Genomic DNA, 49,846 nt, shown 5'->3' on the forward strand with positions numbered 1-49,846 from the left:
GGGCAGCGGCGGTATCGGAGGATTCGGCTTGTTTTTTGCCGCCCATGAGCCGCGAGATCTCCTCCTTGGTCAGCGGGCCTTTGAGATAGCTCATGACCCAGCGGGTGACGAAGAGCCGGATCCCCTCCAGGTGGGCGCTTTTGAGGAAGAAAGTCCGTTTGGGGAGATTAGCCAGGGTCCGGGCGATCTCTTCTCGGCTGATCTGCTCGTCAGCCTTGCCCCCCAGCCCGTCGATGACCCGTTCGATATCCTGCCTGGTCTGAAGCCGTCCGATGAACCAGGTGCCGATATTGGAGAGCCCTTTGTAGTCCAGATCGACGGGATTCTGGGTACTGAGAACGATCCCGGTCCCGTAGGCCCGTGCCTGTTTGAGCAGGGTGATCATCGGCTCTTTGGAGGGCGGGTTTTTGACCGGGGGGAAAAAGCCGTAGATCTCATCCATATAGAGAAGGTTACGCAGCCGGGTGGAACCGCTCTGCATCCGCATCCAGGCGATATATTTATTCAGCAGCAAGGTGACGAAAAACATCCGCTCTTCGTCACTGAGGTGGGCGATGGTAAAGATGGAGATCTTCGCCCTCCCCTCCTCGTCGTAGAGCAGCTTCTGGATATCGAGGCTTTCGCCGCTGAGCCAGTTGAGGAAGCCGGGAGAGGCGATGACACTGTTGAAGCGGGTGGCGAAGCGGAAGCGTTCCTTTTCGGGATAGAAGCTCTCCAGCGGCAGCACCCCGATCTTTTTAAAGAGCGGGGTGACGATCTGGCCGATGAGCTTTTCGAGATTGAGATCCTCTCCGCTGCTCCAGGCGTGGCTGATGATCTGGGCCAGGAGGATGTACTCCTTGGACTCCAGAGGATCGGCCTCGATATCCAGCAGGGCCAGGAGCCCGCTGACGGTACTTTTGAGATAGGCGGCGAGATTGTCCCCGTCGGAGAGGATCGCTTCGGGGGGAACCTGCAGCGAGCTCATCAGGTTGATCGGAACCCCGGCCCGGCTCCCCGGGGTGTAGATCGTCTTGGGGACCTGTTGGAAACGGGCGACGCGCTCACTCTCCTGTCCCCAGCTCTCGATCCCCTCTTTCCAGGTTTTGGCGGTCTTGGCGGCATACTCCATCGGGTCGATGCCCTTGGCTTTGGCCTCCTCCTCGACCCAGGGGAGGAAACTCTCGGGACGGAACTGCGGATCGGTCAGGCAGAGATCCCCCATGTCCCCCTTGGGGTCAATGACGATAGAGGGGATGTTGTCGATGGCCGCCTCTTCCAGCAGATCGATCCCCAGCCCGGTCTTGCCGCTGCCGGTCATTCCGATGATAGCGGCGTGGGTAGTGAAGTTTTTGTTTTTGAGCAGTGTCAGCAGCTCGGTGGGCTCCATGCTCGCAGGGTCGACATCTTTTCCGAGGTAGAAGAGCCCTGCTTTTTCGTAGATAGCTTTTTCTCCCATTTCTTCCCCTTTACTTAGCGATCAACATTTTATTTTATCCGGAAAATCAATGTGATTCCTTGACAAAATTTCCGAATTTGTCTTTTCTTTTGTATTCTAACATTTACTTTTCAAAGATTCGGTTCCAGTCTGCTATAATAAGCAAAACCATAAATTCTCTGTTAATAATTAGAGTGAAGGAAAAAAATGTTCAAAGGATTTGTGATCCTGGCAATTGTCGGAGGGCTTTTCGCCTATTTCGTCTTTCATTTTGTGGGGAGTATCGAGAAAAATGACACCGCCTCCTCCTACAGTCAGGAGCAGGACAAGACTGAGGATAATGCTAAATATTATACAAAAGATGCAGCGGGATATACCGTATTGGCTGTTGGAAAGATTCCCTTAGCCAAAGCCAGAGAAGTCTGGAAAGAGAGTACGGTGATGCAGGATGTCTTGGAACTTTTTCCACGGTTCGAGTTGATGAAAGAGAGTATCAAGAGCCATGTGGAGGAGGGACCGTTTCGCCGATATCTCCTCAAAAAACTTGATGATATCGAAACGCAATACCTTGGTGGAAAAATTGATTCCTTCAAAGCCAAAGAGATGTTTCAGAATCTCTAGATATTTAACCCTCTTCTCTGCTTTTGATCTTTTCCAGCCACTCGGCAAGTCTCTTTTCATATCCGATCGATCCGCCGGTGTAGAAGCTGCGAGGCTCCGGTAGATACTCCTGGGCAATCCATCCGCCGTAGCGGTGGGGATAGCGGTAGCTTTTACTGTGGGTCTTGATAGACTCCGGCACCGGCAGCAGATCCCCCTCCCGTATCGCTTTCTGGACCCGATTGATCGCTTCGTAGGCGTGATTGGATTTGGGGGAGGAGGCGAGATAGATCACCAGCTGTGCCAGAGGAATGCGGGCTTCTGGGTAGCCGATATGCTCCACGATGGTGAGGGCAGAGGCCGCCAGATTCAGGGCATGGGGATTGGCATTGCCGATATCCTCGGCGGCCAGGATCGCCAGTCGCCGGGCGAGAAACTCGGGCGGTTCGCCCCCTTCGATGAGCCGCGCCAGCCAGTAGAGCCCCGCATCCACATCGCTGCCCCGGATACTCTTGATCATGGCTGAAGTGAGATCGTAGTGGCTGTCGGCCTCGGCGGAGCCGGCTCGGATCGCCTGAGGGCGCAGAGAGCGCACGGTCTCCAGACTCACTGGACGCTCCACAGCGGCAGCACTCTCCAGGAGCCCCAGCATCGCTCGTAGATCTCCGCTGCTCGAGTGGATGAGGTAGTCAGCCGCTTCCGGTTTGATTTCGATCGCTTCTGTTTCGAGGACCCACTCCAGCCTCTGCCGCATCGCTGTTTCGTCGATCGCCTTGAGCTCGAAGAGATGACTACGGGAACGGATGGCGGCGGTGAGGGCGTAGTAGGGATTCTGGGTGGAGGCCCCGACGATCAGGGCCCGCTGCTCCTCCATATAGGGCAGCAGCACCTCCTGCTGGGTCTTGCTGAGGCGGTGGACCTCATCGATGAAGACCAGCGGCTTCTGCAGAGCGTTGGCGTAGTCCCGGAAGAGCTTGCGCAATTCGTCGATCTTGAGAGTGGTAGCGTTGAACTCGTGAAAGGGGCGTCCCAGTTTGGTCGCCAGGATCCTGGCCAGAGTGGTTTTGCCGCAGCCGGGAGGACCGAAGAGCAGGGAGTGGGGCAGGGCCTCGGCCTCCACCAGCTTTCGAAAGGGCGCGTCAGGGGCGAGCAGATGCTCCTGTCCCACCATTTCGTCGAGTGTTTTGGGGCGATATTTCAGAGCCAGCGATATCATAAACGGTACTCTTTCAGCCCGTCATGCAAATGGCGGAAATTGAGAATTGGATTTGCTGAAAAACCTATGTCGTTCTGGACCTGATCCGGAATTGAGAGGTACCAATATCTATGAAACCGTGGATCCTGAATCAAGTTCAGGATGACGGAAGCGTGTCGCTTCATTTTTTCAGAGAACTCGATTGAGAATGGAACATAGAGGATTTTGGATGAGAGTGCCGAGAAAGATTTTAGCGGTGAGGTAAAGGATAACAGGTTGTGCCTCCAACGCTTAGCACTTAACACATAACACATAGCACCTTTTCCCCAATGACCAATGACTAATGACCAGTGACTAAGTTCACTGAATCACCTGTACGATATATTCCCGATTCTCCCGCGGTCCGTCGAACTCGCAGAAGAAGATCGCCTGCCACTCCCCCAGGTAGAGTTGTCCATCTTTGACGGGGACAACAATGCGGGGGCCGCAGAGGGTCGATTTGATATGGGCAGGGGTATTGTCCCCCTCACTCTCGTAGCTGACATCGGCGGGAGCGATCCGGCTGAGGGAGGAGAGGAAGTCCCGGCGGAGTTTGGGATCGGTCTTTTCGAACAGGACGATGGAAGCGGTGGTGTGGGGAGTGAAGACGGTGCAGAGGCCGTCTCGAATCCCCAGTTTCATTACTTCGTGGGCGACGGCCTCGGTGATGTCAATCATCTCGGTTTTGTAGTTACTGTCGAGTTCAATGCGAGTCATTTTTGCGCTCCTCTTTCAGGTATTGATGCAGGGTATCGTACTCCTGGCGGCTGAAGTAGCGGGTCTTGTTCTCGGGAAGATTGTTGAGTTCGACCCAGCCGAAGGCGACCCGCTTCAGATCCAAAACCTTGGCGCCGAAGTGGCCGAAAAAGCGCCGGAGTTCCCGGTTCTTCCCTTCAGTGATGGTGACCCGCAGTTTGGTATATTTGCCGCTTTGGCCCCGTACGGTCACCTCCTGAAACGGAGCGAACTCCATCCGGGTGATCTCACTGGCTTCATGTCCGCCCTCTCTGGCATCTTCCAGAACCAGTCCCTCCCGCATGGCCCGGAGCATCTCTTCGCTGAGGGGCTTGTCGATCTTGATGTTATAGGCGCGTGGCAGTCGGCTGCGCATCAGCACATCGGCCACCTCCGGGTTGTCGGTCAGCAGCAGCAGCCCTTCGCTGGCATAGTCCAGCCGGCCTACGGGAATGAAGTGACGGAATTTTCCGGGCAGTTTGTGGTAAATGGTGGTCCGTCCCCGGTCGTCCTTTTTGGTTACCAGGATGCCACGGGGTTTGTTGTAGACGACCATCGTCACCTCGCCCCCTTTTCGGGGCTCTACCAGCCGCCCTTTGACGGCCACTTTATCCTCGGGTTGCACCCGGTAGGAGAAATCCTTCATCGGCTGTCGGTTGACCGTGACCCGACCCTCTTCGATGAGCCGGTCGGCTTCCCGTCGGGAGTAGGGGGTGTTGTGGGAGATATATTTGTTCAGGCGCATCAGGCTCTTTTCATTTTGTTATATTTCGCTTCAGCTTCGGTCGGACTTGATCCCGGCACTGACGAGATCGTGGAGATGAATGACCCCCTGAATCCGGTCCGCTTCTCCCAGAACGGGGAGCAGTTGAACCTTGGCCTCTTCGATCATGGCCAGAGCGTCACTGGCCAGCAGGGAGGCATCCCGGATGACTTTCGGATGGGGGGTCGCATAGTCGATGACTGGACGTTCCATCTCAAAGCCCTCTTTCATCAGGGCCCGGCGGAGGTCTCCGTCACTCATAATCGCCTCCAGGCGTCCCTCCCGGGTGACGAGAACGTTGCCGAGCTTCCCCTCACTCATGACGACAATCGCCTCTTTGAGGGGTGTCTGGGCCTCCACAATCGGCAGATTCTCCCGCCGCATCAGATCCTCTACCTTGACGAAGAGGCGGCGTCCGAGGGAACCGCCGGGGTGAAAGGAGGCAAAATCCTCTTTACGGAAATCCCGTTTCTTCATCAGGGCGACAGCCAGAGCATCTCCCATGGCCATCGTTAGGGTGGTACTGGAAGTAGGGGCGGCCCCCAGAGGGCAGGCTTCTCTCGCGACAGAGATATCCAGGACCGTATCGGCATAACGGGACAGAGTGGAGTCAAGGCCGGCGGTCATAGCCAGCAGCGGGATCCCGAAGCGGCGGATATGGGGCAGGATATTGGAGAGCTCCTCACTCTCCCCGCTGTAGCTGATAGCCAGGACGCCGTCCTCGGGGCTGATCATCCCCAGGTCGCCATGCAGGGCTTCGCTGGGGTGCAGGAAGAAGCTGGCGGTACCGGTGCTGGCCAGCGTGGCGGCGATTTTGGCTCCAACCAGTCCCGATTTCCCGATCCCGGTGATGATCAGCTTGCCTCGGAGTCCGTAGATACTCTCGACTGCTTCCGCGAAGCGGTCGTCGATTCTTTTTTCTGCCGCCATGAGAGCCTCGGCTTCGATCCGCAGGGTTTCACGGGCGCTTTCGACAAGGGATTGGGAGCTGGGATTCTTGGGATTCATGGAGATGATTATATCACAGGGGAGGTGTGACACTCCCCGGTCTGACCGGTTCAGACCAGGAAGACCGTGGGGATGATGATGGGATATTTTTTGTAGCGTTTGAGGATATGTTTGCGGACGGCACCGCGGATGTCATCCTCGATCACCTTGGGATTGGCCGATTTTTCGATGGGGGAGCTGATCAGATAGCTCTCCAGCAGCTGCTCGATCTCTTTGGCGAACTGCTTGTCCTCACGGTCGGGAACCAGTCCGTGGGAGGTGACGACGGGTTTATCGACCAGTTTTCCGCTCTGGGTGGAGATCTGGGCGACGATATTGACGATCCCCTCGGTGGAGAGTTTCTGCCGGTCATCCACCACGTCGGCGTAGATCTCTTTGTTGTTTTGGTTGTCGATGTAGCGTTTGCCTGCTTTGACCGTTTTGACTTTTTTGAGATATTTGGGGGTGATCTCCACCTGGTCGCCGTCGCTCATCAGCAGGATATTGCGCTCGTCGACGCCGCAGCTGACAGCGGTGCGGGCGTGGGCGGCGATGTGGTTGTATTCCCCGTGGACCGGGAGGAAGAACTTGGGCTGAACCAGGCGCAGGATCAGCTTCTGCTCCTCCTGGGAGGCGTGTCCGGAGACATGGATGTCGCTGCACTCTTTGTAGCGGACGGTGACGCCGGCCTTGAGGAGCAGGTTCAGCAGCTTGGAGACACTGGCTTCGTTGCCGGGGATGGCGCTGGCGGAGATGATGACGGTGTCGGTGGGTTTGAGTTTGATATGGCGGTGCTCGTCGGTGGCCATCCGGGAGAGGGCGGCCATGGTCTCTCCCTGGCTGCCGGTGGTGACGACGAGAATCTCGCTGTCTTTGTATTTGTTTACTTCGTGGGCTTCGATGAAGTGCTTGTCATCCACGTCGATGTAGCCCAGGCGACGGACCGTCTCGATGTTGCGCTCCATGGAACGGCCGATGACACAGATCTTGCGACCGTGTCTCACGCCCCGCTCGATCGCCTGGAAGATCCGGTGGGCATTGGAGGAGAAGGTGGACATGATCACCCGTCCTTTGGCCATTTCGAAGAGATTGTCGAAGGTTTTGCCCACGACCGCCTCGCTCTTGGTGAAGCCGGGGTTGTGGCTGTTGGTGGAATCGGAGAAGAGGCAGAGTACCCCCTGGGCTCCGTAATGGGCGAAGCGGTGCAGATCGGCGGTATAGCCGTCGATGGGGGTATGGTCGATCTTGAAGTCCGCCGTATGGATCAGCGTCCCGATGGGAGTCTGGATCGCCAGGGAGCAGGCGTCGATGATGGAGTGGGTCATATGCATGAACTCCACCTTGAATTCGCCGATTTCGTAGATCTTTCGCTTGACGATGTAGTTGAAATACTTCTTGTCCGCTTGCAGGCCGTGCTCGTCGAATTTGTTGCCGATCATTGCCAGGGCCAACGGGGTGCCGTAGATGGGAAATTTGAGCTCTTTGAAGAGATAGGGGACGGCTCCGATGTGGTCTTCGTGGGCGTGGGTGATGACGATGGCGCGGATTTTGTCCTTGATGGCGTGCAGATAGCTGAAATCGGGGACCAGAATGTCCACACCGTGCATGGTCTCGTCGGGGAAGCTCATCCCCACATCGATGATGATGGCGTCCTTTTCGGTCTCCAGGACGGCGATGTTGCCGCCAATCTCTCCCAGGCCTCCGAGGGGGGTGAAACGGAGCTTGCCTTTGGCACCGATATCCAGTTGCTTCCAGGGGTTCATCCGCTCCTGCTGGACCCGCTCGTTCTCCAGGATTGCCGCTTTCATATCGGCGGGAACGGTGGTGTCGATTTTGGGACGGCGTCCGCCGCGACCGCGTCCGCCGCCGCTGCGGTTCTGTCCCTGGGAGCGGTTGCTCTGGTTGCGGTTCTTGTTGTTGCTGCTGTTGCCGCCGCGGCGGTTTTCGTTACGGTTTCCACCGTTGTTCTGTTGGCGATTCCCGCTCTGGGAATTACCCTCTTTGCGCTCGCTGCCGCCAGTTTCGGTTGCACCTTCCGCTTTTTTGTTATTGCGGAAGGGGTTGGGGCGGCGACGGTTCCGGTTGTTGTTATTCCGGTTTTGGTTCTCCGTGGATTGATTCTGATTCTTTTCCATGGTCGGGTTCCTTTGTCAATGCTTGATAGATTCGATGATAAAGCGTCGTCCCGACCTGGTGGGGCCGCAGGGTCCGCTGAAGCCCCCACTTTTCAAAAAGGGGCTCGAGGACAGCTTTGGGGTAGAGGGCGGAGAGGTTCTTCATCAGGGTCTTCCTCGGCTGCCGGAATGCGGCTTTGAGAAAGGCTTCGAAGGCCTCGTCGTCCAGGGTGTGCTCCTTGCGGATCTCCAGCACGGCCGAATCGACCTTGGGGGGCGGATTGAAGGCTGCCGGCGGGACCGGGAGGCGGATGGCCGCCTCTCCGGCACTTTGGGCCAGGACCGAGAGGGCCGAGAAGTTCCGATCCCCCTCACGGGCGGCGAACTTCTCGGCGACCTCCTTCTGTACCATTGTGAGTGTGGATCGACAATGGGGGTCCCGCAGCGCTTTCAGGATGATCGTGGTCGCGATGTAGTAGGGCAGGTTGGCCACCAGCCGATAGGGCCGGTCACACAGGCTGCCGCCGCTCCATCGTTCCAGAACATCTCCGCACTCCAGACGGAGTCTGCCGTCGGCGATCTCCCGGGAAAAGGTTTTTCCCAGATAGTCGCACAACCGTTTGTCTACCTCGTACGCCGTCACCCGGCGAACTTGGACGAGCTTTTTGGTTAAATCACCTAAGCCAGGCCCGATCTCCACCACCGGGAGATTATCATCGGGCATCGCTTGGATGATTTGTTCCACAACGCTTTCATCTTCCAGAAAGTTCTGTCCGAATCTTTTGTCGGCGATATCAGAAGCATTGGGCCTATAATTTTTCATTATACTCTTTCGGTACTTAAAATTCAAATACTGGGACTTCGCTACTCCGCAAAAAGGATCGCATACCGACTACTCTCTATATTTTAACATGATCCTTGTGTTCGGCAAAAAACCGCTTTTCCTGTTTGTCATCACTTTTTTGTTTCTTTCTTTTTCTTCCGCTTCGGCGGTGGGGCTTCCACCCCTTGAATGACAAAAGAGTAGGGGGGCTTGTTCTGTGCCTGGAGGACGATGAGAAGATCTCCTTTGTTCCGATAGACATCAAAGAGCTGCATCTCTTTCATGACCTCATCGATTGCGACACGCTCATCCGGTCGGGGAGGCAGTGAAAAAGCGTTTCCCTCTATCCGGAAGAGCGTGTGATGTTCTTTTGCAACGACCCAGCAGACTCTCGGCCAATCCAGGTCATGCAGGGTATTGGCGGTTCTGTTGATACAGAGGCGGTCAAATTCCCCCTTGTGAATACTCAAATTCCCGTCACTGGCGATCAGATCACGGTAAAGCACCAAGACATTGCGGTTTTGATGTTCCGCATTTTTTAAATAGCCGTGAAGGATCTTATTGCTCTGTTGTTGGATATTCAGACTTTGGTAGAGCCCGATCAGAACAAGGGAGATGAGAACGGTAGAGATCAGCATCTCTAGCAGTGTAAAAGCCCTACGGCAGTGCATCACCCGTCCATTAGCCCGACGCGTACCGCCTCTTCGTAGCTGGTCAATCCTTCATAGAGTAACTCGCTGAGTCGGTCGGCGATTGTCTGCATACCGTTTTTTTTCATCTGTTCCCGAATTTTATAGTCTTTGAGCCCCTGGGCAATCATCTTCTTGACGGTATCGTCCACGATAAAAAGCTCTCCGACGGCCTGGCGGCCCTTGTAGCCGGTGAAGTCGCACTCGGGACAACCTACGGCGCGGTAATAGGTGACAGAAGGGTCAAGATGTGCCGTGGCGAGAGTTTTGGCATCCAGCTTTTCCGGTTGTTTGCAATGCGGGCATAATTTCCGGACCAACCTTTGGGCCAAGACCCCCAAGAGTGTCGAAGAGAGGAGATATCCTTCGATTCCCATATCCATCAGGCGTGTCAAGGCGGAGGTGGCATCGTTGGTGTGAAGTGTCGAGAGCATCAAGTGCCCGGTCAAAGAGGCCTGAACGGCGATGCGAGCCGTCTCCTGGTCACGAATCTCTCCCACCATTACCACATCCGGATCCTGACGAAGAATGGAACGCAATCCCTGGGCGAAGGTCAGCCCCACCTTTTCGTTGACCTGAATCTGGTTGATATTGTCGGCGTTGTATTCAACGGGGTCTTCGATGGTGATGATGTTTTTGTCCGGTGAAGCGATATGTTGCAAAAAGGAGTGCAAAGTCGTTGATTTTCCTGAACCTGTGGGGCCGCTGACAAGAATCATTCCATGGGAATGGGCCAGGAGGTGATAGAACGCGGAAGTGATTTTGTCGGTGAATCCCAGCGATGGAAGCGAGGGGATATGTTCGCTCTGCATCAGGATTCGCATTACCACCCGTTCACCGTGATAGGTTGGGAGGATGGAGACCCTGACATCCAGGGTCCTTCCGGAGATACTGATTTGGGTTCGTCCATCCTGCGGCAACCGTTTTTCGGAGATATCCAGATTGGAAATGACTTTGATCCGGTTGATAACGAGGGTGACAATCCTCCGGTCAAGCTCCAGATGCTTTTTGAGGACACCGTCGACACGTAGTCTCACTTCGCCCTTACGTTCATGGGATTCGATATGGATGTCGCTTGCCCCTTTTTTGATCGCCTGAAAAAAGAGAGAGTTGACCAGTTTGATAACGGGGGCCGACGCCTCATCTGAGAGGAGATCCTGCGCATTTTGAATAAATTCCAGCAGATCGGACTCGGCCTCAATCAACTCTTCGGAGGCATTTCCCATCTCTTCATAGGCGTTGCTGGTCTGAAGCTCGAGAAATTTGTTTCGCAGCCGGGTAAAACTCTCCTCGTCCAGGAGATAGACCGGATAGGAAATTCCAAGCCGGGAGAGGTAGTTCAAGCCTTCGGCACGGTAGGCAGGATGGATCACCGCGATGATCTGATCGTGATATATGGCAAAAAGAAGATGATGCTTTATGGCGGTGCGGTGATCGATCTCCTCACTCCAATAGGGTTCCAGATCGACTTGTTCAAGTCGGGGAAGTTCCAGCGTTTCCGGCTTCAAGGTCGCGTCCTCAAAATATCCAGGGCATTGTTGGGTCGCTGGTGAGAGAGGGTATTGTCTTCCGAATGATCGGATACCTTGTCTGGCCGTACAGGCTCCTTGCCCCCTCCGTTTTTATCTTCGATCCGTTCTTTGATAAAACGGGAGTAACGTTCTTGAATCTCTTCCAGATTGGAGAGGAAGGTCCTCAGTTTGGTCAGATCTCGGCTATGTCGGACGATAAAAGGGGTGAGATAGATCACGAGATCAACCTTCCTTTCTGCCTTTCCTTCATCTTGGAAGAGACGACCTATGACCGGAATATCTCCCAAAATAGGAATTTTGTTATTGGCGGCACTGGCGATATTTTTGATCAGCCCGCCGATAATGACGGTTTGCCCGTTTTGGACAATGGCGTTGGTCGTCACCTTTCTTTTGTAAGTGGTGGGTGTAGGGCTGTTGTAGCCGCTGCTGTCATCCACATCTTCGATAATGGCATCGACGGTCAAGGCGACTTTGTTATTGCTTGAAAGTCTCGGTTTCACCTTCAGGGTCAGTCCGATATCTTTTCGTTCATAGTTGTTGCGGGTCAGGTCGTTCTGATTGTCTCCGCTTGCCGAACTGGTCAGAATCGATCGGGTCTCTCCGACAAAGAGCTCGGATTCCTGATTGTTGGTACAAAGAATCGAGGGTTCGCTCAGGACATGGGCGGCTCCATCCTGTTTGTAAAGATTGAGTTGAACCCCCAGGGAAAAGAGGGCTTTGACATTGCTGAAGTTAAAGGGGCTGCTGGAGTTGCCGTCCGAACTTTGCCCGCCGAAGGCGTTGAGAAGATTTTGGGAAACCTGTACCGAAGAGCCCCCGCCGAAATTACCCCCAAGCGAAAAAAGCCCGTGCGGGGTGATAACCCCGCCCTCAAAACCGTACCGGGCACCGATCTCCTGGGCCAATTTATTGTTGATCTCCACCACTCTGGCCCGAATATAAACCTGGGGTTTTTCTACATCGATTCGATGGACCACCTGCATGATGTTTCGATATTGTTCGCCGGTGGCCAGAACGATCAGAGCGTTTCTTTCTACATCGGAGACCACCATGGCTTTTTGGGAAGCGTTCGCTGATCCTTTTCGCCCTTTTTTTATGGAGATATTATTCATCTGGGCAACCAGTTTCCCCAGAATCTTTTCCATATCTTCCACATTGGAGTTTTTCAGAGGTATGACATACATCCGCTGATTGACACTCTCACCTTTTCTGTCAAGCTGTTTGATGTATCGGACCATCTTCATCACATTTTTTTTCTTCCCGACGACGATGATCGAATTGCTGGGTTCATCTTTGTAGATGCCGACCTTTTCTCCGGGGATCGTTTGGGGAAAGAGCTGTTTCGCCATATTGACGGCATTGCCATAGACATCATTGACTCCGGCATGCTTGAGTTTGATCACGACACTCCCCTGGTTGCCCGTATTTTCAATCGCGTTGATCAGTGTTTTGATGGAGCGGAGTGTTTTGGGGTAGGCGGTTACTGCAAGGATATTGTTCTCTTTGAATGAGACGACCTTGGCGTTTCTGTCCAGGAGAGGGCGTATCTTTGCCCGAATCACGGAAGCGTTGCTCCGTTTGAGCGGGAACAGCACGGTTCGCATCGTCTCCCCTTGGACATTTTCACTCACCGGGATTCCTCTGCCGGCGGCTTCGGCGGCGCGGACAACCTCCATGAAGTCTCCATGATCTATCAACGCATATCCTTTGCTGGAAAGGATGGAGTTCGCCAGAGAGAAGAGGGACGACTTTTTGATCGGTCGGTTGGAGATAAAGTTGATTTTGCCCTTTAGATCACTGTTGATGAGGATATTTTTATCTGTGATCTTCCCGATCATCTCTACAAACTTTTTGATCTCCATGTTTTGGATGTTGAGTCTTATTTCATCGTTTTTCGGTACTTCCGACCATAGGGAGATAACGATCAGGGATATTGCTAGAAGTATGACTTTCAGTTTCATTGTTCCGTTTTGCCTCACTCTCTTATTGTCTGCCGTTATGCAGTATCTTTCCGTTTCTGTGTTCGGGATATTCCTTCACGTTATACATGAAAGGCTTCCCAAAGGGGGGGCATTTCACTTGACAAAGAGGCTCCCGACCGGTCGTTGATATTTTCCATCGATGGGAAGCAGGGGACAGGGAATCTATTTCCCGAATCGAGGTGCACTCTCCGAGTGAAGAGGCGTGCATAATGTATCGTGTTGGGGAAGGAAAGGGTCTCCTTCTTCCCCTGTTTCATTTTCAAAATATAATTATGCCCATCTTTTTCGAAAATGACCTTTCCGGATTCTACCTTTTTGAGGAGAAAACCTCCTTGAATCCGGTCGCCCTCCCTCAGGACAAAAGCGTGTCCTCTGAGGCTGACAACGGCCAGATGCACTTTGCTGTCAAGGTAGGTCGCCTCCAGTGTATACCCCTTCAAAGAGGTGATTTTATGGGCTGTCAACTCTTGTTTTCGTTGATGGAGTGACGCATTGGAAGCGATAGACAAATGATAGCGGAGAGCTTTGGCCTGCGTGGAACTCTTCTTCTCAGGTGCGTATGAAGGGAGATAAAATATTTCCAGGCTTACCCAGATCAGTTTGATCAGTATGACGGTTCCGAGTATGAGCAATAAAGAGGGTAACCACTTCGTACGTTCAGTATCTGTCTTCAAAGAACCACCCCTCTTTGTCTTTTTTGAGATGGGGACCCGGAGTACTGAGATATCTCTTCTCTCCTTTTAGGTGAAAAGAGAGCACGCGCTCTTTGAGATTCAGTACGCCCTCGATTTGGGCAGCGGCACCGGTGCCTTTGAAGAGTATCTCAAAAGGATCCCACAATGCATAATACCCCTTGACCTCTCCAAGAATCAGAGGAAGTCGGGAAGCTCCGTATGAGAGTTTGAGCTCTTTGATTCGGAAGTGTGTATAGAAAAGTAATGTCCAAAGTGTCACGTTTTCAAATGAAAATTGATTTTTGTCAGGGAAAATGATGGTTGCTTTTCCTATTTCGATTCCCAGCGGCTTTTCCGAAATCTTTTCAAGCGACACAGTAAATCCTGCCTGGGTAAGTCTGTTTTGGAGATAATAGCAGATCTCTCGTTTGGGAGCGAAAAAGATGATAGCAAGCCAGGTTGTCAACAGGACAATGAGTCCTTTTTTTACCAAAGACATGTGCACTCCATGCTATATCGATCCTTTTGTCGTTCGATAACCAGGGTCTTGAATTGCAAGGGAAGGGAGGCAAGTTTTGACACGAGGCGGTTAAGCTCTCTCCCCGAGAGGTTTTGAAAAGCGATGGCGGCTTTTTTGTGTTTGAAGCGGAACGCTTTGATCTTTTCTTTCGGGAATTCATTTTTCAATCTATCGAGCTTTTTGGGAAGGCCTTTTCCTCTCCAGATCTTTTCGAGTGCCACCGTCTTTTGAATCTGAGCGAGAGCGATTTGCGTCTGTTTCTGCTTCTGTTCCAATTCACGGTGTTGAACGGTTTTAAAGAGAAAAGCTGCCAACGTAATAGCCAATGCCAATCCGAGGAGCAGGAGGTTTCGTTGACTCATTTATCCCAGGCTCCATGCAGAATAATTTCATCTTTGTTACTTTTGGGAGTGAAGCCGATTCTTTGGGAAAGAGCCATTACCTCATTTTTCTTTGCTCCATGGGTCTCGATGGCAACGGTATACCCCTTTTGATCCATCTTCAGCGAGGTCAATTTTGAATCCTTGCTGGTCAAACTCCCTATCTTTTTCAAGGTCTCTCTGAGTTGGCGTTGATGTTTGTCAATATTCGCATATTTATGATAAATATTATCACGGAGGATAGGGTTCTCCAATCGAGGGTAATCTTTTCCCCACCGATGAAGCGAGTTCTCCAGGTTGCGGACCTCTTTTCGGTAGTGCAACCCCTCGACGGTCCAGATAAATCCCAAAATGAATAGAAGCGCGGTCAGCAGCATAAGCTCCTCCGTACTGATCCATTTTCCGCCGGAGGAAAAGGGGAAGGAAAATCCCTTTTCCGGTCGGGAAATATTTTCGATTCCCGGCAAATCATCTATCGCTGATGCGACAGGAAGGAGGGAAGGGGGAAGGATAACAACGGTGCCCTCGATGAGTGTCAAAAGCTCTTCTTCACCGACTCGCAGAGGCCGTTGGAGCTGTGTGGCTATCTGTTGGGCGAAAAAAACACGGTGCACCCGCGTTGTCTCCAGGCCCAAGCTTCCAAGTGCCTTTTCTACCTCCGTGGGGTCGTAAGCTACGAATACCCAATCTTCATCTTCTTTAAAGACTTCAAATTGCCAGTCAGGTTTGGCTCCGAGCTCTTCCAGGATGGAGGGGGCCAGCCGCTTGGCCTCAAAGCCAAATCGGATCGTCAGACGTTTCTTCTGCATCAGATAAAATTGGGGGGACAGCAGAAGGTCAAAGGGCTCTCGTGCCGAGAGAGTGTGTGTCGTCCCTCGGGATAAGAAAAAGAGTTTTTTCTTCTTATCGATAAAAGTCAAAATTTTCCACCCTTTTGTTTAAATAGTCGAAACCAAGATGATATTCCCTCTCCTGATAGCCGAAAATTACATCGCAATGCATCACAGGAGACAAACCCTTTGCAAAGAGCCAGTCATAGCGTTTGTTGGTGTCGGCATACTCATCGAGAAGGGCCTTCAGGTTCCCCTCGGAACGTTCCCTTTTCACTTCGTCGGCGTCCAGACCGTAAAAATAGGCGAGCAACTCCGGAGTAAGAGAGTCTCTTTCCAATTTCATTACATCCCCGATCGGCGTGAAGTTGAAGTAATTTCTCCATCGAATATCTTCCACCTTCGGATCATCCGCCTCGAATCTGTACCGATCAAGTAGCTCTTCAAACCTTCGGAAGCTCAGTGCGTCTCCCCGCTCTTTCAGCCACTTCCCTTCTCCCCGAACTTCATCTGTAAGCAAACTTTCCAGTATCATATCAAAAAGTCGGTTTGGTTCTTTGAGTTCTGATGAATCGATGAGGTTTTCCAAGATCTCTTTGGCCAGACGGTAAAAGGGCGGATGGGTTTTTTTGACCTTGGAACCCAGCCATTCTATGGGGATGGTGCTGAGTAGAGGTCGGCAGTATAATTGAGCCGAATAGCCGGCCTCCTGTGAATTGATAGTCAGAGGGATGGTGTAGAACGTGGAGAGGTTTTTACTGTTTAGATACTTGCTCAGCAGCATTTTGAGATCATTTTTCAGGAGAGATGCCTGCAATAGTGCACTTTGATCCGCCGCTTTTTGGCGTGTATGTTCGATGTAGCCGTAAAGCAGGGCAATCAGTGACCCCATCGCCGCGATGACCGATAGGGTGATCAACAATGTCACCCCCCGTCTCATTCTCAACATCCTCAAAGTGCAATTCCCATAAAATCTCTAATGGTATAATATTATAGACAGTTTTACCTCAAAGGTTGGATAAGTATGAAAAAAGCATTTAGTCTATTGGAACTTTTGGTCGTCATATTGATTCTGGGGATTTTGGCAGCTTTTGTCGCTCCCAACCTTATCGGAGCCGGGGAAAAGGCCAAAAGGGATTTGGTCTGCACCCAAATGAGCAGCGTCGCCCAGGCCCTGAAGATGTTTAAGTTGGATAACGGAAGCTATCCCGATACGGAGGAGGGGCTTCAGGCACTTTTGAAGAATCCCGACCCCGATAAATATCCCAACTACTCCACGCAGCCTTATCTCGAAAAACTTCCCAAGGACTCCTGGCGCAATCCGTTTACCTATATCAAAAAAGATAATACTTTCGATCTTATCAGTTTCGGAGCAGACAGGAAAGAGGGGGGCGAAGGGGAAGCGGCCGATATCTATTACAGCAAATGTCAAAAATAAGGGGCATTCTATCCCGAGAAGGCGTTCGTAGAGCCTTTACGCTGTTGGAACTCCTGATCGTTATTCTTCTCCTCTCCATTTTTACGCTGTTGATTACTTTGTCCCTTTCCAAATCCGGTAAGCGTGGAGAAAAGGGAGAACAGATAACCCCTGCGAGGCTCAAAAAAATTGCGCCGGGCTCTTTTTACCCCTGGGCAGAGTTGGTCTGCATCGATGAATGCCGGCAATGTTTTTTCCATACTCCGCAGGGGACCATGAATGCCGCACCTTATACTTTGCCGCCGCTGAAAGCTTATTCGCTCAATGGCTACCTGGAACCTGTCCGGCTTGAGTTCGGCCGCTATCAGGATCAGCCCGTCTGCCTGCGTTTCCGATACTTTCCCAATGGAAGCAACGATCAGATGATCCTGCAAAAAGGGGAGATGTTTTATTTCGTTCCCTCTTTCTTTGGTAAAGTCGAAAACTTCAACAGCCTGGAGGAGGCACGCGACTACTGGTTGCGAAACCGGGATCGCCTCCGGGACATAGGGGATATTTTTTGAAGATACGCCAGCGAAAAGCCTTTACTCTCATCGAAATCCTTATTTCTGTCATGTTGATCTCTCTTGTAATCCTCGGCCTGCTAAAGATTAGAGAACAAAATATAACGATGGCTCAATATATCGCTTCCCGCATGCGGACAGAGTTGAGCAATTCACTCTTTTTGACGCAGGATGCGTTGCGTTACTCGGGAGAAGATAAAGATGCCTATGAACTTTTGCAACAGCACTTCGGTATCCAAAAATCGCAAACCCGTGAAATTTTGAAATCGCAGCATAGGAGAATTATCGTCAGTTCTCCTCTCATCCTCTCGCAACTTCCGGTCCCTCTACGACTCATCACCATTACGCTTCGGGGAGCGTTCTCTTCCAAATATTTTAGAGTTTTCTTTTGAACCCTCTTATTCTGAAAAAAGAGGTGATGTTTTGAATGGGGGAGTATCGATCTTCGATATAATCTTATGAAACTCATAGGGAGAAAGAAGGTATGGAAACCTTTGCAAAACGTATAATTCCCTGCCTCGATGTCAATGCCGGCCGGGTCGTGAAGGGGGTGAACTTCGTCAACCTTCGGGATGCGGGAGATCCTGTCGAGGTGGCTCGACGCTACAACGAAGAGGGGGCGGATGAGCTCACCTTTCTCGATATCACGGCAACCCACGAGGAGCGGGGAACGATGGTTGAGGTGGTCCGGCAGGTAGCCAAAGAGGTCTTTATTCCCCTGACCGTCGGCGGGGGGATCCGGGAACTGGAGGATATCTACCGGCTGCTGGATGCAGGGTGTGACAAGGTCAGCGTCAACTCCGCCGCCATCAAGCGCCCCGCTTTCATCGAAGAGGGGGCCAAACGTTTCGGTTCCCAGTGCATTGTCGTGGCTATCGACGCCAAACGGGTAGGAGAGGGCCGTTGGCACATCTTTACCCACGGTGGGCGGCAGGATACGGGTATCGATGCCGTCGAGTGGGCCCGGGAAGCTTACAACCGGGGAGCGGGAGAGCTGCTGGTGACCTCCATGGATGCCGACGGGACCAAAGCGGGTTTCGACAACGAGCTCAACCGCCGTATCGGCGAAGTGGCACCCCTTCCCATCATCGCCAGCGGCGGTGCCGGGACGATGCGGCATATCGAGGAGGCATTTACTATCGGCAAAGCCGATGCCGCATTGGCCGCGAGTATCTTCCATTTCCGGGAGATCGATATCATGGACCTGAAGCGCTATCTCAAATCCCGTAATATTCCGGTGAGGCTGTAGTGATGTTTCTCTGTGCCGGAAACAGTGAACAGTTTGAATTTGCGCTGCCGATCGGAGTAGGGATGGTAGAGGCGGCGATCAATCTGACCCGTCTGGCGACGATGGAGGCTCCCGAGTTTCTCCTCTTTGTTGGGACGGCGGGAAGTTATGGAAATCATGGAATCTTCGATATTGTCGAATCCAAAACGGCCGCCAATGTGGAGCAGGGACTACTGCTGGGCAGTGCCTATACCCCCATCAACAATGTGGTTTCTGCCGCCGAGGATGTTTCACGTGAAACAATCGTCAACTCGTCCAACTACATCACGACCGATCCGGAAATGGCCAAACGTTTCCTTTCCCGTCGCCTGGAGCTGGAGAATATGGAATTCTTTTCGGTCTTGGCGGTGGCCAAGACTTTCGGCATCCCGGCCGGAGGTGTTTTCTGTGTCACCAACTACTGTGACGAAAAGGCTCACGAGGATTTTCTGAAGAATCAGACAGAGGCGATGACCCGACTCGAAGAGTATCTCAAAGAGAAAGGTCTTTTGAAGTGAGCCCGACGGTTCAAAAAAAGAAATAGGCAAAAGGCAATGAAAAAGATTATCCATGATTACACAAAAGAGGAACTCTCCAAAGAGGTCCAGCCTTCTTTCCGCGCCAAACAGATCTATAACTGGATCTATCACAAACACGTCGACCGTTTCGAGGAGATGGCCAACCTGCCCAAATCACTCCGTCAGGAACTGGAAGAGAAGTATGAGTTTCATCCTCTGGAGATGGTTTCAAAGCAGGAGAGTCGGGACGGCAGCATCAAATACCTTTTTCGCCTCCATGACGGGCATACGGTCGAGGCAGTGCTTTTGCTGATGAAGGAAGCCGAGTATCATGAAGACGGCACCCTCAAACACCATCGCCGCTATACCGTCTGTATCTCTTCCCAGGTCGGTTGCAAAGTGGGGTGTGCTTTCTGTCTGACGGCCAAAGGGGGATTCATTCGGAACCTAAGTGCCGGGGAGATCGTGGATCAGGTCCTAGAGATCTACAAGGATCAGGCGATCCCTTCCAATCATCGTGTCAACCTGGTCTATATGGGAATGGGAGAGCCGCTGGACAACCTTGACAACGTGGCCAAGGCGGTAAAGATTTTTTCCGATATGGACGGGATGAGCATCTCCCCCAACCGCCAGACCATCTCGACCTCGGGGTTGAGCATCAAAATTGAAAGACTCGGCAAAATGGATCTGGGGATCAACCTGGCGATCAGTCTTCATGCGGTAGACGATGAGCTTCGTCAACAGCTCATGCCGATCAACAAGGCCTATAACATTGCCTCGATCATGGAGGCGGTACGCAATTTCCCTGTCAACCAGCGCAAAAAGGTCCTCTTCGAATATCTTGTCATCAAAGATGTCAACGACGATATCGCAGCGGCGAAAAAACTGGTCAAACTGCTCAACGGTATCAAGGCCAAAGTCAACCTGATCTACTTCAACCCCTATCCGGGTACCGATTTCCAGCGTCCCGAACCGGAGGACATGCGCCGTTTCCAGGAATATCTCCTGGGCAAAGGGGTTCTTTGTACGATCCGGGAATCCAAAGGCCTGGATATCTCTGCCGCCTGCGGGCAATTGCGTGAACAGAAACTCAGTGAAGGAGTGGGAAGATGACACCGGTAGATTTGGCGCTCTATATTATTATCGGCGGTGTGGTAGTCGTGGGAGTCATTGGGTTTATTATTGTGATTCGGAGTGATAAATAAAGTAGTCATTGGTTATTGGTTACTGGTAAGTGCCTTAGGCACCTTTTTGCCCGTCTGAATGTTGCAGTAGAATCCGCGTGGGATAAGCCAGTATTACTCCGGTGGATATTATCCCAACATTGGAGGCAGGGCTTTAGCCCTGCATTGCCGTAATAAGTTCTGCCTTCCTGGTACAAAAAACCACGCCGAGTTAATAAATGCAAGTTTTTTGCCCAATTCCCAATGACCAATGGCCAGTGACAAATGACCATTTCTATGACAAGACCTCTTCAGGCTTTTCAGTCTCTATCTTCCATCCGTTCGTCAAATTGAATTCTCTCTTACCGGGTGGGGCAATCGCTGTTTTTTCCTGAGAAAAGTCGTTGCGGCTAAAGAGTTTCCAGTGTTGTTTGTAATTGAACTCTACCGAATAGGCGTGGAGCATCAACCGGTCGGCTCCGGTGTGGCGTTGCCGTTCTTCAGGGCTGAGGCGCTCCTCCAGATAGGCTTCAGCTGTTTCGTAGCTTGTGCCATAGATGGGATCGCCCAGGATAGGATGTTTCACGTGAAACAAATGGATGCGGATCTGGTGGGTGCGGCCGGTATGGGGAATGCACTCCAGGAGGGTGGCATCGAGCCTCTCGTCGTACTGTAGCGGCATGAATGAAGTGTAGGCCCGTTTCCCCTGATCGTGGATGAAGACTTTATGTTTTGTGGGGCCGTAGTCGTCGTTGAGGAGGATCGGGGCGTCGACGCTGAAGGCTTTTTCGACTCTGCCCTGGACCCAGGCCCGATAGCTCTTTTGGATCGCTTTGCGTTCGAAAGCGCCCTTGAGGAAACGTTCGGCCTCTTTGTGGCGGCTGGCCAGGAGCAGGCCGGAGGTCTCTTTGTCGATTCGGTGGACGGCGTTGGCGTGCTGCCCGCCGAAATGGCGGACCTCGTCAAGCATGGAGTAGGGGGTTGTCATTTTTTTGGGATGGACCAGAATGCCGCTTGGCTTGTCGAAAAGATAGAAATCAGGCGTGCTCAGGATCGGAGCGTTACCTCGGCTTTGGGGTTCGAAATAGACCACCTCCACTTCGCCGGAGATCCGGGCCGATTTGTCCGGCAGGGTCTCTCCGTGACAGAGCAGACGTCCCCGGTCGATGATCCGCTGGGCCTCCCCCTGGGTGATTCCGAAGGTGCGCATCAGCCAGACGAAGGCGAGCTGTTCTTCTTCCAGGAAAAAGGTGCGTTGAACAAAGGGCAATCAGGACTCCTTCACGGGGATTTGAGTAGAATATTAGCCAATTTTATTTTGTTATTGGTGTATTGGTTATTGGTCTATTGGGCTGGATGTTTCCTGTGAAGATACACCGTGAAAGGGTAGGAAGTGGTAGAACGATATGCACGCAAAGAGATGAAAGAGAAGTGGACGCAGCACGCCCGCTATGCCGCCTGGCTGGAGGTGGAGAAGGCGGTAGTCAAAGCCTGGAACAAACTGGGACTGATCCCCGACGAAGATGCCAGGAAGATCGTCGAGAACGCTACCTTCTCCGTCGAACGTATCGACGAGATCGAGGCGGAGACCCGGCACGATCTCATCGCCTTTACTACCAGTGTCGCCGAGAGCCTGGGGGAGGAGAGTCGCTGGTTCCACTACGGGATGACCAGTTCCGATACGGTCGATACCGCCGTGGCGCTCCAGATGCGAGATTCTCTCGAACTCATCATCGAGGATGTGAAGATGGTGATGGAATCGGTCAAAAAGCGGGCCATGGAGCACAAATATACCCTGATGGTGGGGCGCAGCCACGGAATTCACGGTGAGCCCATTACCTTCGGTCTCGTCCTGGCGGTCTGGTACGACGAACTGCGACGGCACCTGGAGAACCTGGAGCAGACCATGGAGGTGATTGCCGTAGGACAGATCAGCGGTGCCATGGGCAACTTTGCCCACGCTCCCCTGGAGCTGGAGGAGATCGCCTGTGAAGAGCTGGGGCTCAAACCGGCACCGGTGAGCAACCAGGTGATCCAGCGGGACCGTTATGCCCGGCTGGCTTCGGCCCTGGCCTTGTTGGCCAGCTCCATCGAAAAGTTCGCCGTTCAGGTACGTCACTGGCAGCGGACCGAGGTCTATGAAGCCGAGGAGTATTTCGCCAAGGGGCAGAAGGGCTCTTCGGCCATGCCCCACAAACGTAACCCGATCCTCACAGAGAACATCACCGGCCTGGCCCGGATCATCCGGGCCTATGTCATTCCGGCCATGGAGAATGTCGCCCTCTGGCACGAGCGGGATATCTCCCACAGCTCTACCGAACGCTTCTGGCTCCCCGACAGTTTCGTTACTTCGGACTTCATGCTTCACCGCTTCAACAATGTCATCGCCAACCTCACGGTGATGCCCGAGAATATGCTCAAAAACCTCAACCGCACCGGCGGGCTGGTCTTCAGCCAGCGGATTCTGCTGGAGCTGCCCAAAGCGGGCGTGAGCCGTGAGCAGGCCTACAAGATTGTCCAGCGCAACGCCATGAAGGTCTGGGAGGCACTCCAGCAGGGCAAGCCTCCCGTCAATGAGAGGGGAGAGAGCCTCTTCCTGCAGTACCTTCTGGCCGATGAGGAACTGCGCAGCAAATTGAGTGAAGAACAGATCCGGGAGGCCTTTGACTACAGCTACTACACCAAAAATGTCGATCGTATTTTTGAAAGGGTTTTTGGAAAAGAAGACTGAAAAACCCATCTCATGGGCCCTCTGGAGAGCCCATAGATTTCATTATAAAATGTTATAAAACTTCTGCCTTTCCCCCCTCCATTTTTAACATGACCATCAGTTGTTTTTGAGTAAAATCCACCTACCTGTTTTGCACAAAAAGCTGCACGGTTTTACCTGATTTTCCAAGAGTTAAGACCGGATTTCCAATTAAGCACTTACTGAATGCAAAAGAGACTTCCCCCTCAGGAGCGAGAATGATCAGAGTCGTCAAACGTAACGGAAGAGTCGAACCCCTGGATGTCTCCAAAATCCAGAAATATACCTCCGCCGCCGTCGAAGGCCTTGATGGTGTGAGCCAGAGCGAGTTGGAGGTCGATGCCAAGCTTCAGTTTCAGGATATGATCAAGACGGAGGATATCCAGCTTACCCTCATCAAAACGGCGGTGGACAAGATCGACATCGATCAACCCAATTGGACTTTTGTCGCCGCCCGTCTCTTTCTTTACGATCTCTATCACAAGGTCTCGGGTTTCACCGGCTATATCCATCTGCGGGACTATTTCGAGAGGGGTGAGAAGGAGGGGCGGATTCTTCTGGGGCTTAAAGAGAAGTATGATCTGGATGATCTGAATGACTACATCAAGCCCGAGAGGGATCTGCAGTTTACCTATCTGGGAATTCGTACCCTCTACGACCGCTATCTCATCAAGGACCGCAACGGCCAGCCTATCGAGTTGCCCCAGCATCTCTTTATGGCGGTGGCGATGTTCCTGGCCCAGAACGAGTTTGACTGTCAGACCTGGGCGAAGAAGTTCTACGATATTCTCAGCAAGTTCGAGGTGATGGCGGCCACGCCCACCCTCTCCAACGCCCGGACTACCCGCCATCAGCTCAGCTCCTGCTATATCGGTTCCACCCCCGACAATATCGAAGGGATCTTCGACGGGTACAAAGAGATGGCGCTGCTCTCCAAGTTCGGCGGCGGGATCGGCTGGGACTGGACCCAGGTGCGGGGGATGGGTTCCTATATCGACGGGCACAAACACGCTGCCGGCGGGATCGTCCCCTTCCTCAAGATCGCCAACGACGTGGCCATCGCCGTCGATCAGCTCGGCACCCGCAAGGGAGCGATCGCCGTCTATATCGAGCCCTGGCATATCGACGTACGCGATTTCCTGGATCTCAAGAAAAATTCCGGCGAAGAGCGCCGTCGTGCCCACGATCTCTTCCCCGCTCTCTGGATCAACGATCTTTTTATGAAACGTGTGGCGGAAGATGCGACCTGGACACTTTTTGATCCTTATGAGGTCAAGGAGTTGACAGAACTTTACGGTGAAGAGTTCGAGAAACGCTATGAGGAACTGGAGCAGGACGAGAGTCTGACCCGAGAAGTGATCTCGGCCAAACAGCTCTGGAAAGAGGTGCTGCGCAGCTATTTCGAGACCGGCAACCCCTTCCTCTGCTTCAAAGATGCCGCCAACCGGGCCAATCCCAACCGTCATGCCGGGATTATCCGCAGTTCCAATCTCTGTACCGAAATCTTCCAGAACACGTCGCCCAACCACTACCGGATGAAGATCATCTTCGAGGATCAGACGGTGAGCTATTTCGAGGAGGAGGAAGAGGTAACGGTTGACAACGGTGTCACCAAACCCGCCAAAAAGATCACCGCCCTGGATACTCTAGGAGGCAAAAAGATCTGGATGGTGGAGAAGGAGGCCGTGGACGGTGAAACCGCCGTCTGCAACCTGGCCTCTGTCAACCTCTCCAAGATCAATACCCCCGAGGATATCGCCCGGGTCGTTCCGACGGCGATCCGGATGCTTGACAATGTCATCGACCTCAATTTCTATCCCCTCGCCAAGGTCAAAAAGACCAACCAGAAGAGCCGTTCCATCGGTCTGGGGGTCATGGGAGAGGCCCAGATGCTGGCCGAATCGGGAATCGAGTGGGGAAGTAACGAACATTTCCACAAGATCGACGAAGTGATGGAATCGATCAGCTACTATGCTATCAAAGCCTCCAGTGATCTGGCGCTGGAGAAGGGGACCTATCCCAATTTTGAGGGCTCCGACTGGTCCAAGGGGATCTTCCCCATCGACAAAGCCAATCCCGAGGCATGTAAACTGGTTGACAGGGGAGGGCTCTTCGGCTATACCCACGACTGGATGGCGTTGAAAGAGAAGGTCAAAAAAGACGGTATGCGCAACGGTTATCTGATGGCGATCGCCCCCACCAGTTCCATCTCCATTCTCACGGGAACCACCCAGGCGATCGAGCCGGTTTACAAACGCAAATGGTTCGAAGAGAATCTTTCCGGGATGATTCCCGTTGTCGTTCCCAATCTCAATCCGGATACCTGGGCTTATTATACGCCGAGTTATGAGCTGGATCAGCGTCTATTGATCCGAGCCGGAGCGATTCGCCAAAAGTGGATCGATCAGGGGCAGAGCCTCAATATCTTCATCAGCCTCGACAAGGCCAGCGGCCGCTATCTCAACGAGATCTATATGGAAGCCTGGAAATTCGGTCTGAAATCCACCTACTACCTGCGAAGCCAGTCTCCGGAAGCGGTTGCAGCAGAAGAAGGGGTCGAAGATCGCAGTATGGAGTGTGTCGGTTGTCAGTAATTGACAGGCAAATCATCTGAATAAGAGGGGAAGCTCTACCGAAGTTTGTGGAGGCTTCTTCGGAAGAGCAGGGCTGTGGCTGAATCGGCTTTGGAGGGATAGGAAAGTTAGAGTTTCCCCGCCGCACCAAGATTCATACTGAAGATGGGCAGCAGCATCGCCATGACAATGACCCCGACAATCAGACCGATTACCAGCATCATGACCGGCTCCATCAGACTTAGAAGCATTTTGAGCCGGTCTTCGTTCTCTTCGTTGTAGAGGCGTGACAGATTCAGCATAACGGAAGGGAGTTCGCTGGATTCTTCTCCCAGTGCCAGCGACTGAAGAAAATTGCGTTTGAGGAATTTTCCGTTGCATTTGCGCAGAGCCTGCGTGAGCGTATTGCCCTCTTTGACTTTTTCTCCCGTCTGATTGAAGAGATCCTGCATTGCCGCATTGTTAAAGGTTGTTCCGGCCAATTCCACCGCCTGGGCGTAGGAGACTCCCGAAGAGAGCATCAGTGAGAGAATATAGCTGAAACGTGCCAACTCGTGGTTTTGGATCAAGTCCCCGATAACCGGTGTCCTCAGCAATAAACGATCGACGACTTTTCTGAAAAGTCTCCAGCGGGTATAAAAGAGCCGATAAAAAAAGACAAAAAGGACCACCCCCACGCCCAACGCAATATAATGATGAGAAAAAAAGTCACTCAATCCCAGGACAAAGCGGGTGACTTTCGGCAGTGCCTGGCCGGTGTCTTCGAAGATCCCCGTGATTTTTGGCACGACATAACTGATCAGAAAGCCGGTCATCCCCATGGCAACGACAAAGATAAAGAGGGGATAGGCCATGGCGTTGAGTACCTGTTTTTTGACCCGGTTTTGAACGGAGAAGAACTCGCCCATATTCTTGAGGACTTCCACCAGTTTTCCACTCTGACCGGCCACATTGACACTTTGGAGAAAAAAATCAGGAAGCTGATAGATCTGTTGGGCCGTTAGGGCGCGATAAAAGGATCGTCCCTCCTCAATGCCCTTTCGCAATTCCCCCAAAAATGCGGAATAGGTTTTTTCCTCTTTATGCTGATTCTCCATCAGCTTCAATGCCACCAAAAGCGTCATTCCCGAGCCGAGATAGCTTGAGAGTTCCCGCGAGAAGGAGCTTAGGAGCATTCCCGGCATTTTGCGCTGTGTGAGGCTGTTCCATTTGAGTTCAAAAGCGGGTTGGATTTTTTGATAATAGATCCCCTGAGCACGGAGGATCTGTTTGGCCTCTTCCTCTGTCAAGGCGTTGACTCTGCCCTTGACACGTCTGCCTGACTGATCGATACCTTTATATTTAAACTGCATTGAAAGATCCGTTTGCGGGAGGAGAAAACGTGTACTGATCGAAGGAAGTCATTTGGCAATTTACTTTGTTATGAAAAATTTTCATCGGGGTTCAGGGGGTTATTTCCCCTGACAGCCGCTTCGACCGGCAAACCAACCGTCATAATAGTCACGATTTTTTTTAAAAAGTTCACTGTTTTTTGTATAGTCGCCGTGAGCGGTGGTACAACCGTCCTGGTAGCCCGCCTGGTAATCGGGAGTGTTGGCGGGTGCCGGTATTGTCCCGGTTGTCAGTATGCCGCAGCCGCTGAGAGTAATCAGAATGCCGGTAAGGGACGAGAAGGTAATTGAGCGCCTCATGATATGCTCCTTGTTTTTGGAATTGATTGTAACAAAAGTTCGATAGATTGTACTGTGCCACTTCATTTCAGGAGAAACGATTATAATCTTTTTATACAAAAGATTTCCCAATGCCAAAAAGGAGAAGAGATGAAACGAATGGTGGTCCTGCTATTGATGGCCGGGATAGTATCCCTTTGGGCGGCAGATCCCGCCAGCCGGGTTTTCCCACTGGACAAAACCCATTTCAAGGTCGTGGACAAAAACGGTAAAGAGAAGATCGTTGATATGAGTGGGAAGGACTATATTGTCATTTCTCTCCGGGAAAAAGGAGCTGATGGAATCGCCTATGCCATCGACCGGGACGGAGTGGTCTGGTGGGCCGCTTCCATCTCATCCGGAGCCAAAGGACACGAGACTCCTTCGGGTATCTTTCCTGTCCTGCGCAAGGTGCGCTACTATATGTCCAAAGCCCATCCTGATCCCAGCGGCAAAAACAATATGGATTTTTCCCTCTTCTTCACCAATCAGGGACACGCCCTGCATATGGGCAATACCAATGCCATGAGCCACGGCTGCATCCACGTGGGGGAGAAGGGAGCGGCGACGATGTTCAAATGGGCTAACGCCAAAACCTGGGTTGTTGTCACCCGGGAACACTATCTCCCTTATGTCTACTACGATCTGGCCAAGGTGGGTTACAAAGTTGACAAACAGACCCCCCAATACATCAAAAACTATCTCAAAACGATGGTCCCTATCAAGCCCCATATGGATGTGACAGCACCGGAGCGCAATATCACTGAAGAGAAGAGTGTCTATTAGACGGCATTGGGTGTGACCAACAACAAGAGTATGAAGGAAGAGGCAAGGTGGCAGGGACAAGAGAAGAACAGACGGTAATCAGAAAAGAGAAGCGAAGGGCGGCCATCATCCATGAGGCTCTGAGACTCTTTGCCTCCAAAGGGTTCTACAGTACCACGATTCCGGATATCGCCCGATCCATCGGGATGAGTGTGGGGAACCTCTACAACTACTTCGGCTCCAAAGAGCTATTGGCCCAGGAGATCATCCGGCATATCTCCGCCTATCTTGGGGCGAGGATTCGGGAGATCAACGAAAGCGATCTTCCGGTAAAGCAAAAGATTCGGAAAATTGTCGAGATCTACTTTGAGACCGCCAGGATGGAGCCGGAGATGATCGACTTTTTTCTGCGTGTCTATCTCTCCAACCGGGAGGTCTTTCACGAGGGGTGCGAAGGGATGGTTTGTGTCAACGAATTTGTCACCGAGATCATGATCTTCTTCGATGACGGTGTCGGAAAAGGCGAGTTGAAGAACCAGGATTTTTTTAGCGCCTTTGGACTTTTTATGGGCTATCTGGGGGGCATGGTCTTCCTCAACGGAGAGCACATTCTCCCCAAGGCACTGGAAGAGTATATTGACGATATTTCTGAAAATATCTACAACGCCCTCAAGGCATCCTGATGCGATTGCTCTGGCTCTCGGCTCTGGCTTGCAACGGCAATGCCCACGCTCTGCTCAACTATCCGGATTTCGAAGAGTGGCAGAAGGGGTTCGAGTGGCTTTACCATCCTTTGCTACCTTCCACCTACTCTTTGATCGAAGTGGAGAAAGGGATCGACGGTGTCGAGGTGCTGATCGTCGAGGGGACACTGGAAAAGGGAATGACGAAAAACACAATTCCTTTCCAACACCTGCTGGAGCGATACGCTTCGCAAGCGAAATGGATCCTGACGGTGGGAACCTGTGCGACTTTCGGCGGGATTTTCGCCCGGGGAGGAGCGGATCGCAACGGCGTACACTTTTCAGGCGAGGAGCAGCTTGAAGAGTTCACCGAATTCTGGGAAAAGAGTATCAGCCTCCCGGGGTGTCCGGTTCAGCCTGAGATCCTCGCCGGGACCCTGTCGCTGCTGAAAGAAGCTTCGCCTCTTCCGCTGGACCGGATGCATCGCCCCAAATACTTCTACGCCTATACGGTGCATGACGGCTGTACCCGCAACGAATATTTTGAATACAAGATCGACGAGCATCGCTTCGGTCGCCTGGAAGGGTGTATGTTCTATGAACACGGTTGTCAAGGGACCTTTACTCATGGTAGCTGCAATAAAATCCTCTGGAACGGCGTCAATTCCAAAACCCGTGCCGGTCAGCCCTGTATGGGATGTACCGAACCGACTTTCCCTCGGGAAGGGCTCTGGCGAACTCCCAAACATATGGGGATTCCCGCTCATATGCCTCTCGGAGTTCCAAGACGGGCCTATCTGAGTCTGGCCGGTATCGCCAAAGCATTTCGAATTGAGCGTTTTTATCGTCCCTTGATGGAGGATGAGAATGGCTGAAGTCCGCCTGGAGCTTATCGAAAAGATCGAAGGTGAAGCCCAGGTCCGCTACCACTACGAAGAAGAGCAGGTCACTTTCGCCGAGATCCTTTTTCTCAACAGCCGCCATATTGAGAGGATCCTGCAGGGACGGGATCCTCTCGATGCTTTGAGCATCAATCCGCGGGTCTGCGGCATCTGCGGCCATGCCCATCTGATAGCCACCGTGCGGGCCCTGGAAGGGTGCTTCGAGGGTTTGCGGATCAGTGATAAGGCTCGCAACGTCCGGGAATTGACGCTGAGCCTGGAGCTTTTGCAGAATCATTTCAAATGGTTTTATCTGACGATCCTGCCGCTTCTGGAACTGGAGGCCCCACTGAAGCGGGCGCTGGAGCCCGCCCGGATCGCGGGAGAGATGATCGCGTTGTTGGCGGGGCAGTACCCCCATACCAGCTATGCGATTCCCGGAGGGATCTGCGGAGAGATCACTCCGGTAGATCTGTTGGAGTTTCGGCATCGCCTGCGTCGTTTACAAGCGTTGTTTCGTCACACTGTCGTGGATGTGGAGCTTGAAGAGTTCGTACGCTGTGAACGGATCGAAGAGCTCTTGGACAAAAGCGGCGATCTGCCAAAAGCCATGCGCCGGATTTTCGATCGCGGCTGGGAACGGCTGGGACAGAGTCACGACCGATTCATCGTCTTTGGCGAGGGGCTCTTCCGTCCCGGGAAATCGGTAGGGACCCGTCTGCGGAAACATCTGGACCTACGCTATGTACAAGAGGACGTCGTTCCCGGCACTCAGGCCCGCAAGGTCGTCTATCGGGATCGGCCCTATGAAACAGGCTCTCTGGCCCGGGCCATGGTGATGAAGACTCCACTGGTGCGGGAAGCACACCGGCGCTATCGTGATTCGCTCTTTACCCGTATCTTGGCAAGGATCTGTGAAATTCCCCGTTTGATCGGCTATCTCGACAGACTTTTGAAGGAGATCGATCTGACCCAGGAGGCCTGGATCGATCCGGGCCCGTTCCCCTCCGAGACAGAGGGGACAGGTATCGTCGAAGCGGCACGGGGATCGCTGATCCACCGGGTTTCGATCCGTGAGGGGAAGATTCGGGAGTATGAGATCATCACCCCCACCCAGTGGAATCTGGGAAACGGCACACCGGAGGATCCGGGAGTGGCCCAAGAGGCTCTTGTCGGCCTGCATCGGGAGGATCCGACGGAGCTGGTTTTCAAATCCTTCGATGTCTGCAGTGTCTGTACAACCCATTGATACGACAGATCTGACTGGGGTCGGTCCGATTTATATATAAGAAATTAAAATTTTTACATTTTTTTAAATAAAATCACCCCGATTTAAATGTAGGGTAAGCTTTACTCTTTTAAGATGGTGAATGATTATTCATTCGGAGGTATCAGATGGACAGACGTGACGCATTGGCCAAAATGTTCAGCGCCAAAGGGGTACGGGTCAACACCAACCGGGGTGAGGCCTATTACGACAAGCTGCGGAAAATTATGGAGAAACGCCTGAGTGAGCTGCGGGAGGCACCTGCGGCGACCAAGGTGGATATTCACAAGGTGCTCGAAGCCGAAGGGCTGAGTCGACGGGATTTCATGAAATGGGCCAGTGCGATCACGGCGATGCTGATGCTGCCGGGCTCTTTCACCCCGTTGGTAGCCGAAGCGGCGGAGCTGATGAACCGGGTGCCGATCATCTGGATCGAGCTGCAGGATTGTGCCGGCAACTCCGAAGCGATCTTGCGCTCTGATTCTCCCACCATCGATGAGTTGATCCTGGAGACGATCGACCTGGAGTTCAATGAAACGTTGATGGCGGCGGCAGGCCATCAGGCCGAAGCCCATCTGGACGAAGCGATGGAAACGTTCAAGGGGAAATATCTTTGTGTCGTTGAAGGCTCCATTCCCGTCGGTCCCGGGAAAGAATGGTGCACCATCGGCGCCAAAGGAGAAACCTTCGAAGAGCATCTACTCAGGGTTGCGGGCGATAGTGCCGCCGTTGTGGCCGTGGGAACCTGTGCGACATTCGGCGGTGTGCCCGCGGCGGCACCCAACCCCACTGGGGCCGTGGGAGTTCAGGATATCGTCAAAGGCAAGCCGATCATCAACATCCCCGCTTGTCCCGCCAACCCGGCCAACATCACCGGGACGATTCTGCACTTCGTCCTAACAGGACAGATTCCGGAGCTCGATCACCTCAACCGCCCCAAGTTCGCTTTCGGCTATCGGATTCACGATAACTGTGAGCGTCGTGCGCATTTTGACGCCGGTGAGTTTGTCGAAGAGTGGGGTGACGAAGGAGCGCAGAACAACTGGTGTCTCTATAAAATGGGTTGCAAAGGTCCTATGACCTTCAATAACTGCTCGGTAGTCCGATATAACAGCGGCACCAACTGGCCCATCGGTGCCGGTCACGGCTGTATCGGTTGTTCCGAGCCGCAATTTTGGGATAAATACGCCACCGAACGTCCCATGGCAGACAGTCATATCAAAGCGCCGACCGGCGGTGTGGAAAAAACGGTCGATCAGTTTGGCCTGGGGCTTTTGACAGCAGCGGGTGTGGGTATCGCCATTCACGCGGCGGCGAGTGCAGTAGCAGGTAAAAAAGACGAGGAGTAATCATGAGCAGCAAACATATCATCGTAGACCCCATTACCCGGATCGAAGGACACCTCCGCATCGAAGCGGTAATCGACGAAAACAACGTGATCAAAGATGCGTTCGCCAGCTCCACGATGTTCCGCGGGATCGAAACGATCCTCAAAGGGCGTGATCCCCGGGACGCCGGGCTTTTGGCCATGCGAATTTGCGGCGTCTGTACCGGGACCCACTACCAGCGTTCCATCGAAGCGGTCGAACATGCCTTCAGCGTCAAGATCCCCAAAAATGCCCGTCTGGTACGCAATCTGATGCAGGGGGCTCTCTACATCCACGACCATGTGGTGCACTTCTATCACCTGCATGGCCTGGACTGGATCGATATCACGCAGGCCCTCAAAGCCGATCCCGTTAAAGCCTCCCAAGAGGCATTCAGATGGACGGATACTCCCTATGGAACAGGTGCCGGAGAATTGCGTGCGGTTCAGGAGCGGTTGCAGAAATTTGTCAAACAGGGACGATTGGGACTCTTTGCCAACGGCTACTGGGGCAACAAACATTACAAACTGACTCCCGAGCAGAACCTCATCGGCGTGGCCCACTACCTGGAGGCTCTGGATATGCAGCGGGATATGTCCAAACTGATGGCGATCTACGGTGGAAAGATGCCCCACCCCCAGAGCATCGTCGTCGGCGGGGTTACCTGTGTCCAGGATATCCAGAATCCTGCCCGCAACGCCGAGTTCAAATCGATTCTTACCAAGGCCAGGAACTTCATCAAAAACGCCTATCTGGCCGATATCGCCATGGCGGGTACCGTCTATGCCGACGAGGCGCTTGACGGTACCGGTGCGGGACTGAAAAATTATATGGCCTACGGCGGTTTCCGGCTCGACGACAACGACTTTTACAAAGCAAGCCTTCTCTTCCCCGGCGGTGTCGTACTCAACGGCGACCTGAGCAAGGTTTACCCCTTCGATCAGGCCAAAGTGACCGAAGATGTCACCCACAGTTGGTATGACGCACCGGCCCCCCAGCATCCTTTCGACGGGACGACCAACCCCCACTATACCGGCTTGGAGAAAAAATCCGACGGATTGGCCTATCTCAAAACAGAGGAGAAATACAGCTGGATCAAAGCGCCGGTCTACGACGGTCATCGCGTCGAAGTGGGTCCGCTGGCACGGATGGTGGTGGGCGTCGCTTCAAAAGACGAGCGGATCACCAAGTACGTGACGGGCTTCCTGGATCGTCTGGGCCATCTGCTGGGTCTGGACAAATCGGCCCCGGCCAATGTGCTTTTCTCCACCGTGGGGCGTACCGCCGCACGAGCTATCGAGAGCGAAATGATGGCAGATGTGATGATGGAGTGGATCGATGAACTCGCCGCCAATGTCGCCGCGGGAGACAAAAGCACCTGGACGGAGTTTGATTTTGATACCGTCAGCAAAGATGCCAAAGGGTACGGTCTCGAAGAGGCGCCTCGGGGGGCTCTGGGCCATTGGGTCAAGATCAAAGACGGCAAAATCGAGAACTACCAGGCGGTGGTCCCCTCCACCTGGAACGCATCGCCCCGGGACGGAAAGGGACGGATGGGGGCCTACGAGGCAGCACTCATCGGCACCAAGGTGGCCGACCCCGAACAGCCCCTGGAGATCCTGCGTACGGTGCATAGTTTCGATCCCTGTATCGCCTGTGCCGTGCATATCGTCGATACCAAGGGCAAAGAGCTGGGTAGTTTCAAAGTCAGCACCAGCTGTAGCGTCTAAAGGAGGCAGTCATGAAAGCCGGATACAAACGCGTCAAACGGATGACGCTCTTTATGCGGATCAACCACTGGGTGGTGGCGATCTGTATGGTGGCGGCGGTGATCACCGGACTCTATATCGGGCACCCCTACTATCAGACGTTGATTGCCGAGCCTGCTGTGGACAAATATGTGATGGCCTGGAACCGTTGGGTGCATCTGATCGCTGCCATTATTTTTGATGTCAGCTCCGTCGTTATCGCCTATCTCTACTTTTTCAGCCGCTTTGAAAAGCCGATTCTCAAAGTAATCCCGACACCTAAGAATATCAAAGAGTTCTTTGCGGTCTTTATTAATCTGATCACCTTCAATCGGGTCAAAAAATTCGATTCCAGCCATGCCGATAGTTTCAATACGGTCTATTTCCTGATCTTCCATCTGTTGCTTGCGTGGATGCTCTTTACAGGACTGCAGCTTTACGTCCAAGGACTGGAGAGTGGGCATAGCAGCATCGGCGACTGGTGGCCCGCTGTGCTTCACTTGGCAACCGACTGGACCGTAGGGGTGACCGGCGGTACCTACATGGATGTGCGTATCAGTCACCATATGACGATGTATTTCCTCATCGCCTGGGTGATGTTCCATATCTATTATCAGGTCTGGCGCAACATCTATTGGCAGGAAGGCGATATCGCCATCGTCTTCGGCGGCAGTAAATTTGTCAAAGAGAAAGAATAAAACGAAAAATCGAGTGCTCCGGAAGATATCGGAGCACTCCTTTGTTCGTTTTAAATGTTGATCGAAGGGGAAACGTTGCGCATAGCGGTTGTAGGGGCGGGAACAGTAATTTTTCGGGATGAAGGAGTAGGGGTCTATGCCCAGCGATATCTGGCGGAAAATTACGACTTTGACGGTGATGTGACGCTGGTCGACGGCGGCGTACTGGGGTTTCAGCTCATGACCTATTACACCGATTATGACAAGGTAATTATCCTTGATACGATCACGATGAAAGATGATGGTCCCGGGGCGATTTACAATATCCCTGGAGAGATGCTTTTGGGGCTGGGGAGCTACAAACAGACCGCTCACGAGGTGGAGATCGTAGAGATGCTGGAGATCGCCGCGCTCAACGGCAATCTCAGCGATGTCAATATCATCGGGATCGTTCCTGAGGATATCCTGAGTGTCAAAGCGGGGCTGAGCGATACGCTCAAAAATGCCTTCCCCGCTTTTGTCAACACCGCTTTGGAAGAGTTGAAAAAAAGCGGGGTCGAATACAGATTGAAACCTACGCATCTGAACCTCGATGCGGTGATCGACTTCTATGCCAACCCTACCGCTCCTCGGAAGATAGGAGACATGGGATAAGAAACAAACGTTTCATCGGGGCAACCCCTTTGTTCTCATTGGAGTGATGAATAACAATTACCGATTCAAAGGATTACTATGTCTATCGTCCAGACCATCAAATTCAAAATCGAACACAAATATTTCGCCGGTTTTCTCCAAGCCGCTATCGATGAATGCGGTGTCAAAGGGAGTGTCGAACAACAGGGCAAAACGATCACACTGATTCTCTCCGAAGAGGATCCCGCCGCACTGGAGCGTTTCAGTGCCTATACGCAAAAGTATCTGCCGCATTCGATCTTTTTGGGAGAGATCACAACGGAACGGGCCGATACCGAACCGAAAGCCGAGCGTTTTCGCTCCCCCGCCTATGCGCTGGCTCCCTGCCCGCGCTGTCTGGAGGAGATCACCGATCCCGCCAGTGACCGCTACCTGGATGACACGGTCCTTTGCGCCCATTATGCCAATGAAGAAATCTACGAGGATCAAGATAGCACCTACTTCTCCCCTCATTATAACGGCAACAATACGGTTCTGCTTTGTGACGCTTCGAAAGTACGGGATCTCTTTCTCGTCACCGACGAAGAGGTCAAAGCACTTTTTTCTATCGAGAAGCCGACACTCAAGGTCACCGTAAAAGATCCGGAACTTCAGGCCCTCACCGGCAAAAAATTCCTCCGCATCAAAGCTCCCTACAATGTCAAAAGCGTTTTGGCGGCCCTCAATGCCAAGGAAAGCGGTATCGACACGCTTTTTTTCGACGAGCGAAAAGGGGAACCGGAACTGATATTGGTCCAGGAACATCGCCATATGGTCCGGGATAACCGAATCAGTACAGCACTGGAACCTCTGCATGACGATCTGGTACTCAACCGTTTCCTCAATGTTCGGAGTGAGACCGGGGCTTCGGAAGCTATAGGAGCCTATCTGAGTCGAAGCCATGGAGTGAGTTTCCCCGTTGCCACCGCGATGGGGGTGGAAAAGGCCATTACTTTCGAACCTTTCGATCCAGCTGCGGTTATAGAAGCGATGATGACGGATCCGACTCGTCGGCGGCTTTTGGAGAATTTCACCCGAGGCTTTCCCGAAGCGGCCCATCGTCTTTCCGAGTCGTTGGATGCAGACCTGTTTCAGGCCTTGGGTATCGTCCTGGAGCTTGATAATCCGGGATTCGACTCCCTCAGTGACGCGTCGTTGGAGTTTCATGGAAACGGCGGGCTCAAGATCGATATGAATTTCAACGATGAGGGGTTCGACTATGCCGCCATGCTGGGGTCGGTGATGAGTTTCCGCCTTGCCGGTACCGAATCGCATTATCTGGCCTATAGCATTTTCGAAGCCTATGGGGATATGGTAGTATCGGTCCTGGGGCAATTGAAACGAGAATACAAAATCGATACCTTCCTTTTGATGGGAGATCTTTTCGCCAATTCGGTCCTTTTCAGCCGGATCCTGAGCAAATTCCAAATTTCCAAACCCTATTTCTCCGACCGAATCGCTCTGGATAGCGCGGAGGCATGATGCCGATGGATCCTCAAAGAATCGAGGAAGGCTTTCGTGTCTAGTCAGACACACCGATCCCTTGAAATCGTCATCACGGGATTTGTCCAGGGGGTCGGATTCCGCCCGTTTGTCTATCGTCTCGCTCACGAAGAGAATCTGGGAGGATGGATCCGGAACAACACGGAAGGGGTGGTTCTTGTTGTAGAGGGGAATGCCCATGCGCTCATGCGCTTTCGATACCGCTTACAACGGGAGCTTCCCCCTTTGGCACGCATCGATTCGTTTCGGATTACGGAAATCCCGGCGCAAGGACTCCGCGCTTTTCATATCATCGACTCGGAAACCGACAAAAACAAAAAAGCGTCGGTTCTGCCGGACATAAGCCTCTGCGACGCCTGCCTGGCGGAGATGCAAGACCCGAAAAACCGCCGATACCGCTACCCCTTCATTACCTGTACCGACTGCGGACCAAGGTACTCTATCCTCCGTACCGTCCCCTATGACCGGCCCAACACCTCGATGGCCGAGTTTTCGATGTGCGACGCTTGCCGACAAGAGTACGAAGACCCGAGCAATCGCCGCTACCATGCCCAGCCTATCGGATGCTGGGAGTGCGGTCCGATGCTGCATTTTTGGTACAGAGCTCAAGAGCGATGGCTGGAACTTTCGTACGACGATGACATCAAAGCCTCAAGCGAGCGATTTCTCGAAGAGACGGCCCGGCGGATCGAAACGGGCCAGATCGTGGCGATCAAAGGGCTGGGCGGCTTCCATCTGATCTGCGACGCTTTGAACGAAAAGGCCGTGCAACGCCTAAGAGAGCGCAAACGCCGCCCGAGCAAACCCTTTGCACTGATGGTACCTTCTTTGCAAACAGCCGAATTGCTCGCCGCGTTGAACGAAAAAGAACGGGAACTTCTCGTTTCCAAAGAGCGCCCCATCGTGCTTTTGCGGAGAAAAGACGCAACAAATCTGCCGGACTCGGTGGCTCCCGGCATCGATCGGCTGGGGGTGATGCTCCCCTATACTCCGCTGCATCATTTGCTCTTGCAACGCCTCAACCGCCCGATCGTCGCCACCAGCGCCAATCTCTCCGATGAACCCATCATCTACGAGGGCGAAACCTTGCGCCGCAAACTGGGCTACGTCGTCGATGCCGTACTCGATCACGATCGCGACATCGTCAACGCCTGCGACGACAGTGTGGCACAAGTGGTAGGCGATCTGGTGCAGTGGCTGCGTGTGGCGCGAGGCATCGCGCCCTTGAGCCTGCCCTTCGAAACCAAAAGCGCCGCTTCTATTCTGGCCGTCGGTGCCAATCAGAAAAACACCATCGCTTTCTCGCTTGACAACAAGGTTGTCGTCTCTCCCCACATCGGAGACCTCAACAGCATCGAATCGATGGAATATTTCCACCGTACCGTCGAAACCTTCCAGCGATTTTACGACTTTGTTCCCGAAACGGTTGTTTGCGACCTTCACGCGGGGTATGAAACGACAAAATGGACAAAAGCATTCAAAATCGAACATCCAAAATCCAACATTCATCAGGTACAACACCATTATGCTCATGTCCTGGCGGTGATGGCGGAGCACAACTACCGTGACAAGGTCCTGGCGTTTGCTTTTGACGGCACGGGCTACGGCATGGACGGTACGATCTGGGGTGGCGAGGTGTTTATCGCCGATGTGGAGAGTTCCCAACGTATTGCCCATTTACGTCCTTTTCGGCTCCTTGGCGGTGAAAAGGCGGTCAAAGAGCCCCGGCGTGTAGCATTGGCTCTACTTTTTGAATTATTTGATCTGGATGAGATTTTGGCCATGGACAACCCGACGGTCAAAGCTTTTCTGCCCGCCGAAATCCGTCTGCTCCATCAGTCATGGCAAAAGGCGCTCAACGCACCGCTAACCACCTCTATGGGACGTTTGTTCGATGCCGTCGCTTCACTGACAGGCGTTTGTCAAATCCAAAGCTACGAAGGGGAAAGCGGTTTGCGGCTTGAAGCCTGGGGCTGTGATCACGAAGATACCGACGCAAGCCTTTTGGCCGTTGACGGAAAACAGATCAACTGGCAACCGTTGATTCATGCATTGGCGGTGGGGGAAGCAAATGCCGGTCGTGCGTTCATCGCGGCTCTCGTTCACGCGATAGCTCGATTCACCGCACGTTATTCAGACCTGCCCGTCGTCCTGGCCGGCGGCGTCTTTCAAAACCGCACTCTCATGCAAGCGTGCCTGAAAAGCTCTTTTGCCGATCGGCTCATGCTCTCTCGTTTGTTGCCGCCCAACGACGCGGCCGTCGCCCTGGGACAACTCCATTATGCGTTGCATTCCGATGCCAAGCTTCGCAACACCTCTTCCCGATAAGGCATCGGATAGTTGAAAAAAAACTCCGCTTCTTTGAGGTAGTAGAAGAAGTTCTCGCGATGCACGCCCCGATAGAGCTTCATATGTTCGTCCAAAAAACGCCAAAAGCGCACAATGGTATTTTCGCGGCTCTTCAGTTTTGCGATACGGTGGAGATTCAGGAATTGGGAAAACTCCCGGTAATAAAGATCCTCCAACCGGTCATCCAAAAAGGCCTGTTTGTAGCGATCCAGAGGCGGCATCAGGATCGAATAGACCTTTCCTCCATAGTCGAATGTGAGCAGGTTATGCGCATCAAAAATACATTTCTTGTTCTTACGTTTGGAGTGATCGAGGTAGAAGTATTCGTCATATTCGGTAATCTGATCACGGTTTTGTTCGTAATCGGCTTCGAGCAATGCCGGCAGAAGATGGCGCATGCGGTCAAAATAGTTTTTGACCGTTACATAACTGATGTTTACCTCTTTGGCCGCCTGCAGCGCACTGTATTCACGGCAAAATAGCTGAATAAGCCTCCTCTCCCTTTGCCGCTTTTTGGGGGCATAGCGCCGTTTGCATACGGCACATTTGTATCGTCCGTCCGATAGTTCATAAAATTTTTCCGCTCCGCAAAAGGGGCAGTGCTCCCCTTTCCTTGGTCCGGTTTTTATCGAAGAATTAATATTTTTCATGATCTTTTTATGATAACGCGTTAGAATACAGAGCAAACTGAATGATCATTCAGTAAGTCGAGTAAGGAGCGTATATGCATATTCCCGACGGGTATCTTTCGCCGGCTACAGTCGCGACAAGCTACGCGGTGATGATCCCGTTGTGGACCTACGGCTTTAAAAAACTCAAATCTTTTCTCGATGAAAAGACCGTCCCCTTGCTCGGATCGCTCAGTGCGCTTAGTTTTCTGATCATGATGTTCAATATTCCCGTTCCCGGGGGGACGAGCGGACATGCTATCGGCACGGCGCTTTTGGCGATACTTTTCGGGCCGTGGGTTGCGTTTGTCGCCGTCTCTTTCGTGCTGCTTATTCAAGCCCTCGTCTTTGGTGACGGCGGCATCTCCACCTGGGCCGTCAACGCCTTTGACATGGCCTTCGTTGCGGCATTTGCCGGCTACTATGCTTACAACGCTTTGAAGGAAAAGACGAAATACGCCCCTTTCATCGCAGGATGGTTTTCGATCAATGTCGCCGCGTTGTGTGATGCCGTGATTCTGGGTATCCAGCCCTGGCTTTTCAGCGATGCGTCGGGGAAACCGCTCTATTTTCCCTTCGGTCCGGAGGTGACAATACCGGCGATGATGACAGCGCATCTGTTGATCTTCGGAGTGATCGAGGGGGTGTTCACCCAAATTGTCTACACCTTCTTGCAAAAAAGGGAGGAACGGGAATGACGGCCAAAAAGGTATGGCTTCTTGTCATTGTACTGCTTGTGTCTGTTCCGTTGGGGCTTTTGACCGATGCGGAGGCCTGGGGAGAGTGGGATGTAGATTATTACGCCAAGAAACTGGGTTTCATCCCCGAGGGGATGAAACAATTCTCTCTGTCTCTTCACCCCCTACTTCCGGATTATTCGGCACCGGGAACCGGTAGTGTGACGGGGTACTACATCAGTGCCGCCGTCGGGGTAGTTTTGATCTATTTTTTTTGGATGCTAATAGGGAAAATCCTTGCAAAAAAATAATATCGTCCTTGCCAGAGTCTTTTTTGTCGTCGCTTTTTTTGCGCTGTTGAGTCTACATCATCTAAGCTACCTGTTTGCGGCGCTGATAACGCTATGGATCGTGAGCTTTCCCAAAATCGCACCCTTGACGATTCGCGTGCTGCGCTCGATTTTGATCTTCAATCTGGGGCTCAGCCTGGGATATGCGGCGATGGCCCTGTGGCGGCACGAGACTCCCTGGGAGTACCTGTTCTATATCAACCTCAAAGTCTATGTGCTGACCTATTTCGTCTTTTGGTTTTTCGGCCGTCACTCCATTGTCCGACTGATGGGCTTTTCCAAAGATTTGAGCTATTTGACCACGATCGCTTTGTCGCAAATCGTTTCCTACAAAAAAAGTTTCGAGGATTTTCGGCTGGCGTACCTCTCGAGAGGATTGCGCCTCAAAGACAAAAATCCCAGATTCATCGCACGAACGTTCGAGTATTTTTTGGAAAAATCCCTCTACGATGCCGACGAACGTACTCTGGCGATGAAAGCGCGAGGATTTTTCCGTGATTGAGTTGCGAAACGTCTCCTATCGATACGAAGAGACCGCCGCACTCGACGGCGTGAGCCTGAAGATCAAAGCGGGGGAAAAAGTCGCGCTGCTGGGTAGCAACGGCAGCGGTAAATCGACCCTTCTTCGCATCCTCGCGGCACTCTATTTTCCCACGGAGGGCACCTACCTCTTTCAAGATAAGCAAGTCGACAAAAAATCGGCCAAACAGCTGCGCCCCGATCTGGGTATTTTGTTTCAAAATCCCGACGCGATGATCTTCAACCCTACGGTCTATGATGAAATCGCCTTTTCATTGAGGGAATTCGGGTTTGAAGATATCGAAGAGCGCACCCGCAAAATCGCCGCAAATTTCGCTCTGGAAGCTCTTTTGGACAAATCTCCCCTGAAACTCAGCGGCGGCGAGAAGCAAAAGCTGATTTTGGCGTCGATTTTGGCCTATGAGCCCAAACTCTTGCTTTTGGATGAACCCACGACGGCGATGGATCCCAAAACGACGGGGTGGCTGATCGATCTGCTTTGGGAACTGGATACTACCGTCGTCCTTGCGACGCACGATTTGAGCGTAGCCTACGAGTCTTGTCGACGGGCTGTCGTGCTGGACGAGAGCCATCGCATCATCTATGACGGCGATAAGGAACCTCTCATGGAAAACATCGATTTGCTGGTTCAAGCCAACCTGATTCACAAGCACAAGCACCGACACAAAAAATTTGTCCATTCCCACTACCATCTACATTTTTGAAAAGGAGTCACCATGTGCAAAGACTGCGGCTGTAGCATCACCGATCATCACCACGACCACGAGCATCACAGCCATACCCATCAAGCCGCTCATGAGACGCTGCACCACAATCCGCAGCTTAACGATGGTAAAACCATCGAGGTGATCAGCAAAATTCTGGACAAAAACGACCACGAAGCGCAGCACAACCGGGAGCATTTCGACCGTCACGGGGTGCTGGCGATTAATCTGATGAGCTCGCCGGGCAGCGGCAAGACGACACTGCTGGAGAAGATGTCCGAGACGGCCCCCTTTCGTTTCGGGGTGATCGAGGGGGATCTGGAGACCAACCGGGATGCCGACCGTATCCGGGAAAAGGGAATCCCAGCCTACCAGATCACGACAGGGAGCGCGTGCCATCTGGATGCCTTCATGGTTCACAAGGGCCTCCACGAGATGCCGTTGGATGATATAGACGTCTGTTTCGTCGAGAATGTGGGCAACCTGGTCTGCCCCGCCAGTTACGATGTAGGCACGCACCTGAATATCGTGCTGGTCAGCGTGCCCGAAGGCGGCGACAAGATCGAAAAGTATCCCGTCATGTTCCGCCAGGCCGATCTGGTGCTCATTACTAAAACCGATCTGCTGCCCTACTTCGATTACGATATCGAGCACGAAAAGGCCCAAGCCCGGCGGATCAAGCCCGGTGTGGACATCTTGGAGGTCAATATCAAAGAGCCCGAAACAATTCAGCATGTGATCGACTGGATCGAATTCAAACGAAAAATGCGATAGGAGATCTTATGTGCCTTTCGATACCGAGTAAAGTGGTCAAGATCGACAAAGCCAAAGCCACCGCCGTGGTCGATACGATGGGGGTACAGCGGGAAGTGGGGATCGATTTTGTCGAGGATGAGGTGACGGTGGGCGATTATGTGCTCATTCACATCGGCTTTGCTATGAATATCATCAGCGAAGAGGATGCCCTGGCTTCCATTGAAACCTACAAGGAGATATTGGCTTTGATGGACGAAGAAGAGCGGCGGCAGGCGATACTGGATGGAGACAACTGTGAAGCTGGAACTTAAAAATCTATATGACGATTTTCGCGACCCGGCGACGATCAAGGCCCTCTCACGGCTCATTCATGAAGAGGCGGCAAAACTAAATCGCGAGATTCGCATTATGGAAGTCTGCGGCGGGCATACCCATACCATCATGAAGTACGGTCTCAAGCAGTTGATGCCCCCAAATATCCGATTCATCCACGGGCCCGGCTGTCCGGTCTGCATCATGCCCAAGGAACGGATCGATCACGCTTACATCCTGGCGATGCAAGAGGGTGTGATCCTGGTGACCCTGGGGGATATGATCAAAGTCCCGGGCTCGCAGGGCAGCTTGCAGGATGCCAGAAGCCGGGGTGCCGATGTGCGCTTCGTCTACAGCCCGCTCGATACGATCAAGATCGCCCAGGAAAACCCCGACAAAAAGGTGATCTTCTTTGCCATCGGTTTTGAGACCACCACCCCCATGACAGCGGCGATGATCGCCCGGGCCGAGAAACTAGGGCTGGACAATTTGCTGGTACACGTCAACCATGTCACCGTGCCCGAGGTGATGCGCGAACTCATCGACAGCCGCGACGAGCACATCGATAGCTACAACAACCGCATCGATGCCTTCATCGGCCCCAGCCACGTCAGCGTCATCGCCGGGGCCAAAATCTACAAGGAATTCCCCGAAAGATATAGCCGCCCCGTGGTGGTGAGCGGCTTCGAGCCGGTGGATGTGATGGAAGGGGTGTTGATGCTGGTGCGACAATTTGTGCAGGATCGTTGTGAACTGGAGATCCAATACCGTCGTAGCGTGACGATGGAAGGAAACGTGGCGGCCCAGAAGCAGATCGAGCACTACTTTGAAAAACGCCCCCTTTTCAAATGGCGAGGCTTGGGCAATATCCCGGATAGTTCCCTGAAGCTGCGGGACGCGTATGCCTCCATCGACGCGGAAACGGTCTATCTCGACATCCTGCCTATCGAAGAGATCGAAGACCACAAACTCTGCATCTGCGGCGATATTTTGCGCGGCATGGCCGAACCGACCGAATGCCAGGTCTTCGGCACCGCCTGCACGCCCCAAAAGCCCCTGGGCAGCTGCATGGTCAGCAGTGAAGGAGCTTGCGCGGCCTATTACAAATATGGAGATTTGCTCAAATGACCAAGACTATTACCCTGGCCCACGGCAACGGCGGCGCGGAGAACCAAGCCCTCATTCACGAGATCTTCTGGAAGCACCTGGGCAACGAGATTCTGGACCGCGGCGAGGACGCCGCCTTGCTGCCGACGCTGGAAAATCCCGCCATGACCACCGACAGTTTCACCGTCTCGCCCCTCTTTTTCCCCGGCGGTGACATCGGCAAGCTCAGCATCTGCGGGACGTGCAACGATCTAGCGATGATGGGAGCGGCGCCCAGATACCTTAGCCTTTCGGTCATCGTCGAAGAGGGGTTTGAAGCTAGAAAGCTGGAGCGGATCGTGCGCAGCATGAAAAAAGAACTGGCTGCAAACGAAGCGATCGTCGTCTCCGGCGATACCAAAGTGGTCCCCAAAGGGACGGTGGACGGGCTTTTTATCAACACCACGGGTATCGGCGAAGTGCAGGCACCGGGTATTGGCGTACACAATATCCAAGAGGGTGACGCCATCATTGTCAGCCGTGACATCGGCCGCCACGGCGCGACGATCTTTGTCTCCCGAGAGGGGTTGGAGATGGAGAGCAGCTTGCAAAGCGACTGCGCGTCACTCTGGCCCCAGGTGGCGAGCCTGCTGGATGCCGGCATCCATCCCCACGCCTTGCGCGACGCCACCCGGGGCGGCTTGGCGGCGGTACTGAATGAGTGGGCCGCAGCCAACAAGCTTTGCATCGAAGTGGAGGAGGGGGCGATTCCCGTGAGCGAAGAGGTGCGGGGGATCTGCGAAATGCTAGGCTTTGAGCCCACGGCATTGGCCAACGAGGGGACTTTTGTCATGGCCCTCGATCCTACTCAGGTGCCGTTGGCCCTGGAGATCCTTGAAGCATTCTCGGGTTGCGAAAGTGCGGCGCTGATCGGTACGGTCACGACGAGTCATCCCGGCCGTGTGGTACTAGAAAGCGAGTGGGGAACGCGACGCTTTTTGGAACTGCCTACCGGGGAACTGCTGCCGAGGATCTGCTAATGAAAGGGATGCGTCGTTTGTCGTTTGAACGGGGTTTCGCCCCTCTTTGTCATTTGAATGGAGTCGGCAGTGCCAAATCGGCAGTCGGCAGTCTTTTTTATCAAAGCCGCAAAGCGGCTATTCAAAACTCTTACTTCAGAGCTTAAAATGCGCATTGCCTTGCTGGTTTCGGCTTTCAATTCCCTTTCGCAGGCCGTCTTTTGCCGCCTTGCAGATATGGGGCATGAAGTGTGTGTCGTCTATGCCATCCATCCCGAACAGATTCGTCAAGAGCTGCTCGAACACAACCCCGAAATCGTGCTGGCCCCCTATCTGCTTCGCTACATTCCGCCCGAGGTCTATACCCTTCGACCTACCTACATCTTCCACCCCGGTCCCAGAGGAGATCGGGGGCCCGATTCTTTGGAACATGCTCTAAGCAGAAGTGAGGGTAAGTGGGGTGCCGTGTGGCTCGAGGCTGCCGAAGCGCTCGATAGCGGCGATATCTTGGCCGAAGCGGCTTTTGAAATTCGTCCAGGGGCCACCAAAGCGTCCATCTACCGCCAAGAGGTGACCCAAGCCGCGGCGGCATTGTTGCCAACGCTTTTGGCGGCTCACGAAAGCGGTCAACGAACCTCCCAAATCGAAGCGCCGATGCATGCACGTTTCACCCAAAAAGAGCGCTCCATCGACTGGGAAAGAGACGATACCGAGACAATCATCAAAAAAATCAACCTCAGCGACTCCCTGCCCGGCGTACTGGACGAGATTGCCGGGATGCCGTGCTACCTTTTCGGCGCCCACGAAGAGGAGCGCCTGGGAGCGGAGTTCGCCGATGCGCCGATCAAAACGGTACTGGCCAAACGAAACGGTGCAATCTGCCTCAAAACCCGCGACGGTGCGGTCTGGAACAGCCACCTCAAAGAGCCTCACCGCTTCAAACTTCCTGCTACCTACGTGCTAAAAGATCGTATCGCAGGGGTCAAAGAGCGGCGCATTCCACTGATTTTCGATCGTAGTTACGAAACCTTTCATGAAATTTGGGCCGAAGAGGAAGAGGGCATCGCCTATTTGCACTTTGATTTTCACAACGGCGCCATGAGTTCCGATCAGTGCATCCGCCTCAAATACGCCTTCGATTACCTCAAAGAGCGCTGCGAGGTTCTAGTACTGATGGGCGGCAACGAATTTTTCAGCAACGGGATTCATCTCAATATCCTCGAAGATAGCAAAAAGCAAGGCGAAGACGGCTGGAGCAATATCAATGCCATGAATGATCTGATCGCCTCGATCCTCTATGCCGAAGAGGTGCTGACGGTGGCCTCTTTTGGACGCAATGCAGGTGCCGGAGGTGTTTTTTTAGGGATGGCGTGCGATCTTGTCGTCGCACGTGAGGGGGTAGTGCTCAATCCGCATTACAAAACGTTGGGTCTCAGCGGCAGCGAATACCACACATACACACTCCCCCACCGCATCGGTGAAGAGGCTGCCGAAACGCTTCTGGATGCCTGTTTGCCCCTTGGTGCCCAAAAAGCTCATGCCATCGGGATGATCGATCAGCTATTGCCCCCCGAAGAGTATGAAAAAGCCCTTAAAGTCTACTGCCGTTCCTTGAGAGATGACGAAGATCGCTTTTATGATTTGCTGGATGCCAAAGTCGATCGACTATCGGAGGAAAAGGGGACGATGGATGCGGCCAAGCGAAAGGAGCTGGAGATCATGCACCCGGAGTTTTGGGATCCAAACAGCTCTTTCCATACGCTACGCCGGGAATTTGTTTACAAGCTCTGCCCCACCAAAACCCCCGAAAGGTTCAAACAATGCATGAATACTCGATAGTTCAAGCCCTGCTTGATCAGTGCGAAAGCCACGCGGACAAACATGGCGCTACAAAAATCACTAAAGTAGTCACCAAAATCGGGGTCTTGAGCGGCGTGGAGCCCGATTTGTTGCAAACGGCATTTGATACCTTCAAAGAGGGGACGATCTGCGAAGAGGCTGAATTTGTCATGAAGATCCAGCCGATCGTGATCCAATGCCAGAACTGTGGTCAAGAGGTGACGTTGGAGGAGTTGAATCTCGCCTGCCCGAAATGTGAAAGTATCCAAACGGAAATCATCGATGGCGAAGAGATGTATCTGATGAGCCTGGAGATGACGTAAAAAAAGAAGCTGGTGCGGACGGAGAGACTCGAACTCTCACGCCGAAGCACTGGATCCTAAATCCAATTAATCCCCCTTATCTGAATTGATACCTACCCCTATAAACGCCCATTTTAAGGAAAACTCTTTTTATAACTTGTTATGATGTAATACGGTTTTAGCGCAAAAAAGTGCTACCCAAAGTGCTACCCAATGGTGCTACCCATTGGAAAAGGAGTCAGAATTGGCACTCTATGACAACCTGAAAAAGGTGGAGGGGTCTCCAGGCATCTACTACAAGGATCTCTATTCCCGTTTCCCAGAGAAGCGAAGTATCTCCGAAGTGGATTACCGCAAAATCAAAGAGGGGGCCATCGAGCTGGTGTTGAGGTTGAAAGTCTCAGGCCGACAGACACATAAGACGCTCACCTTCAAAGCCATGACGATGGGACGGGCGGTTAAAGAAGCCGCCTCCGAGCGGGTCAAGCTGCTCCAACAGTTCAAGGAGGGCGCGATCAGCCAGGAGGGCGCGAAAACGCTCAAGGCTTTATGGGAAGACTACCTCCGGCTCAAAGAGAGTTCCCTATCGCCCGAAAACGTCAAGATCCAACGCCTGATATTCGGGAAGCACATCGAGCCCTATATCGGCTCTAAGCAGATCAAGAGGGTCACGACACGCGATCTTCAGGGGATCGTCAATCGGATCCTGGCCAACGGAGGCAAACCACGGACGGCAAAGAACATCCAGGACTATATGAGACCCTTTTTCAATTACGCGATAGACCTCAATATCGTTTCCCATAACCCCGCAACGAAACTGAATATCCCGAAGTTTGACAATAAGCGCTATTTCGAGATGGACGTAGATTCCGCCCGCCAACTATTCCGGGCGATCCTGGACTACCCCGACCCGCTCTATCGGGGGATCTTCGTTTTTCTCATTCACGGGCGACGCCTAAACGAAGTGCTGAGCCTTCAATGGCAGAACGTCAAACGGGAGCAGGGCGTTTACATCATCGAGGCGGAATACAACAAAGCCCGGCGGACTATGGCCTATCCGTTGACCTCCTATCTCCTGGAGGTGCTGGAGCAGCAGCCGGAATATCATCGGGGATTGGTATTCCGGGCGAAAACGACCGGCGGGAAGATCAACCGGGGAACCCTTCGCCGCCACTGGGAGAGGGTGACCGCCACCGCCCGCGTGCTGGGAATGCGGATCCACGACACACGCCACCTCATCGGCTACCTGATGGCTAATGACGGCGTTTCCCTGGAGGCCATCGGGAAGGTATTGGGACACAACAACGCCACCACGACCGCCCGCTATTCGACGCTATCGCTTAAGACGGCGGAAGCGGTGACGGATCGACTGCTTAGGAAGATCGGGGAATGAACAGATCACACCTGGAAGAGGCTACACTAAAGAAACTGTTAGAAATTGTTGAAGTCGTAAAATTTGACATCGAGATAGCCGAAAAACTCGATAGTAAAACAACTTACTACGGATACATTTTGGAGCGTCTTGAAAATGCTATCAGTGGTGAAGCATCAGACCTGAGAATCATTTTGGCTATAGCCGAGATTACTTCAAGAATGGCTGCCTACTATACTGTATATGAATTATTTCTCTCCGGCTATGGATCGGAAGGCTGGGAAAGCAGCGTGATCCTGGAACTTAGCGAGCTTATCGCCGAGAAATTGGGTATTGAAGCTACAGATACCCGACTCGATGATATCAAAACTATTTGTGAGGCGATTGAAGTTTTAGTCGGCGTTCATAGAGCCCAGTTGATCCTGGCGAACTTCAAAGTATTGGACGGCGATAAAAATAGAAATGCACGCCTGAAAAGAACGATCCGAAGAGTAGAGAAGGATCTGGGGGAGATTGCCCCATATCTGAAAGAATCGAGATCAGAACTGGACAAAATTTTGGCATCTCTCGATAATGTAGATGATACTAAATATCTCGACATGAAGGCGCTGATAGATATCTCCCAGGATCTTACGAAAAAGCAACTAATCGACGAATGCAAAACCGGTTTCTATCGAGCGGATAATATCTGTAGAGTGTTCACGCTCCTCAAATAACCTCCAAAAAAATTCTCATTTTTTAATACGTTTTTTAGATGTTCACGGGTGGCCCATAATTCTACACTTCCATATCCTAAACCATTACAAAAGGTGAAGATATGGAAGTCAAGACCCCCGCGATCATCGACATCAATTCCCTGTTATCCGCCGTCGAGAGCCATGTAAAGAACGCCATCGATGAACGGCTTCGGCACTTTCAGCCCCGGCCCGAAAAGCCTAAACAGCTGCTCAGCGTTGACGAGGCGGCTAAGGAATATGGACAGACTCCAAGCTACTGGAGAAAGCAGGTCTATAACCGCTCTATCCCCTTCGTCAAAATGGGAAAGTCGGTCAAGCTTCGCCGCAAAGACA

51 protein-coding genes are annotated in these 49,846 nt (G+C 52.7%); 32 read left to right on the forward strand and 19 right to left on the reverse strand.

Annotation, left to right across the window (positions count from 1 at the left end):
• Nucleotides 1-1,438: DUF87 domain-containing protein (locus tag F8I07_RS07245; RefSeq protein ID WP_292657716.1), on the reverse strand; the 1,438-nt coding region annotated here is incomplete at its 3' end.
• 186 nt (nucleotides 1,439-1,624) lie between these two features.
• Between F8I07_RS07245 and F8I07_RS07250 the strand changes: the two genes are divergently transcribed.
• Nucleotides 1,625-2,038: a hypothetical protein gene (locus tag F8I07_RS07250; protein ID WP_292657719.1), complete on the forward strand. Its 414-nt coding sequence runs from the start codon at nucleotides 1,625-1,627 to the stop codon at nucleotides 2,036-2,038.
• Between the two features lie 4 nt (nucleotides 2,039-2,042).
• On the opposite strand, the gene F8I07_RS07255 is transcribed toward F8I07_RS07250, so the two are convergent.
• From F8I07_RS07255 to F8I07_RS07320, 14 genes are all read right to left on the reverse strand, one after another.
• On the reverse strand, nucleotides 2,043-3,233 hold the full coding sequence (locus tag F8I07_RS07255; protein WP_292657721.1) for a replication-associated recombination protein A: 1,191 nt from the start codon (nucleotides 3,231-3,233) through the stop codon (nucleotides 2,043-2,045).
• A gap of 339 nt (nucleotides 3,234-3,572) precedes the next feature.
• Nucleotides 3,573-3,968, reverse strand: a complete 396-nt coding sequence (locus tag F8I07_RS07260) for a secondary thiamine-phosphate synthase enzyme YjbQ (protein WP_292657723.1) — start codon at nucleotides 3,966-3,968, stop codon at nucleotides 3,573-3,575.
• Nucleotides 3,955-4,731, reverse strand: a complete 777-nt coding sequence (locus tag F8I07_RS07265; RefSeq protein WP_292657725.1) for a pseudouridine synthase — start codon at nucleotides 4,729-4,731, stop codon at nucleotides 3,955-3,957. Before F8I07_RS07265 ends, F8I07_RS07260 begins: the two co-directional genes overlap by 14 nt.
• Before the next feature lie 30 nt (nucleotides 4,732-4,761).
• Nucleotides 4,762-5,757: an SIS domain-containing protein gene (locus tag F8I07_RS07270; protein ID WP_292657727.1), complete on the reverse strand. Its 996-nt coding sequence runs from the start codon at nucleotides 5,755-5,757 to the stop codon at nucleotides 4,762-4,764.
• A 50-nt stretch (nucleotides 5,758-5,807) separates the two neighbouring features.
• Complete coding sequence (locus tag F8I07_RS07275; protein ID WP_292657729.1) at nucleotides 5,808-7,871, reverse strand: ribonuclease J; 2,064 nt, start codon at nucleotides 7,869-7,871, stop codon at nucleotides 5,808-5,810.
• Nucleotides 7,825-8,673 carry a 16S rRNA (adenine(1518)-N(6)/adenine(1519)-N(6))-dimethyltransferase RsmA gene (rsmA, locus tag F8I07_RS07280; RefSeq protein WP_292657732.1) on the reverse strand — a complete coding sequence of 283 codons (849 nt, stop codon included), beginning with the start codon at nucleotides 8,671-8,673 and terminating at the stop codon, nucleotides 7,825-7,827. Before rsmA ends, F8I07_RS07275 begins: the two co-directional genes overlap by 47 nt.
• Nucleotides 8,674-8,804: 131 nt before the next feature.
• Nucleotides 8,805-9,344 (reverse strand): type II secretion system protein J, encoded by a 540-nt coding sequence (locus tag F8I07_RS07285; protein WP_292657735.1) that lies wholly within the window; start codon nucleotides 9,342-9,344, stop codon nucleotides 8,805-8,807.
• Nucleotides 9,344-10,870, reverse strand: coding sequence for a GspE/PulE family protein (locus F8I07_RS07290; protein ID WP_292657737.1), 1,527 nt, complete (start codon nucleotides 10,868-10,870; stop codon nucleotides 9,344-9,346). The genes F8I07_RS07285 and F8I07_RS07290 overlap by 1 nt, the downstream gene beginning before the upstream one ends.
• Nucleotides 10,867-12,855, reverse strand: coding sequence for a type II secretion system secretin GspD (gene gspD, locus F8I07_RS07295; protein WP_292657740.1), 1,989 nt, complete (start codon nucleotides 12,853-12,855; stop codon nucleotides 10,867-10,869). The genes F8I07_RS07290 and gspD overlap by 4 nt, the downstream gene beginning before the upstream one ends.
• An 80-nt stretch (nucleotides 12,856-12,935) precedes the next feature.
• Nucleotides 12,936-13,550, reverse strand: coding sequence for a hypothetical protein (locus tag F8I07_RS07300; protein ID WP_292657742.1), 615 nt, complete (start codon nucleotides 13,548-13,550; stop codon nucleotides 12,936-12,938).
• Nucleotides 13,534-14,049 carry a hypothetical protein gene (locus tag F8I07_RS07305; RefSeq protein ID WP_292657743.1) on the reverse strand — a complete coding sequence of 172 codons (516 nt, stop codon included), beginning with the start codon at nucleotides 14,047-14,049 and terminating at the stop codon, nucleotides 13,534-13,536. The genes F8I07_RS07300 and F8I07_RS07305 overlap by 17 nt, the downstream gene beginning before the upstream one ends.
• Nucleotides 14,037-14,432, reverse strand: coding sequence for a hypothetical protein (locus F8I07_RS07310; protein WP_292657746.1), 396 nt, complete (start codon nucleotides 14,430-14,432; stop codon nucleotides 14,037-14,039). The genes F8I07_RS07305 and F8I07_RS07310 overlap by 13 nt, the downstream gene beginning before the upstream one ends.
• Nucleotides 14,429-15,370 (reverse strand): hypothetical protein, encoded by a 942-nt coding sequence (locus tag F8I07_RS07315; protein WP_292657749.1) that lies wholly within the window; start codon nucleotides 15,368-15,370, stop codon nucleotides 14,429-14,431. Before F8I07_RS07315 ends, F8I07_RS07310 begins: the two co-directional genes overlap by 4 nt.
• Nucleotides 15,354-16,208 carry a hypothetical protein gene (locus F8I07_RS07320; RefSeq protein WP_292657753.1) on the reverse strand — a complete coding sequence of 285 codons (855 nt, stop codon included), beginning with the start codon at nucleotides 16,206-16,208 and terminating at the stop codon, nucleotides 15,354-15,356. Before F8I07_RS07320 ends, F8I07_RS07315 begins: the two co-directional genes overlap by 17 nt.
• Nucleotides 16,209-16,304: 96 nt before the next feature.
• Between F8I07_RS07320 and gspG the strand changes: the two genes are divergently transcribed.
• From gspG to rlmN, 6 genes are all read left to right on the forward strand, one after another.
• The gene (gene gspG / locus F8I07_RS07325) at nucleotides 16,305-16,718 is read left to right on the forward strand and encodes a type II secretion system major pseudopilin GspG (RefSeq protein WP_292657755.1); all 414 of its coding nucleotides are present in this window, start codon (nucleotides 16,305-16,307) and stop codon (nucleotides 16,716-16,718) included.
• Entirely contained in the window at nucleotides 16,706-17,260 is a 555-nt protein-coding gene (locus F8I07_RS07330) for a prepilin-type N-terminal cleavage/methylation domain-containing protein (protein WP_292657757.1), read from the forward strand. The genes gspG and F8I07_RS07330 overlap by 13 nt, the downstream gene beginning before the upstream one ends.
• Nucleotides 17,257-17,652 (forward strand): prepilin-type N-terminal cleavage/methylation domain-containing protein, encoded by a 396-nt coding sequence (locus F8I07_RS07335; protein ID WP_292657759.1) that lies wholly within the window; start codon nucleotides 17,257-17,259, stop codon nucleotides 17,650-17,652. The genes F8I07_RS07330 and F8I07_RS07335 overlap by 4 nt, the downstream gene beginning before the upstream one ends.
• A 92-nt stretch (nucleotides 17,653-17,744) precedes the next feature.
• Nucleotides 17,745-18,509 (forward strand): imidazole glycerol phosphate synthase subunit HisF, encoded by a 765-nt coding sequence (hisF, locus tag F8I07_RS07340; RefSeq protein ID WP_292657761.1) that lies wholly within the window; start codon nucleotides 17,745-17,747, stop codon nucleotides 18,507-18,509.
• Between the two features lie 2 nt (nucleotides 18,510-18,511).
• On the forward strand, nucleotides 18,512-19,045 hold the full coding sequence (locus F8I07_RS07345) for a purine-nucleoside phosphorylase (RefSeq protein ID WP_292657763.1): 534 nt from the start codon (nucleotides 18,512-18,514) through the stop codon (nucleotides 19,043-19,045).
• Nucleotides 19,046-19,081: 36 nt separating this feature from the next.
• Nucleotides 19,082-20,158 carry a 23S rRNA (adenine(2503)-C(2))-methyltransferase RlmN gene (gene rlmN / locus F8I07_RS07350; protein ID WP_292657765.1) on the forward strand — a complete coding sequence of 359 codons (1,077 nt, stop codon included), beginning with the start codon at nucleotides 19,082-19,084 and terminating at the stop codon, nucleotides 20,156-20,158.
• 345 nt (nucleotides 20,159-20,503) lie between these two features.
• Here the strand turns inward: rlmN and F8I07_RS07355 are convergent, their stop codons facing one another.
• A complete protein-coding gene (locus tag F8I07_RS07355; RefSeq protein ID WP_292657768.1) occupies nucleotides 20,504-21,478 on the reverse strand; it encodes an RluA family pseudouridine synthase in 975 nt (324 codons plus the stop codon).
• 123 nt (nucleotides 21,479-21,601) lie between these two features.
• On the opposite strand from F8I07_RS07355, the gene purB reads away from it, so the two are divergent.
• Both purB and F8I07_RS07365 read left to right on the forward strand, forming a co-directional pair.
• Nucleotides 21,602-22,939, forward strand: a complete 1,338-nt coding sequence (gene purB, locus F8I07_RS07360) for an adenylosuccinate lyase (protein ID WP_292657770.1) — start codon at nucleotides 21,602-21,604, stop codon at nucleotides 22,937-22,939.
• Nucleotides 22,940-23,175: 236 nt separating this feature from the next.
• Nucleotides 23,176-25,551: a ribonucleoside-diphosphate reductase subunit alpha gene (locus F8I07_RS07365; RefSeq protein WP_292657773.1), complete on the forward strand. Its 2,376-nt coding sequence runs from the start codon at nucleotides 23,176-23,178 to the stop codon at nucleotides 25,549-25,551.
• 107 nt (nucleotides 25,552-25,658) lie between these two features.
• Here F8I07_RS07365 and F8I07_RS07370 read toward each other — a convergent pair whose 3' ends face one another.
• Both F8I07_RS07370 and F8I07_RS07375 read right to left on the reverse strand, forming a co-directional pair.
• Nucleotides 25,659-26,882, reverse strand: coding sequence for a type II secretion system F family protein (locus F8I07_RS07370; protein ID WP_292657775.1), 1,224 nt, complete (start codon nucleotides 26,880-26,882; stop codon nucleotides 25,659-25,661).
• Between the two features lie 99 nt (nucleotides 26,883-26,981).
• Nucleotides 26,982-27,221, reverse strand: coding sequence for a hypothetical protein (locus F8I07_RS07375; RefSeq protein ID WP_292657778.1), 240 nt, complete (start codon nucleotides 27,219-27,221; stop codon nucleotides 26,982-26,984).
• Nucleotides 27,222-27,350: 129 nt separating this feature from the next.
• Here F8I07_RS07375 and F8I07_RS07380 point away from each other — a divergent pair, with 129 nt between their 5' ends.
• The 10 genes from F8I07_RS07380 to hypF all read left to right on the forward strand — a co-directional run bounded on the left by F8I07_RS07380 (nucleotide 27,351) and on the right by hypF (nucleotide 39,130).
• Nucleotides 27,351-28,025: a L,D-transpeptidase gene (locus F8I07_RS07380; protein ID WP_292657780.1), complete on the forward strand. Its 675-nt coding sequence runs from the start codon at nucleotides 27,351-27,353 to the stop codon at nucleotides 28,023-28,025.
• A gap of 47 nt (nucleotides 28,026-28,072) precedes the next feature.
• Nucleotides 28,073-28,687: a TetR/AcrR family transcriptional regulator gene (locus F8I07_RS07385; protein ID WP_292657783.1), complete on the forward strand. Its 615-nt coding sequence runs from the start codon at nucleotides 28,073-28,075 to the stop codon at nucleotides 28,685-28,687.
• A complete protein-coding gene (locus tag F8I07_RS07390) occupies nucleotides 28,687-29,562 on the forward strand; it encodes a hydrogenase (RefSeq protein ID WP_292657786.1) in 876 nt (291 codons plus the stop codon). The genes F8I07_RS07385 and F8I07_RS07390 overlap by 1 nt, the downstream gene beginning before the upstream one ends.
• Nucleotides 29,555-30,817, forward strand: a complete 1,263-nt coding sequence (locus F8I07_RS07395; protein WP_292657789.1) for a nickel-dependent hydrogenase large subunit — start codon at nucleotides 29,555-29,557, stop codon at nucleotides 30,815-30,817. Before F8I07_RS07390 ends, F8I07_RS07395 begins: the two co-directional genes overlap by 8 nt.
• Before the next feature lie 146 nt (nucleotides 30,818-30,963).
• Nucleotides 30,964-32,184 carry a hydrogenase small subunit gene (locus F8I07_RS07400; protein WP_292657792.1) on the forward strand — a complete coding sequence of 407 codons (1,221 nt, stop codon included), beginning with the start codon at nucleotides 30,964-30,966 and terminating at the stop codon, nucleotides 32,182-32,184.
• Nucleotides 32,185-32,186: 2 nt separating this feature from the next.
• Entirely contained in the window at nucleotides 32,187-33,932 is a 1,746-nt protein-coding gene (locus F8I07_RS07405) for a nickel-dependent hydrogenase large subunit (protein WP_292657794.1), read from the forward strand.
• 11 nt (nucleotides 33,933-33,943) lie between these two features.
• Nucleotides 33,944-34,648: a cytochrome b/b6 domain-containing protein gene (locus F8I07_RS07410; RefSeq protein ID WP_292657797.1), complete on the forward strand. Its 705-nt coding sequence runs from the start codon at nucleotides 33,944-33,946 to the stop codon at nucleotides 34,646-34,648.
• Nucleotides 34,649-34,723: 75 nt separating this feature from the next.
• A complete protein-coding gene (locus tag F8I07_RS07415) occupies nucleotides 34,724-35,281 on the forward strand; it encodes a HyaD/HybD family hydrogenase maturation endopeptidase (RefSeq protein WP_292657800.1) in 558 nt (185 codons plus the stop codon).
• Between the two features lie 78 nt (nucleotides 35,282-35,359).
• Entirely contained in the window at nucleotides 35,360-36,781 is a 1,422-nt protein-coding gene (locus F8I07_RS07420; RefSeq protein ID WP_292657802.1) for a hydrogenase, read from the forward strand.
• A gap of 36 nt (nucleotides 36,782-36,817) precedes the next feature.
• Nucleotides 36,818-39,130, forward strand: a complete 2,313-nt coding sequence (gene hypF / locus F8I07_RS07425; RefSeq protein WP_292657805.1) for a carbamoyltransferase HypF — start codon at nucleotides 36,818-36,820, stop codon at nucleotides 39,128-39,130.
• Here the strand turns inward: hypF and F8I07_RS07430 are convergent.
• Nucleotides 39,082-39,801: a transposase gene (locus F8I07_RS07430; RefSeq protein WP_292657807.1), complete on the reverse strand. Its 720-nt coding sequence runs from the start codon at nucleotides 39,799-39,801 to the stop codon at nucleotides 39,082-39,084. The two genes, hypF and F8I07_RS07430, sit on opposite strands and share 49 nt — an antisense overlap.
• A gap of 74 nt (nucleotides 39,802-39,875) precedes the next feature.
• On the opposite strand from F8I07_RS07430, the gene cbiM reads away from it, so the two are divergent.
• The 13 genes from cbiM to F8I07_RS07495 form a co-directional block, all read left to right on the forward strand.
• A complete protein-coding gene (gene cbiM / locus F8I07_RS07435; protein WP_292657810.1) occupies nucleotides 39,876-40,517 on the forward strand; it encodes a cobalt transporter CbiM in 642 nt (213 codons plus the stop codon).
• The gene (locus F8I07_RS07440; RefSeq protein ID WP_292657813.1) at nucleotides 40,514-40,807 is read left to right on the forward strand and encodes a PDGLE domain-containing protein; all 294 of its coding nucleotides are present in this window, start codon (nucleotides 40,514-40,516) and stop codon (nucleotides 40,805-40,807) included. Before cbiM ends, F8I07_RS07440 begins: the two co-directional genes overlap by 4 nt.
• The gene (locus tag F8I07_RS07445) at nucleotides 40,794-41,348 is read left to right on the forward strand and encodes a hypothetical protein (protein ID WP_292657816.1); all 555 of its coding nucleotides are present in this window, start codon (nucleotides 40,794-40,796) and stop codon (nucleotides 41,346-41,348) included. The genes F8I07_RS07440 and F8I07_RS07445 overlap by 14 nt, the downstream gene beginning before the upstream one ends.
• Nucleotides 41,341-42,090: an energy-coupling factor ABC transporter ATP-binding protein gene (locus tag F8I07_RS07450; RefSeq protein ID WP_292657818.1), complete on the forward strand. Its 750-nt coding sequence runs from the start codon at nucleotides 41,341-41,343 to the stop codon at nucleotides 42,088-42,090. Before F8I07_RS07445 ends, F8I07_RS07450 begins: the two co-directional genes overlap by 8 nt.
• A gap of 12 nt (nucleotides 42,091-42,102) precedes the next feature.
• Nucleotides 42,103-42,864: a hydrogenase nickel incorporation protein HypB gene (gene hypB / locus F8I07_RS07455; RefSeq protein WP_292657821.1), complete on the forward strand. Its 762-nt coding sequence runs from the start codon at nucleotides 42,103-42,105 to the stop codon at nucleotides 42,862-42,864.
• An 8-nt stretch (nucleotides 42,865-42,872) separates the two neighbouring features.
• Entirely contained in the window at nucleotides 42,873-43,157 is a 285-nt protein-coding gene (locus tag F8I07_RS07460; RefSeq protein ID WP_292657824.1) for a HypC/HybG/HupF family hydrogenase formation chaperone, read from the forward strand.
• Nucleotides 43,129-44,286 (forward strand): hydrogenase formation protein HypD, encoded by a 1,158-nt coding sequence (gene hypD, locus F8I07_RS07465; RefSeq protein ID WP_292657829.1) that lies wholly within the window; start codon nucleotides 43,129-43,131, stop codon nucleotides 44,284-44,286. Before F8I07_RS07460 ends, hypD begins: the two co-directional genes overlap by 29 nt.
• A complete protein-coding gene (gene hypE, locus F8I07_RS07470) occupies nucleotides 44,283-45,284 on the forward strand; it encodes a hydrogenase expression/formation protein HypE (RefSeq protein ID WP_292657832.1) in 1,002 nt (333 codons plus the stop codon). Before hypD ends, hypE begins: the two co-directional genes overlap by 4 nt.
• Nucleotides 45,285-45,431: 147 nt before the next feature.
• Nucleotides 45,432-47,102 (forward strand): enoyl-CoA hydratase-related protein, encoded by a 1,671-nt coding sequence (locus F8I07_RS07475; RefSeq protein ID WP_292657835.1) that lies wholly within the window; start codon nucleotides 45,432-45,434, stop codon nucleotides 47,100-47,102.
• Complete coding sequence (gene hypA, locus F8I07_RS07480; protein WP_292657838.1) at nucleotides 47,084-47,425, forward strand: hydrogenase/urease nickel incorporation protein HypA; 342 nt, start codon at nucleotides 47,084-47,086, stop codon at nucleotides 47,423-47,425. The genes F8I07_RS07475 and hypA overlap by 19 nt, the downstream gene beginning before the upstream one ends.
• 223 nt (nucleotides 47,426-47,648) lie before the next feature.
• On the forward strand, nucleotides 47,649-48,797 hold the full coding sequence (locus F8I07_RS07485) for a tyrosine-type recombinase/integrase (RefSeq protein ID WP_292657840.1): 1,149 nt from the start codon (nucleotides 47,649-47,651) through the stop codon (nucleotides 48,795-48,797).
• Nucleotides 48,794-49,492 carry a hypothetical protein gene (locus tag F8I07_RS07490; protein ID WP_292657843.1) on the forward strand — a complete coding sequence of 233 codons (699 nt, stop codon included), beginning with the start codon at nucleotides 48,794-48,796 and terminating at the stop codon, nucleotides 49,490-49,492. Before F8I07_RS07485 ends, F8I07_RS07490 begins: the two co-directional genes overlap by 4 nt.
• Nucleotides 49,493-49,593: 101 nt before the next feature.
• The coding region (locus F8I07_RS07495; RefSeq protein ID WP_292657845.1) for a hypothetical protein at nucleotides 49,594-49,846 on the forward strand (253 nt) is incomplete at its 3' end.

It is taken from the genome of Nitratifractor sp., assembly GCF_015487065.1.
GTDB lineage: Bacteria > Campylobacterota > Campylobacteria > Campylobacterales > Sulfurovaceae > Nitratifractor.

What these genes read in the sequence shown, in the direction of transcription:
- F8I07_RS07275 (WP_292657729.1), bottom strand. Translation starts at nt 7,871, where the DNA reads ATGGAAAAGAATCAGAATCAATCCACGGAGAACCAAAACCGGAATAAC.
- F8I07_RS07345 (WP_292657763.1), top strand. Translation starts at nt 18,512, where the DNA reads ATGTTTCTCTGTGCCGGAAACAGTGAACAGTTTGAATTTGCGCTGCCG.
- F8I07_RS07440 (WP_292657813.1), top strand. Translation starts at nt 40,514, where the DNA reads ATGACGGCCAAAAAGGTATGGCTTCTTGTCATTGTACTGCTTGTGTCT.
- cbiM (WP_292657810.1), top strand. Translation starts at nt 39,876, where the DNA reads ATGCATATTCCCGACGGGTATCTTTCGCCGGCTACAGTCGCGACAAGC.
- F8I07_RS07310 (WP_292657746.1), bottom strand. Translation starts at nt 14,432, where the DNA reads ATGAGTCAACGAAACCTCCTGCTCCTCGGATTGGCATTGGCTATTACG.
- hypD (WP_292657829.1), top strand. Translation starts at nt 43,129, where the DNA reads ATGGAGACAACTGTGAAGCTGGAACTTAAAAATCTATATGACGATTTT.
- hisF (WP_292657761.1), top strand. Translation starts at nt 17,745, where the DNA reads ATGGAAACCTTTGCAAAACGTATAATTCCCTGCCTCGATGTCAATGCC.
- F8I07_RS07380 (WP_292657780.1), top strand. Translation starts at nt 27,351, where the DNA reads ATGAAACGAATGGTGGTCCTGCTATTGATGGCCGGGATAGTATCCCTT.
- F8I07_RS07390 (WP_292657786.1), top strand. Translation starts at nt 28,687, where the DNA reads ATGCGATTGCTCTGGCTCTCGGCTCTGGCTTGCAACGGCAATGCCCAC.
- gspG (WP_292657755.1), top strand. Translation starts at nt 16,305, where the DNA reads ATGAAAAAAGCATTTAGTCTATTGGAACTTTTGGTCGTCATATTGATT.
- rsmA (WP_292657732.1), bottom strand. Translation starts at nt 8,673, where the DNA reads ATGAAAAATTATAGGCCCAATGCTTCTGATATCGCCGACAAAAGATTC.
- F8I07_RS07375 (WP_292657778.1), bottom strand. Translation starts at nt 27,221, where the DNA reads ATGAGGCGCTCAATTACCTTCTCGTCCCTTACCGGCATTCTGATTACT.
- F8I07_RS07430 (WP_292657807.1), bottom strand. Translation starts at nt 39,801, where the DNA reads ATGAAAAATATTAATTCTTCGATAAAAACCGGACCAAGGAAAGGGGAG.
- hypA (WP_292657838.1), top strand. Translation starts at nt 47,084, where the DNA reads ATGCATGAATACTCGATAGTTCAAGCCCTGCTTGATCAGTGCGAAAGC.
- F8I07_RS07255 (WP_292657721.1), bottom strand. Translation starts at nt 3,233, where the DNA reads ATGATATCGCTGGCTCTGAAATATCGCCCCAAAACACTCGACGAAATG.
- F8I07_RS07370 (WP_292657775.1), bottom strand. Translation starts at nt 26,882, where the DNA reads ATGCAGTTTAAATATAAAGGTATCGATCAGTCAGGCAGACGTGTCAAG.
- F8I07_RS07405 (WP_292657794.1), top strand. Translation starts at nt 32,187, where the DNA reads ATGAGCAGCAAACATATCATCGTAGACCCCATTACCCGGATCGAAGGA.
- F8I07_RS07265 (WP_292657725.1), bottom strand. Translation starts at nt 4,731, where the DNA reads ATGCGCCTGAACAAATATATCTCCCACAACACCCCCTACTCCCGACGG.
- F8I07_RS07260 (WP_292657723.1), bottom strand. Translation starts at nt 3,968, where the DNA reads ATGACTCGCATTGAACTCGACAGTAACTACAAAACCGAGATGATTGAC.
- F8I07_RS07400 (WP_292657792.1), top strand. Translation starts at nt 30,964, where the DNA reads ATGGACAGACGTGACGCATTGGCCAAAATGTTCAGCGCCAAAGGGGTA.
- rlmN (WP_292657765.1), top strand. Translation starts at nt 19,082, where the DNA reads ATGAAAAAGATTATCCATGATTACACAAAAGAGGAACTCTCCAAAGAG.
- F8I07_RS07475 (WP_292657835.1), top strand. Translation starts at nt 45,432, where the DNA reads ATGCGCATTGCCTTGCTGGTTTCGGCTTTCAATTCCCTTTCGCAGGCC.
- F8I07_RS07420 (WP_292657802.1), top strand. Translation starts at nt 35,360, where the DNA reads ATGTCTATCGTCCAGACCATCAAATTCAAAATCGAACACAAATATTTC.
- F8I07_RS07270 (WP_292657727.1), bottom strand. Translation starts at nt 5,757, where the DNA reads ATGAATCCCAAGAATCCCAGCTCCCAATCCCTTGTCGAAAGCGCCCGT.
- F8I07_RS07330 (WP_292657757.1), top strand. Translation starts at nt 16,706, where the DNA reads ATGTCAAAAATAAGGGGCATTCTATCCCGAGAAGGCGTTCGTAGAGCC.
- gspD (WP_292657740.1), bottom strand. Translation starts at nt 12,855, where the DNA reads ATGAAACTGAAAGTCATACTTCTAGCAATATCCCTGATCGTTATCTCC.
- hypB (WP_292657821.1), top strand. Translation starts at nt 42,103, where the DNA reads ATGTGCAAAGACTGCGGCTGTAGCATCACCGATCATCACCACGACCAC.
- F8I07_RS07285 (WP_292657735.1), bottom strand. Translation starts at nt 9,344, where the DNA reads ATGCACTGCCGTAGGGCTTTTACACTGCTAGAGATGCTGATCTCTACC.
- F8I07_RS07460 (WP_292657824.1), top strand. Translation starts at nt 42,873, where the DNA reads ATGTGCCTTTCGATACCGAGTAAAGTGGTCAAGATCGACAAAGCCAAA.
- F8I07_RS07490 (WP_292657843.1), top strand. Translation starts at nt 48,794, where the DNA reads ATGAACAGATCACACCTGGAAGAGGCTACACTAAAGAAACTGTTAGAA.
- F8I07_RS07365 (WP_292657773.1), top strand. Translation starts at nt 23,176, where the DNA reads ATGATCAGAGTCGTCAAACGTAACGGAAGAGTCGAACCCCTGGATGTC.
- F8I07_RS07410 (WP_292657797.1), top strand. Translation starts at nt 33,944, where the DNA reads ATGAAAGCCGGATACAAACGCGTCAAACGGATGACGCTCTTTATGCGG.
- F8I07_RS07395 (WP_292657789.1), top strand. Translation starts at nt 29,555, where the DNA reads ATGGCTGAAGTCCGCCTGGAGCTTATCGAAAAGATCGAAGGTGAAGCC.
- F8I07_RS07250 (WP_292657719.1), top strand. Translation starts at nt 1,625, where the DNA reads ATGTTCAAAGGATTTGTGATCCTGGCAATTGTCGGAGGGCTTTTCGCC.
- hypE (WP_292657832.1), top strand. Translation starts at nt 44,283, where the DNA reads ATGACCAAGACTATTACCCTGGCCCACGGCAACGGCGGCGCGGAGAAC.
- F8I07_RS07305 (WP_292657743.1), bottom strand. Translation starts at nt 14,049, where the DNA reads ATGTCTTTGGTAAAAAAAGGACTCATTGTCCTGTTGACAACCTGGCTT.